This window comes from Scytonema sp. UIC 10036, from assembly GCF_009725235.1.
Genome location: NZ_WJFC01000050.1, coordinates 1 through 57,671, shown reverse-complemented (window position 1 = coordinate 57,671; position 57,671 = coordinate 1). Strand labels below are relative to the sequence as shown.

39 protein-coding genes and 6 pseudogenes (1 of these 45 running past the window's edge) are annotated in these 57,671 nt (G+C 40.6%); 24 read left to right on the top strand and 21 right to left on the bottom strand.

From position 1 onward, the window contains the following. A pseudogene (locus F7734_RS23385) lies at window positions 1-854 on the top strand (ATP-dependent RecD-like DNA helicase) (it extends 1,424 nt beyond the left edge of the window). A 15-nt stretch (window positions 855-869) separates the two neighbouring features. On the opposite strand, the gene F7734_RS23380 reads toward F7734_RS23385, so the two are convergent. The 3 genes from F7734_RS23380 to F7734_RS65470 all read right to left on the bottom strand — a co-directional run bounded on the left by F7734_RS23380 (window position 870) and on the right by F7734_RS65470 (window position 2,362). Beyond that, window positions 870-1,148 carry a hypothetical protein gene (locus F7734_RS23380; protein ID WP_155746891.1) on the bottom strand — a complete coding sequence of 93 codons (279 nt, stop codon included), beginning with the start codon at window positions 1,146-1,148 and terminating at the stop codon, window positions 870-872. A gap of 645 nt (window positions 1,149-1,793) precedes the next feature. Further along, complete coding sequence (locus F7734_RS23375; protein ID WP_243147036.1) at window positions 1,794-2,060, bottom strand: hypothetical protein; 267 nt, start codon at window positions 2,058-2,060, stop codon at window positions 1,794-1,796. Window positions 2,061-2,227: 167 nt separating this feature from the next. Next, window positions 2,228-2,362, bottom strand: coding sequence for a hypothetical protein (locus tag F7734_RS65470; RefSeq protein ID WP_279239753.1), 135 nt, complete (start codon window positions 2,360-2,362; stop codon window positions 2,228-2,230). 14 nt (window positions 2,363-2,376) lie between these two features. Between F7734_RS65470 and F7734_RS23370 the strand changes: the two genes are divergently transcribed. Further along, on the top strand, window positions 2,377-2,529 hold the full coding sequence (locus F7734_RS23370; protein WP_155746890.1) for a hypothetical protein: 153 nt from the start codon (window positions 2,377-2,379) through the stop codon (window positions 2,527-2,529). Window positions 2,530-3,269: 740 nt separating this feature from the next. Here the strand turns inward: F7734_RS23370 and F7734_RS23365 are convergent. Beyond that, window positions 3,270-4,286, bottom strand: coding sequence for a hypothetical protein (locus tag F7734_RS23365; RefSeq protein ID WP_155746889.1), 1,017 nt, complete (start codon window positions 4,284-4,286; stop codon window positions 3,270-3,272). 112 nt (window positions 4,287-4,398) lie between these two features. Here F7734_RS23365 and F7734_RS66230 point away from each other — a divergent pair. Then, window positions 4,399-4,674 (top strand): annotated as a pseudogene (locus tag F7734_RS66230) (nuclease A inhibitor family protein); the annotation flags it as partial. A 222-nt stretch (window positions 4,675-4,896) separates the two neighbouring features. After that, complete coding sequence (locus tag F7734_RS23360; protein WP_347566268.1) at window positions 4,897-5,577, top strand: hypothetical protein; 681 nt, start codon at window positions 4,897-4,899, stop codon at window positions 5,575-5,577. Window positions 5,578-5,677: 100 nt separating this feature from the next. Here the strand turns inward: F7734_RS23360 and F7734_RS23355 are convergent, their stop codons facing one another. The 4 genes from F7734_RS23355 to F7734_RS23340 form a co-directional block, all read right to left on the bottom strand. Next, the gene (locus tag F7734_RS23355; protein ID WP_155746888.1) at window positions 5,678-5,935 is read right to left on the bottom strand and encodes a hypothetical protein; all 258 of its coding nucleotides are present in this window, start codon (window positions 5,933-5,935) and stop codon (window positions 5,678-5,680) included. A gap of 67 nt (window positions 5,936-6,002) precedes the next feature. Then, window positions 6,003-6,179, bottom strand: coding sequence for a hypothetical protein (locus F7734_RS23350; RefSeq protein WP_155746887.1), 177 nt, complete (start codon window positions 6,177-6,179; stop codon window positions 6,003-6,005). 58 nt (window positions 6,180-6,237) lie between these two features. Then, window positions 6,238-6,570 (bottom strand): thioredoxin, encoded by a 333-nt coding sequence (gene trxA / locus F7734_RS23345; protein ID WP_155746886.1) that lies wholly within the window; start codon window positions 6,568-6,570, stop codon window positions 6,238-6,240. 74 nt (window positions 6,571-6,644) lie between these two features. Continuing rightward, window positions 6,645-7,637, bottom strand: coding sequence for a tyrosine-type recombinase/integrase (locus F7734_RS23340; protein WP_155746885.1), 993 nt, complete (start codon window positions 7,635-7,637; stop codon window positions 6,645-6,647). 903 nt (window positions 7,638-8,540) lie between these two features. Here F7734_RS23340 and F7734_RS23335 point away from each other — a divergent pair. Continuing rightward, a complete protein-coding gene (locus tag F7734_RS23335; protein WP_155746884.1) occupies window positions 8,541-8,810 on the top strand; it encodes a hypothetical protein in 270 nt (89 codons plus the stop codon). 40 nt (window positions 8,811-8,850) lie between these two features. Here F7734_RS23335 and F7734_RS23330 read toward each other — a convergent pair whose 3' ends face one another. From F7734_RS23330 to F7734_RS23320, 3 genes are all read right to left on the bottom strand, one after another. Next, window positions 8,851-9,621 carry a hypothetical protein gene (locus F7734_RS23330; RefSeq protein ID WP_155746883.1) on the bottom strand — a complete coding sequence of 257 codons (771 nt, stop codon included), beginning with the start codon at window positions 9,619-9,621 and terminating at the stop codon, window positions 8,851-8,853. 31 nt (window positions 9,622-9,652) lie between these two features. Next, window positions 9,653-10,687: a hypothetical protein gene (locus F7734_RS23325; protein ID WP_155746882.1), complete on the bottom strand. Its 1,035-nt coding sequence runs from the start codon at window positions 10,685-10,687 to the stop codon at window positions 9,653-9,655. A gap of 102 nt (window positions 10,688-10,789) precedes the next feature. Then, window positions 10,790-10,963: a hypothetical protein gene (locus F7734_RS23320; RefSeq protein ID WP_155746881.1), complete on the bottom strand. Its 174-nt coding sequence runs from the start codon at window positions 10,961-10,963 to the stop codon at window positions 10,790-10,792. A 258-nt stretch (window positions 10,964-11,221) separates the two neighbouring features. Between F7734_RS23320 and F7734_RS23315 the strand changes: the two genes are divergently transcribed. Further along, window positions 11,222-12,043: a hypothetical protein gene (locus tag F7734_RS23315; protein ID WP_155746880.1), complete on the top strand. Its 822-nt coding sequence runs from the start codon at window positions 11,222-11,224 to the stop codon at window positions 12,041-12,043. A gap of 295 nt (window positions 12,044-12,338) precedes the next feature. Here the strand turns inward: F7734_RS23315 and F7734_RS23310 are convergent. Together F7734_RS23310 and F7734_RS23305 are read right to left on the bottom strand one after the other, a co-directional pair. Beyond that, window positions 12,339-12,632 (bottom strand): annotated as a pseudogene (locus F7734_RS23310) (IS701 family transposase); the annotation flags it as partial. Window positions 12,633-12,807: 175 nt separating this feature from the next. Beyond that, window positions 12,808-13,563 (bottom strand): annotated as a pseudogene (locus F7734_RS23305) (transposase); the annotation flags it as partial. 401 nt (window positions 13,564-13,964) lie between these two features. Between F7734_RS23305 and F7734_RS23300 the strand changes: the two are divergent. From F7734_RS23300 to F7734_RS23260, 9 genes are all read left to right on the top strand, one after another. After that, a complete protein-coding gene (locus F7734_RS23300) occupies window positions 13,965-14,798 on the top strand; it encodes an FAD-dependent monooxygenase (RefSeq protein WP_207714186.1) in 834 nt (277 codons plus the stop codon). A 542-nt stretch (window positions 14,799-15,340) separates the two neighbouring features. Then, window positions 15,341-15,769: a hypothetical protein gene (locus F7734_RS23295; RefSeq protein ID WP_155746878.1), complete on the top strand. Its 429-nt coding sequence runs from the start codon at window positions 15,341-15,343 to the stop codon at window positions 15,767-15,769. A gap of 207 nt (window positions 15,770-15,976) precedes the next feature. Continuing rightward, window positions 15,977-16,300, top strand: a complete 324-nt coding sequence (locus tag F7734_RS23290) for an HNH endonuclease (RefSeq protein WP_155746877.1) — start codon at window positions 15,977-15,979, stop codon at window positions 16,298-16,300. A gap of 320 nt (window positions 16,301-16,620) precedes the next feature. Then, a complete protein-coding gene (locus F7734_RS60835) occupies window positions 16,621-16,788 on the top strand; it encodes a hypothetical protein (protein ID WP_166482098.1) in 168 nt (55 codons plus the stop codon). Between the two features lie 88 nt (window positions 16,789-16,876). Beyond that, a complete protein-coding gene (locus tag F7734_RS23285) occupies window positions 16,877-17,464 on the top strand; it encodes a siphovirus Gp157 family protein (RefSeq protein WP_155746876.1) in 588 nt (195 codons plus the stop codon). A 370-nt stretch (window positions 17,465-17,834) separates the two neighbouring features. Next, window positions 17,835-18,227: a hypothetical protein gene (locus F7734_RS23280; protein WP_155746875.1), complete on the top strand. Its 393-nt coding sequence runs from the start codon at window positions 17,835-17,837 to the stop codon at window positions 18,225-18,227. A gap of 1,059 nt (window positions 18,228-19,286) precedes the next feature. Next, window positions 19,287-22,724 (top strand): hypothetical protein, encoded by a 3,438-nt coding sequence (locus F7734_RS23270; protein WP_155746873.1) that lies wholly within the window; start codon window positions 19,287-19,289, stop codon window positions 22,722-22,724. Window positions 22,725-22,726: 2 nt separating this feature from the next. Then, the gene (locus F7734_RS23265) at window positions 22,727-24,844 is read left to right on the top strand and encodes a hypothetical protein (RefSeq protein WP_155746872.1); all 2,118 of its coding nucleotides are present in this window, start codon (window positions 22,727-22,729) and stop codon (window positions 24,842-24,844) included. A gap of 168 nt (window positions 24,845-25,012) precedes the next feature. Further along, on the top strand, window positions 25,013-25,411 hold the full coding sequence (locus F7734_RS23260; RefSeq protein ID WP_155746871.1) for a hypothetical protein: 399 nt from the start codon (window positions 25,013-25,015) through the stop codon (window positions 25,409-25,411). A gap of 63 nt (window positions 25,412-25,474) precedes the next feature. Here F7734_RS23260 and F7734_RS23255 read toward each other — a convergent pair whose 3' ends face one another. Continuing rightward, window positions 25,475-26,053: a hypothetical protein gene (locus F7734_RS23255; protein WP_155746870.1), complete on the bottom strand. Its 579-nt coding sequence runs from the start codon at window positions 26,051-26,053 to the stop codon at window positions 25,475-25,477. A 209-nt stretch (window positions 26,054-26,262) separates the two neighbouring features. Here F7734_RS23255 and F7734_RS23250 point away from each other — a divergent pair, with 209 nt between their 5' ends. The 6 genes from F7734_RS23250 (at window position 26,263) to F7734_RS23220 (ending at window position 39,847) form a co-directional block, all read left to right on the top strand. After that, window positions 26,263-27,900 (top strand): ATP-binding protein, encoded by a 1,638-nt coding sequence (locus F7734_RS23250; RefSeq protein WP_155746869.1) that lies wholly within the window; start codon window positions 26,263-26,265, stop codon window positions 27,898-27,900. A gap of 113 nt (window positions 27,901-28,013) precedes the next feature. After that, the gene (locus F7734_RS23245) at window positions 28,014-28,571 is read left to right on the top strand and encodes a DUF192 domain-containing protein (RefSeq protein ID WP_155746868.1); all 558 of its coding nucleotides are present in this window, start codon (window positions 28,014-28,016) and stop codon (window positions 28,569-28,571) included. A gap of 485 nt (window positions 28,572-29,056) precedes the next feature. Then, window positions 29,057-30,052 (top strand): ParB/RepB/Spo0J family partition protein, encoded by a 996-nt coding sequence (locus F7734_RS23240; protein WP_166482097.1) that lies wholly within the window; start codon window positions 29,057-29,059, stop codon window positions 30,050-30,052. Between the two features lie 136 nt (window positions 30,053-30,188). After that, window positions 30,189-34,286, top strand: a complete 4,098-nt coding sequence (locus F7734_RS23235) for a HEAT repeat domain-containing protein (protein ID WP_207714185.1) — start codon at window positions 30,189-30,191, stop codon at window positions 34,284-34,286. Window positions 34,287-34,418: 132 nt separating this feature from the next. Beyond that, a complete protein-coding gene (locus tag F7734_RS23225) occupies window positions 34,419-36,488 on the top strand; it encodes a CHAT domain-containing protein (protein WP_166482095.1) in 2,070 nt (689 codons plus the stop codon). Continuing rightward, the gene (locus F7734_RS23220) at window positions 36,488-39,847 is read left to right on the top strand and encodes a WD40 repeat domain-containing protein (RefSeq protein ID WP_155746865.1); all 3,360 of its coding nucleotides are present in this window, start codon (window positions 36,488-36,490) and stop codon (window positions 39,845-39,847) included. The genes F7734_RS23225 and F7734_RS23220 overlap by 1 nt, the downstream gene beginning before the upstream one ends. Window positions 39,848-39,925: 78 nt before the next feature. Here F7734_RS23220 and F7734_RS23215 read toward each other — a convergent pair whose 3' ends face one another. Beyond that, complete coding sequence (locus F7734_RS23215) at window positions 39,926-41,485, bottom strand: SAM-dependent DNA methyltransferase (RefSeq protein WP_155746864.1); 1,560 nt, start codon at window positions 41,483-41,485, stop codon at window positions 39,926-39,928. Beyond that, the gene (locus tag F7734_RS23210; RefSeq protein ID WP_166482094.1) at window positions 41,482-42,444 is read right to left on the bottom strand and encodes a XamI family restriction endonuclease; all 963 of its coding nucleotides are present in this window, start codon (window positions 42,442-42,444) and stop codon (window positions 41,482-41,484) included. The genes F7734_RS23215 and F7734_RS23210 overlap by 4 nt, the downstream gene beginning before the upstream one ends. A 186-nt stretch (window positions 42,445-42,630) precedes the next feature. Here F7734_RS23210 and F7734_RS23205 point away from each other — a divergent pair, with 186 nt between their 5' ends. From F7734_RS23205 to F7734_RS23195, 3 genes are all read left to right on the top strand, one after another. Continuing rightward, window positions 42,631-43,065 carry a hypothetical protein gene (locus F7734_RS23205; RefSeq protein WP_155746863.1) on the top strand — a complete coding sequence of 145 codons (435 nt, stop codon included), beginning with the start codon at window positions 42,631-42,633 and terminating at the stop codon, window positions 43,063-43,065. An 804-nt stretch (window positions 43,066-43,869) separates the two neighbouring features. Further along, window positions 43,870-45,975, top strand: coding sequence for a caspase family protein (locus tag F7734_RS23200; RefSeq protein WP_155746862.1), 2,106 nt, complete (start codon window positions 43,870-43,872; stop codon window positions 45,973-45,975). Between the two features lie 124 nt (window positions 45,976-46,099). Beyond that, on the top strand, window positions 46,100-51,220 hold the full coding sequence (locus F7734_RS23195; RefSeq protein ID WP_155746861.1) for a caspase family protein: 5,121 nt from the start codon (window positions 46,100-46,102) through the stop codon (window positions 51,218-51,220). A gap of 485 nt (window positions 51,221-51,705) precedes the next feature. On the opposite strand, the pseudogene F7734_RS23190 reads toward F7734_RS23195, so the two are convergent. The 5 genes and pseudogenes from F7734_RS23190 to F7734_RS23170 all read right to left on the bottom strand — a co-directional run bounded on the left by F7734_RS23190 (window position 51,706) and on the right by F7734_RS23170 (window position 57,493). After that, window positions 51,706-52,051 (bottom strand): annotated as a pseudogene (locus tag F7734_RS23190) (four helix bundle protein). A 230-nt stretch (window positions 52,052-52,281) separates the two neighbouring features. Continuing rightward, window positions 52,282-53,070, bottom strand: a complete 789-nt coding sequence (locus tag F7734_RS23185) for a DUF6262 family protein (RefSeq protein WP_155744359.1) — start codon at window positions 53,068-53,070, stop codon at window positions 52,282-52,284. 32 nt (window positions 53,071-53,102) lie between these two features. Continuing rightward, complete coding sequence (locus F7734_RS23180) at window positions 53,103-55,007, bottom strand: site-specific integrase (protein WP_155744360.1); 1,905 nt, start codon at window positions 55,005-55,007, stop codon at window positions 53,103-53,105. Further along, complete coding sequence (locus F7734_RS23175; protein ID WP_155744361.1) at window positions 54,992-56,098, bottom strand: tyrosine-type recombinase/integrase; 1,107 nt, start codon at window positions 56,096-56,098, stop codon at window positions 54,992-54,994. Before F7734_RS23175 ends, F7734_RS23180 begins: the two co-directional genes overlap by 16 nt. Window positions 56,099-56,290: 192 nt before the next feature. Next, a pseudogene (locus tag F7734_RS23170) lies at window positions 56,291-57,493 on the bottom strand (ISAs1 family transposase). Window positions 57,494-57,671 lie beyond the last annotated feature (178 nt).

Sequence of the window (57,671 nt, the reverse complement as noted above, 5' to 3'; positions counted from 1 at the left end):
TGGGTGATATCGACCAGTTACCATCTGTAGGACCGGGCAATGTCCTTGCCGACCTGATTAATTCTGGTAAAGTCCCAGTTGTCCGCCTCACCCAGGTTTTTCGCCAAGCCCAGCAAAGTGCCATTATCACCGCTGCCCATCAAATCAATCGCGGACAGTACCCGGCAATGGAGGAGTTGAGCGACAATCCTACCTCTGACTGCTTGTGGCATGGCGGCGGACATGAACCGGAGCACGGGATACAAGTTATTTGCGAACTGATTGACGGTTTGATTCCTCAACTTGGGTTTAATCCAATTACCGATGTTCAAGTCCTATGCCCAATGACACGAGGAATTATTGGAACTCGCAATCTCAACAGCGTCTTGCAGCAGCTGATAAATCCTCCTGCTCCTGACAAAGTTGAAATAACGAGAGGTGGAATGACACTGCGAGTGGGCGACAGAGTCATCCAGCAAACCAACGATTACAATCGCGAAGTCTTCAACGGTGATGTCGGTTTTATTACCAGTATCGATACGGAAGAACAAGAAGTGACAGTGCGGTACTTAGAGCGTGATGTTATTTACGATTATGCTGACTTGAATGAGATAACTCTTGCGTGGAGTGTTTCAGTGCATAAAAGTCAAGGCTCTGAGTATTCAGTGGTGATTCTGCCCCTGTATATGCAGCACTATGTCATGCTTACACGCAATTTGTTTTATACAGGATTGACGCGGGCGAAGAAGTTAGCGATCGTCATTGGTTCTAAGAAAGCGATCGGTTTGGCTTTGCGTTCTACTGAAAAGCAACAGCGCTATACTCAGTTGCATCAACGGTTGGTGCGGGCGTTTTCAAGCTTTCCAAAACACTAACCGCAATACTCAGAGCTAAAGCTCATCGTCATCGGCTGATGCAGAGCGTAGGCGTCGAGGTTCGTTGCTACGATTTATGAGTATGTTGTTCCTTGGTTGACCACCTCCGCCTATAATCTGCTTAATTTCTTCGCTAGTTCCTTTATATTTAACGCGTTGAAATTCACCCTTAACGATACGTTCCCCAAAAGGTCCGATTCTTTCTTCGTAGTTAGAGCCACCTACCGTAAACTCTATTTCCTCATTAGGCTTTTTCTCGGATTTATCTTTCCTAAACCAATCAAATAGTCCCATTTTTATTTACCCCATGCCTCGACTTTTATATGGTAACTTTAGTGAATTGAAAGTAAATTAGGTTTAAATAATTTCTGGTCAACCGATAGTTGAAAAGAGTTAAAAGTTTTAGCTTTTATTATCTCTTTTCCTATTTTCCTAGCTTTTTTGTAAATCTCTAGAGAATCGGTATAAAAGATTCCCGAGCAATACTGGATTCATTGAAACCTTTCAAGTAGTAGAATGATTGTCCATAAAGTTCTACAAAGAGCAAAAGGCTGATTTCTGAAAAAAATTATCGGAATACTTAAAACTCTGCCTTTTCATAGAACCATTACCATAATTCAGCACTATTGTCAATCCCTACTGAAAAGCTTTAAATCGATTGGGATTGAGCTTGGTATACTCTAAATAATCTTAAATATCACGTGTGGTTGCTCCCTGGTTAGCCAGATGAAATCCACTGTCAGTGTAAGCTCAACTTAAGAGCATTTAATGGGTGATAAGCTTCGCGCTCGCGCCTAGGCGATACAGTAGAGAAAATAACACGGCAACTGGTTTAAATTTTTCACTGACCGCGTTTGAAGAGGCAGTGCGCTCCGATCCTGACATATGCATTTCAATCGCACGGACTATCAACATACCAATCAAATTGCAGTGTTCCTATTAGTTAGGGGAGCACCAAGGAGACACGTACTCACTTCTGGCTTGTTCCATTAATTGTTGGATTTGTTCTTCATTACACTTATAGTTTAAGAAGAGCATTTGTTGAGCTTGGCATCGAGCTGCATCCTCTGACTTACCAAAAGTGGTTAGTTCTTCCTCAAGGTTTCCCGTAATGCTTTCAACGGGAACTATGCAGCAATAAAGCGGTTCGTCCCGTCTGGGTTGTTGTACCATGACTGAATCAAGAGTACTTAAATTATTTCTCAATTATAATAGTTCCAACTTTTAAACCCCGCATTAGCCCAAATAGCGATCGCAGCAAGACTTGCTTCCCCATCCTTTACCTTAAGGATACTGTTGCCGAAACATTCCTTAATATACTGAAGCCTTGAAGCTTCGTCGTACCCTTGTTGAAACTGATTGACGTTTGTAAATCAGATCGCGCTTCTCATCGGATATGCGATCGCCCATTGTTCTCTACTTTGTGTTGTTCCTATTTCATTGGTTCTTGTTACCCAATCAGCCAGTATAGAATCACTCATCAACGATTCAGTAGGACTTTTTGGCACTCCTCCACGGAGGAGTGGCAGTAAATGAACTATTTCTTTGTCTCCCCCACCGATTGCAACCAATGGTCACTTACTGTGTATCATTTATTACATTTTTGAAAGTTCAAGTTGCGACTGAGGTTGATGTCGATCTTTTTGTCAGCGATCGCGTCATTCAAGATGAGTGATTTAAGTCATATGAACTACTTAAAGTGTATTAGTAATCTTACAGAATAAATTAATGACATTATCTATACAAGTTCAGTTATCAAAGGCTTGAGTCTGACATCTCACTGATAATATCTGCTTATACCTTTATTTTTGGGAACACATAATAAAGACAGCGATCTGCCCAGAGGGCAGGAGCGAAGCTATCGCATTCACAAAGCGGTATCAAAAGGCACATAATTGCGGTGCGACATTTGATGATATGGTCTACCTCTTAAGCCTTTAGGTTTGGGATTTAACATCTTGCACCAAAAAACTTCTGGCTGGAATGATTCAAGATGCACTTCCATTAACAGTTGAAACTGAAAACGGCAAGAAAGTAAAAGTTCTAGCAGATAGTATTAAGACTGTTAGGGGCTTCACAACAAGGCGTTGCATCTGCTATAGAAGCCCGCAAAGATATTATCTCATTTCAAAAAGATGGAATTGCACTGTTATTTCGCCCAACACTTGAAACTGCAAAGCTTAAGAAGCGTTTTGAGCATAGTTAGTGGGGTTAGATTGAATTTTTATAAATTAGGGGAGAATAATGAAAGTACAAGTGCTAGTTGGCTTTGGTTTTGGCTTGGCAATTTTTGGGACTTTTGAGGGCAATGTGTCAAATTGGGATGCTCTCCCACAACCTTACTTCCAATGCGCGACCGCTAACCAATTAAGTAAATACAAGCATTTTATTTTTATTACTAACAAGAGAAACCCTCTATTTTGTCAAAATTTGGTAATACTCGGATAGGGATGTTGCACCGTTATTGTATTTGCCATCAGGATCGTCTTTTAATGTAGCTGGCTCATCCTGCTTATTAACAAAATAGTCTGAGCCTAATGTCAACCCTAGTAAATACAAAAAAAACTTTTCTTCACCTAATACAACACCAAATAATGGTCCACCAGAATCCCCAGGTAGTGTAGTACAGTTTTGATTCGACTTTAAATTAAAGACATCTTTATACTGAGCCACAGTCTCGTCATACACATTTCTGGTTTGATAAGCATTAAATTCTACAGCTTTAATTTTGAAGTCATTTAGCGTTCCTACATAGTTGTCTCTGTTAGTAGTTGAACTAGGTACTCCGTAGCCAGTTTGTAGAAACTGATATTTTCCTATCCCGTTCACTCGTTCCTTGCTATTAATGTAATTTGGTAGCGTTAAGATAAAATTCTGTTGCTCCTTCACCGATTCTTTCAATTGAATAGAATCATTAGAGCCAAATAAAGCTCCTCTTGGTGCGGTTTCGTCGGTGTATGTTATTTCTAATTGACAAATATCATAATCCCAATCCCCAATTAGCTTAATCGCCTCAATCTTCTTTTGTGCATTGACAGGTTGTGCTTCTTTGTCAGGAGCTTTTGAGTTCAAATTAGCTCCCTTATAAAATATTTCAATCTGACTTTTAAAATATTCTATTAGTGTGAGAGTATTCTGCTCGTTTACTTGTGGATTCCAAGTTGCAGGAGTGCCGATTTTTTGATGAACTTGTTTACCTGCGACCAGTAAATTATGCTTTGCCGTCAAAACATAAAATTTCTTTTTTTCAGGATTTTTGAATAAAATGACACCAGAGCCTGTAAAAACATCACCTCTTAGTAAAACACTGGCATTCTCAATGGTATTTTTGACAGCATCATTTAAGTTGCTAATAATTTTATTCTTCAAATCGTCGTTGAGTTTATCAGCGATCATAATCTTCCCTTGTTGACCAGAAATTTTAGACTGCAAAATTCAAGCGTTTGCTCGCACTTGAAAACAAGTGCAAGTGCTCCGCGTCTTCTGTGAAAATTGCTTTACTCGGTCTTATTCTACATGAGAATGTCCAAGGCATTCTGAAGAAGACAAAGAAACTGTCAAAAGATTTCAGAATCTTGTAAAAACCCTAAAAACCAATCTTGCTAACTAACAAGTTTATCGTCTTGGCAGTATTGAAATTGATGTTTACATTGTGGGTCAATCAGTTTCCCCCAGAACTAAAATACAATGGTACTTGTGCGATGGGTTTTCGCCCCGCCCCGCCGTATCGCCCATTCGGTTGTCGGTTCGCGGACTTATTGAAAAATTCCTAACGCAAGAATGTGGGTTCGCGCATTTATATGTACGTGAAAACATATAAATCACCAAAAAGCTTATATAGCCTGAACCTCACGCTGTAAACACTGTCTACAAAGTTAGAAAAACTTATCTAGGACTCAATTAGGACTCAATGCCTGAATCTGGTTGCGCTTATTGATACGTTGAAGACTTGTACTGGATATGTAATATATAACGAAGTATATAACCAGCTTATACTACGTTGATTACATCAAATAATGGAAATTACCAAGTACGTATAAATGTGCGAACCCACACCGACAACGGTTCACGCTGCTACTACGCCCCACCAAAAAGCTGTACACTATCTACACCTGGTACACAAACTGGTACAGACATGGCAAGAATTGAACGCGAGTCCATTAACTTTAAATTACCCAAAACACTAACCAAAGTCCTTAGAGAAAAAGCTCGCTCGCTCGACACCACAGCAACCGATTTGGTCATTCAGGGGTTAGAACACGTTTTGGATTTGGCTCCCAGTACGGATAGTGGTATAGATAACCGTCTGCAGATGATGGAAGCAGAACTCAAGAGATTGGCGAACAGTAGAGAAAATCGTGCAGACAGCAGTACAGAAACTCTTAGTTACGAACGCCTCAACCAATTGGAACAACAGATGAAAGAACTTGCCAACCGACTGTCAATTATTGAATCTGCCTTAGTGCAGATGCAAAGCAACCCAGGAAGTTATAAGGGTCGCAGAGCGTCCGGTTACTCGTACTACACTCAACCCAGTTTAGAACTGCAACCCATGCTAGAAGAAAATCTTGCCAAAAGACTTGCCGTGACTGTCGCCACCCTACGCAACCAACGCGAAAGTCTCAATTCAAAGGATTTTTTATCGTGGTCCAGATCTCGCGATACTAACAGCGTGGGGTGGCGGTATGAGGAGAAGGACAAACTTTATTATCCGGTGAAATAAAAACCAAAAATTACAAATGCTTTATCCGGCGGATGGGATGGCAATACAAGAGTGATGGTCTGTATCATCCGGTGAAGCGAGAGTCTTGTAAAACCTAACATTAGTCGGAAAATGGAATAGCTACCAATGACTGAAAGCTGTGGTCATCTAAGGTTTTAGGGTCAACTTTGTATACTGTACCGTCATACATGGTAATAGTCCATAGAGTAGCGTTAGTCATACCTTCATAGGTATTAACTCCGTAAGTATTGGAACTATCCCAGTCAAAAGACTCTACATCCTCTGTCAGGATGGCTACACCATTAACTTTTACTTGAGATCCAGATGCATTATCAATGTTATGTTCTTCAGCTAGCATTTCTTAAGAGTGACTTTTGGTGAAGATTGTGCTTCTACAATATGTCACATTTACGGTAGAAACAGAACTAGGTAAATCGCAAATTAATCGCACTTAACAGCTTAAGTCGTATCGCGCCGCTTAACGAAGCGATCGCTCGCTGTTTTATACTGCTTTTGCTTTGGCGATCGCTTGTGACAATATAAAGATGACGGTTTGTATCATCCTGTGAAATGAGAATTTTGAGAAAACTCGCTCCGAACAAGGTTTTTAGCCTAGCATAGCGGCTCAGATCGCGTTTGCCACTTTCTCACCAAGTTGGTCTATACTCGCATCAAAGCAACGCCTGTTAGAGCTTTTGTGAATGTTTCGTAAGGGGTTACCCCAACAATGGTTTCCATGAGAGTTCCATTTTTGTAAATCATGACTGTGGGGATACTGCGAATGCCTAATCTTTTGGCAAGGCTTTGGTTCTGGTCAAGGTCTACCTTAACTACTTTTGCACGGTCTTCATATTCTTCAGCCAATTTATCTATTAGAGGAGCAATCATCTTACAAGGTCCGCACCAAGTGGCTGTAAAGTCAAACACAACTGGGGAGTCGCCCTTTAAAAGGGAATCAAATTCTGATTCAGTAATGTATTCAACTGTTTTCATAGATGCTCCTTTTTATTGATGCTTTCATATTGTTTGTAGTTCATAAAAGTTAGTATATAGTACACTCTGTCTCTCTAAATCAGATCCGATATCTTATCGCTCATCGCTTTCTGTAAATTTTGACGGTTATCATCATATTTCAGGACTGTCTGCACTTGGGCGTGTCGGCTAAAGCGTTGGGTAGCACGGTAGTTCCCATTGTTCTGGTCCAGTACAGTTGTAATTGCACTATGCCTAACCCGGTGTGGTGACATCTTCTTAGTAATTCCAGCTTGCTTGCATAACCCATCCACCAATCGCCTGATGGCTTCCCCGGTTAGTCGCTCGCCATTGTTATGATAGGCAAGCACCGTAAACATGGGGTCATCATTACGTTTCTTCTTGGCAGATTTTAACCAAACAGCGATCGCATCAACTGTCTTTTCTGAGAGATCCACAACTTGCTTTTGCGTCCCTTTGCCTTTACCCAAGATAGATAAAGTTTTTTCCTTGGGGTTAAAGTCCCCTACATTTAAATTGACTATTTCATTCCGACGTAGGGCATTATCCCAAAGTAACCTCAGTATTGCATAATCTCGTTTTCCTTTTAGAGTCGTGCGATCGCACAACCCAATGACTTTAGCATAATCACCAGGTGGAATTCCTTTGGTATCCCGGTATGTTTCCACCTTCTCACCTTTGACATCATCCAGAGAAAAATTGCACGCTCCCAACCGTCGCCCCATTTCCACCATAGATTTGATTGCACTCAGACGGCGGTTCACTGTTGCTTCTGCTAGTTTCTTTTTCATGAGGTGGGCTTTGTATTTGAAAACCAGAGCCACCGCGTGTTTTTGCTCTAGATGCAAAAATTCCAAAACCAAGTCCCTGCTCGGTTCTTTTTTAGCTATGTACAAAAAAAAGTCCCGTAAATCTTTTTGGTACTCGCGCTTGGTATTGAGACTTCGCTTGTCCCCAATCAACTGCTCTACCACATCCGGGTCATTTTCTATTGAAAAGTTTTCACCGATACTGAGGGCAAACGAACTTTCTAAAACACTGATATTTTCTGGGTGAATGGAACTCATATGGGAACTATTGGGTGCAGGTTTGGTTGTCAGGCGAACGCGCTCATAGTATGTATTTTACATTCTAAGTAGTGCGAAAAGGGTCATTGTCGCACTATGTGATGGAGATGAGGGAAACCCCATAAGTGTAAAATTTTGGCACGGGAAAGGAGTGTTAACCCGCTAGTTTACCAATTTTGGCATTTTGAACGTGTAAGGCTTGACAACAAAAGCCAGTGATAACACAGTCATAGAACACAAGTGACTGTTTGGGTTCTTGAGTGCATTACAGTATGAATGGAGTGGGCGATCGCTTCGGCGCTGCTTCTTTGCAGATCTCGATTGACCAGATGATGATAGGTTATGAGGGAAGCGATCGCCATCGATAGGTGATTTTTCGATAGGGCGTAAAAGTAGCAAAGACAAATTTTGCCGCCACTCACAGCTTAAAAACCTTGCTGTGAAAGAGTTCCAGAAATAAAATCGCTCTCTTTCACCAAAAATCGGAGAAAAAGAACTTTTCACTGACTTTACGCCCTACCCTGGCTGTCGCATTGTCATTACCAATTTAGAAAAGTTTGAATCTCTGTCAGAGGATGTTTTGGATATCATCAGCCAAATCTATAACACAGTGGAAAGTTCTGGGGAGCAGTTGAAACAGGTTAATGATGCGTTGTTGCAAGAATTAGTGGTTACCCAGTCATAACCTTAGAATGGGATTACACATTGCAGGAATAATTTAGGCGATCGCCCTACTTTCCCACAGAACCAAAGATGCGATAAAAATCCTGTCTTCATATAATGCGTGTCGTCCGGCGCTTACTTTTTCTTGAGTTTATAAGTTTTGGGGAAATCAAGAAACCTAGAATTGGTATTTGAAGTCCAACAATAATTGTGTATTTTATTACATAAAAGTCAAGGGTTATGAATTTTACTAAACATTCCCAAATCTTATCGTTAGCTGTTGCCCAAAAAATGATGCGATTAAGTTTATTAACAACTTTGCTGCTAATAGCAACTAGTATGAGCAATCAAACTGGTTATGCTAATGATGTTGTTAATCCATCTCAGGCTGAGGCATTTGCACTCTTAAAACCTATATGTGGAGAAGACAATATACAGCTTAACCCTCGGAGTGAAGGTCTAAATCTGGGGCATGATTCTTTCATGCCACCAAGAACCTCAATTAATTAGCACAGATAATGCCTTTTAAGCGTAGCACCATGAAAAAAGATTATGAAATTATATCAACAACCATCAAAGTTACACTGAATACACGGTTAGTACAATTAGATGTAAATCCTTCAAGTCTCCAATAACTGTTACCGTGCTTATCCTGATTGAAAGGATTAGTGATATGGTCAAGAGTAATTGTGTCCCAACCACCTTCATCAAGGCTTCCCCAATTTAAATTTCCAGGGTATTCAGTATTATCAGCATTATTAACCCAAGGATAAAACAGCCTATATTTGCTTACATCTCCTCTAGGTGCTTGTCCATCATTAGCTTGTCGGACAATAAGTTTATACTTCCTTTGAGTACCAGGTAGCGTTGCTGTGTAATCATATGTACTATAAACAGGTCGGGTTACTGCTATCCACTGTCCATTAACGTCAATAAATTCATCATTAGTTGCTAAAGCAAGTGGATGAACTTCTCGGACAATTTCTGTTCCAGGAGCAAGAGGTCCTTGTTTAATTGATTGAATATCTGAAAGCCCTTTTGATAGAAGAGCATCAACAGATTGAAGTTGACTTTTCAGAAGAGTATCAACAGATTGGAGTTCGTTCTTAGTAGTTTCAAATTCTGTAATAGTTATCTGAAGTTGTTGTTTTATTGTTTCTAACTCTCCAGAATTTTTTTGAAGTAAACCTTTAGTTTCTTTAAGTTCTTTCTCTAAATTGTCAATGGCTCCTGTTTTATCTCTAAATTCCTGACGGGCATTATTCAATGCCTCAAATGCCTTCTGGTAAGCTTCTGCTGGAGTGATATCTTGTCCTGCCATAGTTTTTATATTCCTTAACTCATGTAGTTGTTCAAGTTAATAACTGAGACCAAAACTTACTAGCTTGACCATACTTTACCCAATCTTTTGTACATATGTATTGAAGTTCTTCAACACCTAAACCTTTTGCCCTAATGTGCATCCTAGCAGCATTGATTTGAAGTTGGATATAAGAATCAACGATTAACTGGATTGAAGAGTTATTTTTTATGTGACCATCAATCTGTTCTAATTCTACGCATTCTAAATATCTATAGAGTTCCATGTCATCAAGACTAGCTACGAGTTTAGGTAATAACCCCCCTAATCCTACTCTTGTTCTACATGGCTCTTTAACCAATCCATCTAATACCAGTCCAAGGAGTTTATCTCTAGCATTACTAATAGTTGTATCAGCTATACCAGCTAGTTTGTCGAGAACTCCGTTCAAATCTTGAAAAAATTTAGTCTCAAGTTTATCAATTCTATCAAACGTTGGCTCGACAAGTTCTCTTCTAAACGCCCCTGGAGTAAAGCGATCGCTAATCTCCTTTGCCTCCTTCAAAGAAGCCATAATAGTAATAGAAATTTGATTGATTCTCTCTTCTAGGGACGTATCGATATCTCCTATCATTGCTCTTAATCCCAAAATTGCCTCAGCACGGGCTTGATTAATTTCTTCAAAAGTCAATCTAAGATTTTCTTTGTACAAGTCATCGACATTAGCGATTAGCTCATCAACATCTCCTTTCACCTGATTTTTTAGATCGGAAAAATTTTGAACTGTATGCGTCACTACATCTTTAGCTGCATCCTGTGATTGTGCAATACGCTTTTGCGCTATGTAGTCAACTTTGTCAGCAAAGGGATTTAATTTCTCATTAAATAAGTGGTCTACTGCCTCATTAAATTCTTCTTTAATAGGCTGTGCAAATCCCTGAGCGGTGTTTTTAGAAGCACCTTTAGCCGCTTTATTAAGTATCATAGCTGGATCGCAACCACCACTAAAACAGCTTTTGACTTCCTTTCTAATGGAATTTCCAGCATCCGAAAGTGGTTTTTCAACTTTATCTTCCCACCAACTCATATTGATTGTGACTCATAATCTCTTAGCTCTACTCAATACTGACTTATAAAAATTATTCTTTAATGAAGCTTTTTTATCTTTTTAGGTTTTACAGAGTAAGCGCTACAAATCAAAACTTGTGAGTTGAAATGGCGTGACTCGGTGGCGATTACTGAGATGTACTTGTATGCTAAACCAACTGATAGCAGTGGGTTGTATTTGCTGGATGATGAGTGATGGTGCGATCGCCCTCCAGTCCCAGTTTCCCGATTCAAGTACCTCTGTTCTAGGAAGCACTATTCTGTAAACTAATATTCTGAAAAGTAATTGCACAACCGTAGGGTGTAGCAGCAGTTACGACTGTATACGGTTTGGGGTGAATGATATCCGTCTGCAATAGCTTCGCTGCTTTTAGGCAGATCGCTCTGTTGGTTCTATTGAAAACTAGGTGCAAGTTCTGGAAAAACAGGGAAGTTATACTGGTATTGAGCCGAGTTCCTTGTAAAATCAGACAAGATGGTCTGAAACAAAGTTGCAATCTCTAGAAAAGTGAGCATGAGCGATCGAGAAATAACTTGGGAGGAATGGGTAGAGGAGTTATCAGCAGCCTCAGGTGGGTATATTGACTACTGGTTACTTGACGAAGAATCAGCAAAAGCTAATCGCCCTAATCTCTACGAGTACTACAAAATGGGATACGACCCCAACGTTCTCGTAAGTGAGCGGTTAATGAGCTATGAGGGCGGAGATGTAGTGATATGGCTAGATCCAGATGATATAGATGACGCTCAATTAGACGCAATATTAGCTAATACTGAGTTTTACCGCACATTTTCTAATGAAATCTCAAGTCTGCGCCTTCTAAATGACCTCACTATAACTGATTTTAATGCTCGAAGGACTTTGAAGAGACAAATTTATGTTGGAACAATTACATGTCTTGAAACTTATCTATCTGATGCGTTTATAAATACAGTCCTGTCAAATGAGGAATATCTCAAATCTTTCTTTTCCTCATTCAAAGACTTTAAGGAGCAAAAATTTGGACTAAATGAACTATTCCCAAAGTTTGAACAGGCAAAAGACATAGCAAAGAAAGCAATGCTGGAAGTGATTTATCACAACCTTCCCAAGGTAAAGAATATGTATGAGACAACGCTTAATCTTTCATTTCCAAATTTTGCAGAAATCACAAAGCATATAGCAACTAGGCATGATTTAGTACATAGAAATGGGAAAACGAAAGATGAAAAAGAAATTTTTCTTGATGAAAAAGCTGTTGATGAGGTCATCTGTACGATCGAAAGCTTTGTTAATGAGATCGACCGAAAACTGAAAGGCAAGGAAGAATCTCCTGAACCTCCTGGAACGGCATAACAATCTATTGGAGCGGGCTGAAGGGAGATCTAGGCAGCGATGCAGACCGATACCAAAGTTGCTTCTTTAGCATGAGCATTTAAAGTTCAGCAATTTTTCTCCATTCCTCTTGACTTTCAAGACAATTGATGAAATTTTGGCATCAAAACCAGGGGAAACGAGGACAAGTTCCAAAACCAAGAATAAAATCGGAACTTTGTATTTCTGCGTGGCACTTCATGACAAGCTCTCTAGCATTACCTCATATCTTGCACCTGGAAATTTGAATGTCAATTCCTTGACTAAGTGCTAGTTCTTTCAAGCGCTGAATATTATGTAAAAGAAGCAACACTACCAGGTGTGGAAATAGAGTTTGGAATGCAATTTCACCGGCTTGTCCCCAATCAGGTAAAGTAGAAGCGAATGCTCCTTGGACACGCTCCGCGATCGCCGTGGATAAGTAAGCCCAATGGGCTAAAACATAAGAAATAAGGGACAACACCAACCAACGATAGACGCCCAAAAGAGTCCCTTGCCCAAAACGATGTAAGCCAAAACGGTGTTTTGCAGTTTTAAACCAACCCTCAATCTGCCATCGACGTTTACCCCACCCTTCGGGTTCGCCAGTCGCTACAACGGGGGGAACCCCCGCAACGCGCTGGCTCACCAAGAAATGGTGCTAGCTTTGAGAGCTTTGGTAGAGATAACAAATCGTTTTTCATACTTGCCCTTACGGGTTCAGCAGTTCCCTACGGCGGGAAACCCGCCTTCAGGACTGCTTCACCATCATGACGTTTAAAGTAGTACCAAGATACGGAGACAGGGAATTTCAAGCCGTGAAGGTGTAGTTGTTGTCCGCGCTTATGTAGTCGAGCAATACAGCGTCCATCTGTTAATTTACGGGTGCAAGCGATACCAGCAATCACGTGGTACTTCAACTTTCGGACACCATGAAGAAACTCGACGCTACCAAAAGCTGTATCTACGAGAACCATGACTTGGAAATGCTTGGTGAGTTTTTTAGGTAAACATTTGACCAACTTCAATCCTAACTGGGCGGGAGAAGGAGTCCCTTTTCCTCTCCAGACCCGAAAACTCCAAGGAACGCGCCACCGACCAACAACCAAATACGCGACAACCAAATGCAAGCCGCGTTTTCCATGGTAGACGTGGATTAAATTTGACAATCCCTTAAATTTTCCAGATTTTTCGAGAGTGGTCAGGTCAATAATCACTTGTAGAAATGGTTGACGCCCCAATGGACGCTCAGACAAAATCTCCTGAATAACACGGTTACGAATAGTACGAATTACATTTAATGTTGACCAATTGTAAATATTGAGAAATCGGCTTAAGGCGCTATTTGACTTACTCTTACTATGTTCAGGTAAAGGATACCCTTGTGCGCTCAAGAACAACCCAAACATAGCTTCAAGATTTTCCTGTTGGTAGACAGAGGGCATCAGTGATAGTAAGGTGTCAACTAAGTTTTGGGCGTGGGCAAGAATGTTTTTCATTGTTCTTGCAAGATTTATATGCATTTCAACGCCCTTTTTCTCATATTTTGGTAGAGAATTGCAAATGCAACCGCTTTGAGTCAAAACAAAGGTTAACATTTGACAAAGAATGATAATCGTTGAGGGAGGGAAGTGGTAGCCGTCGGCGACCACTTCCCTCACATACAACTTCAAACATAAAGATAAGGGTAGAGGCGGCTCCCGACGGGAGCCGCCTCACCCCCCTCTCGACGATTATCATTTTAATTTAAAGAGCTTGGTTGATAGTTCTCTAAGCATTTATCAGGAATAATGCTAACGTCATGAGATAATTTAATAACAACTTAGTACTTAAGTCTATTTCATTTCTCTTTGTTACACTTTTACCTCTTTATTCGCCGAGCTGCGGGTTACCCTTACAGGTGCAAGATATCAGGTACCGGGTCGTGCTGAAGGAACAGCGCCTCGACCACACCAGCGAGCCCACCCTGCAGGATCTGGGTGAGGCACTCATCATCACCTACGGAACCGACTTCGGGGTGCATAGCCCGACCTGGATCTCCCGGTTCACCGACATGACGCGGCAGGCAGCCTCCTACCGCCACGGGCGTGTGCTGCTGGCCGGGGACGCCGCCCACGTGCATCCCCCGCAGGGCGGCCAGGGCCTCAACACGGGCGTGCAGGACGCCGTGAACCTGGGATGGAAGCTGGCCCTGGTGGTCAACAAGACATCACCCTCAAGCCTCCTGGACACCTACCACGCCGAACGGCATCCGGTCGCTGCCCGTGTGTTGCACAACACCATGGCACAGGTCGCGCTCAACAGCCCCGACGACCGTCACCAGGCCCTCCGCGACACCATGACCGAACTGCTGAGCATGGACGAGCCGCGCAAACGGTTCGCCGCGATGATGTCTGGTCTGGACATCCATTACGACCTCGGCGAGGGACACCCGCTGCTCGGACGCCGCATGCCCGATCTCGACCTGGTCACCGCCACCGGCCCGCTGCGGGTCTTCACCCTGCTGCACGATGCCCGACCGGTGCTGCTCAACCTAGGTGAGCCCGGTGGCTTCGACATCACTCCATGGGCAGATCGCGTTCGGTCGCTCGACGCCAAGTACGTCGGTACGTGGGAGCTTCCGGTAATCGGGGCGGTCACTGCTCCCACCGCCGTGTTGATTCGACCCGACGGATATGTGGCCTGGGTGGGAGACCCAACTCGGTTGGGGCTCGCTGACGCGCTAACCACTTGGTTCGGACCGCCTACCGCAACGTAGCGCCTCGGCCTCCAAGATCGTTCTGTTAGGAGTTCCTAGGAGACACGTCTAACGCCACCGCTCAGCCTAACACAGCGCTTCAGTGGACGGAGGGCCGGACATACTTTGGCTCGGCTGCGAGTGTGGAACGCGGACCTCCGCCACTGAGCTTTTCCGTTAGACTGCTGTTTCAATAGGATTACTTATTAGAGTTGTCTGGAAATCAGACCAAAATTCCTTGAAAGCCTTATTCAGCAAGCATTCTGACGGTTTTTATAGCAAAAACGCTGTATTCCTTTCACAGCAAGGCTTTCAGCCATTTTTCTTGTGATTACCTGACAAGTCTATTGGTTGAGAGCTTGAACCTCTGGATAGTTGGAGGATTAGGTTCAGTTCACCTCAACTCGCTCGACTTAAAAAATTGCACTATCCGGATGGATTGTATCATCCAATCGGTCAATAGATTAAGGCAGTGCTGCGAACAATTATGAATAATTATGACTTGATTGTGCGGTGTCACTACTTTTTGGTATTGTCAGGCAATTGCACTTTGGACACGTTGAATGTCAGATCGCTTTCACCAAACACCTAACTGGCAACCCATCGCAATGCTACCTGTCATTGCACAGCTGATTGATGGGGGATTATCAGATACTCAAGAACAATATCAAACCTTGCAACAAGCACAGGGACGCTCTTATACTTTAGATGATGATACTATTAGAAGAGTTATTAAGTTTGCTAACGAACAAAAAGAGTTTCTTCATATTTATGCAGAACAACTGACAAGATGGAAAACTGAGAAATTATCTGCTGCTCAGAAACTTGAAATTGAGAGATTGGAGCAGCAACTGGTGAAGTTTCGAGAGTTAAATACTACCATACTGGCTTTAGTTGACCAACTCAAAGAGCAGACCATTGAAAAATTTTTGGCGAAATCTGATGAAGAAATTGGTTTGGAATTTCTCTTAGGGAAGCTAAATTTTCAGTAAGGGGTTAAGCTGAAATTCACCCTAGTTAGAGAAAGTTTTTTGTTAAAGAAGAAATTTTGTCAGAGCATAAGGAGGAAAGTGAGGAATAGTTTAAGAGCTTTTTTAACTGAATGAACCCGAGCGGGTGTCAGGAGAGGGAGTATTAGTAACCTAGTGGTAGTAAAATAACAAAAAACGTCATTAAAGTTGTATAGAATTTGATATAAAATGAGTAGCAGTCGCTATCCATCTAATTGGAAGGAAATAGCCACCGCTGTTAAGGAATCGGTTGGGTGGCGTTGTCAAAAATGTGGTAAACTTTGCTTAAAGCCAGGGGAAAAAAATCCTGAAATGACTTTATCTCAACGCAGAGCTTACACTCTTCAAGTTCATCATTGGAACCTAAATCCAGCTGATAATAGAATAGAAAACCTTGCCCCTTTATGCACAGCTTGTCATCTCTATTATCATCAATTTAGACGAGGAAATATTTCTCCCGGTCAGTTGTCAATTGAATTGAAAATTCAGAAAAATTCAGGAGTCAGTCGCTAGAATTTAGAATGGAATTCTGTGCGACTGATGGATGAATAAAAAGAACGAAGGTGTCAGTCGCCAGAATTCAGTTGAAGGTTAAGCGAGTGGCGACTCGTCTTGGGGTTTAAATAACGACAGTTAACACGGTGTCTACAATTGGTTGGAGTTTGAATCCACATACTCAAGATTGCTGACTTCTGGATTCTGGCTTCTGGATTCTTCTTCAACAAAGTATATAAAGGGGGAAGGTATAACGTTTACTTTTCCCCTTTAAATTTGAGATGACAACATTTGCTAACGCATCAATTCAAGACCAATCGAATTGAAGTTGTGTTCTCATGAAAACTGCTACTACCATCTTACCAAAAGCCAACCTTTCTCAAGTAAAAGAAATGCCAAAAGTTGAGCAATATGCCGCAGTTTTAACTTCTGATGAGTACTACGACTTGGAGGCTGAGTTGGCAGAGGAAATGTCTAACTACTACCACTTGCGATACAACTACTAAGTTCAATCTCAAGGGACAAAAAAATCAACTTTCTACATCAACAACCAGTGGTAGGTAACTGCTATTGGTTTTCGTCTACAGGAAAATTATGACTCAAGCACTTCACAGCCAAATAAACGAACTCACTCTCAGGGAACTATCCCTCGATGCTGCTAAACTCTGGTCTCAAATTGAGGAAGCCACAGAGTCAGGGGAAGAGGGTAAGGTAGAAGAACTTCTACAGCAGATAGTCTCCATCCAAGATGGAATTGAAGCTAAAATCGATGCTATCGCGTGGGTGTTTGACCAATTAAACCTCGATTTGGAAAATTGGGAGGATAGAAAAGCACGGACAGTTGAACTTTACGATAAGATAATCTCTCGGCGCAAAACCCAGCTTGAACAAATTAAGCGCAGTCTCATTCATCAGTATGAAATTGGGTTAATCTCAGAGAGAAATATTGGGAAGGAGAGAGAAATCGAAATTAGGGATAATCCACCCAAGGTAGCTGCATTGCTGGTTGAGGTAAATGATGAAGATTTTCCTTCAGAGTTTAGAAGTATCCACTACAAAGCCGATAATAAAGCGATTTTGGAGGCTTATAAGGCAGGCAAGGATGTTAGCAATATTGCTGAAATTACAGTCGGGAAGCAGGTTAGATTCAAGGTGAAATCCACCAAGAGGAGTAAAAAGTAAATATTGAAAAGAGAGGGGATATCCTCTCTTTATCTTTTTTACAGATAAATCATCAAATTAAATTCATCAAAGCTTAACCGACTTTCCTACTTACAAAGGATATCATGAACGAAATCCAAAATACTAATGGCGGCTTCTGGGGTGTAGTCTAAGGCTGGAAAGCCATTTTAGATGAAATTGCACAGTTAGTCGATAATATAAAAACTGTAGTCAAATTTTTATAAAAAATCCTATTTCAAACCAGTAACATTGAAAAAGATTGCTAACACTGCGAGATGAAAAACCTCGTTCATTATATAAACAACCGCACTAGCTACGCAAAAAGCCATAGAAATAATTGCTCAATTCGCTTCACAAGAGCAACAAAAATATGGAAACTACATTCAAAGTTATTGACGCTTTACTCTACATTCTTATCTACGGATTTTCGTGTTTGTTCATCCTGGCGTTCGTGTTAGAAATGCAAGTGGCATTTATCAATCATGTGTCGGCTCATTTGCAACCTCAAAAATCAACAGTCGAACTAGAAATCAAGTCAAAAAACCAGCACGAATTTCAACCAAATCTACTACCTGAAAGCAACATACAACCAGTCAAACCCTTACCAAAGTCCAAAAATGCACAATTGCGAAAACTATGCGATAAGGCAGGTATAGACTGGTATTACACAAGTGTTAACCCTAAAACTAATCGTAAAAGACACATGACTATTGCTGAAATGGAGGTCGCACTTTCCACAAATCAAATTAATATTGCAGTCTGAAAATTAGATGCTCCCAAGCAGGGGGTATCTAACATTGTACACATTGTCTTTATTTGAACATACCTAATTTAGTATTGCAGCTCACAGCATCAACCCAGTACCCGTACTGCAACACAAGATTTTGCAATCTTGGCTTTGACGCTTTAATCTTAGGCAATATCAGATTTTGATACATCTTTGGTTGTGCAGTCGTTGTGACAAGCAATTCTTCGCCTACGATATCAATATGCGACACGAATTGTTCAAGTATCGCACGCGATGCAGCGCTTGAAACTTCAAGAAACTTGTCCCAGACTTTAAGCAGCATTTCATATGAGTGCAATTTTTAAGCGTTGTTCAAAGAATCGCCAAATTCGCGTTTCATATGGTGAAATGCAATTTCTTTGCTGCTGCCATCAGGGTCAGACAAATGCATCCTTAAATTAGCGTATATACATCTGTCGGTTATAACGCTCTCGTTAGATCGGTACTGAATACTGCGCCTTCTGCCCATTGAAAAGGTGACGCTATTATTCTGTAAGTTTCTTTGAACTTATCATCAACCCACCAAACCCTGTAGTCTCGCTTGAAAGCGTGTTTTAGCCACCTTCAGTAGATCGCAAACTTTCGGAAGGTGACGTAAAAATGAGGGTTCCAGCCATCGGGATTCAGGGGGAAACAGCGTTCGTTTAACGGCGTTCACGTAGTGGCGGCTTCCGCATCGCAATGCTTGTAACTAACTGCCGCCAAGACGCTGATTAATCGGTTCTTTTTTGGTGTCTGGGTGTTTTGTTGAAATGACCATGTGGCAAGGGTTCTAAAAAACTTTGCGATCTACTGACCTTCTGTAATCACGGCACTGTTTTTCTTGTTTGGGTAACAGCAATTCACCAAACGGCTTTGTTTGCGATTTTAGGCGCGAACACTTTTGGAAAAGTTAATTTTCGTTACTTTTTGACTATTTCTACTCATTGCACAAATAAAATTTTTCAAATGTGACGGTGAGGCTTTTGATTTCATCAATTAATTATTGAGATAATCATCTTAAATTTAAATTCTACTAAATTAGTTATAAGGGATATGGAAGAAATATTAAACGAACACTGTACACAATCTCATTCTGGACTCCTTCTCCTAAGTATGCCGACTGGTTTTGGAAAAACCTACAACGTCATAAAATTTCTATATTCTAATTACAAAGAATTTGCTGCTCAAAAAAGAAAAATTATTTTTATTACAAATCTTAAGAAAAATTTGCCAGTTGAAGAGCTAAAAAAGTATTTTATTGCCGATGGCAATCAAGATGAATTTGAAGAATATGTTCTTTTTATTAATTCTAATTCTGAAAGTATTATCAATAATTTGCTTGCCGTTGATGATGAAATTCCAGACCAATTTAAGACAGAAATTTATTTGCGCTTAAAATCTTATATAGAAATCTGCAAAAATAGCCAAATTTCCAAATCTATCAAATCTACTTTTGAAACAGAAATTCGGGAAGAGATTGAGCCAGAATTCCGAAAATTTATTAAAAGAGCATTGGATGAAAATTTTCCAACCAAAAAAGACCGTCTGTCAGCTATAAAGAGTCATCAGCAATATCAATGGATTGGAAAACTTTATCCCGCAGTATTTACAGATGAGAAAACTGTTTTGTTTCTTAGTATAGATAAGTTCATCGCTAAAAATACCACGCTGGTTGAGCCGTCGTATTACTGTTATGAACGGCTGATTAATAAATCCCTCATTTTTATTGATGAGTTTGATACTACTAAAGAAGCTGTCCTCAACAACATAATTAAATCGGGCTTGCGGCATCGAGTGGATCTTCTTGATTTATTCTTGAATATTCATAACCATCTTATGCAAAACGAATGTCCTGAAGGGCTGCTTAAAGAATCCAAATGGCGAAAGCAAAAATCTTCCGGGAAAAATTGGCTATCCTTACGAGAACAGATTGAATCCTTCCGAGAGAAAGCTAATTATATATTTAACACCTATAAATTGCAGCATACTTGTAAATCACATGAAGATTTTTCCACAAACAAAAGAAATTTTTTATTTTATGATTATCAATTTCACAACGTGTTGGATCGTCATAAGCGGATCGAGATTATTGAAGATTCACGAAACCGTACAAATTGGATTAAGGCTTTTGACGCTGCCACAAAAAAAACTGGTGTTGATATTCACTCATTGCTGAGAGATATTGCTGGGTTCTTAACCTACTTTCAGACAGGAATTGGGTATTTAGCGGAGAACTATCGCCATTTGAAAGATGAAGATGACAGCATTCAAGAAGCCTTTCCCCTCGAATCTGCTGTCAAGACAGTGCTTAATCATTTTCGCCTTGATAGTAAAGATATTGAATTTTTGACCAGTAATATTATTGAAGGTGACTTGCCCTATGGTTTACCAGCTGACAAAGGAACAATCCAACGTCAGGGGTTTTATGATACGGGCTTTCGTTACCACGATATCGTTGATAGTGATGAGCATGATACCTTATCGAAGATATATATGTTCAATTTCAGCCGTACACCCGAATCTTTTTTGGCTGGAGTTTGTTCAAAGGCTATGGTAGTCGGTATTTCTGCAACTGCTGGACTTTATACAAACATTGGAAATTACGATCTTGAGTATTTGAAATCCCGTTTGGGGGATTCATTTATACGTCTTAAAGAGGATGCTCTTGTTAAATTAAAAAATACATATTCTGAAGCAACTCAAGGATATAATCAAGTCGTTATAGAAACTAAATTTATTGGAACAGATTCACAGAAGGAAGCAATCAAGCAACTTGAGGGACTTTTAAGGGACAAGGCAGCAGCTAATCATCTATGGAATACTCTTCAACATAGAATCAAAAACGATAAGCAGTATATTGAATTTTTGTTTTGCCGTTATTTAAAAGTGTTGACTGTTTGGAAATATTTCTTAGATAATTCTGATTGTCATGGGTTTCTTTGCCTCTTCAGCAAATTACCAAAGCGTAAGGATTCAGAGTTCGATCTGGATATATTATATGAGTACGCGGAATTACTACTAGAAGATAAGAAAGATATTATACCCGATGGTGTATCAGATACGATGGTCGTACTTAGTGGAGATAAATTTGATGAAAATAAAGCGCAACTACTAAATGACTTGAAAGATAACAAACGTCGGTTTATTCTCTCTTCCTACCAGACAAGTGGAGTTGGGCAAAATCTACAATTTCCCATTCCTTCTTCCATCCAGCCAATACATATTAATGGATTCTCAAAGCATCCAGATATGGATATTAATGGGATTTATTTGGATAATCCAACAAATTTACTTGTTAATATTTCTAGCGATACTCTTGAAAACGATAGCTTTATAAAATATATTTTTCAGTTAGAATTTCTGGTGGAGAATGGAGCTATTTCACCAAGTACATTTAAGAGTAAGTTGGATGAAGCCTTTAAGCGTTATGTGGGAAGAATTAGTCAGGTAAAGAAGGATTTCATAAGCTTATATAATACCACTGCTTATTCACGCTACTTAAATAAGGTAATTATTCAGGCAATAGGTCGGATATGTCGAACCAATATGAAATCTTCTAAAATTCATATTCTTGCTGATACTTCAATCCGAAAACATCTAACCCAATTTTCTCTACCAGAGGATGTAATTCCTGTTCGAGAATATACTGCTCTTCTTGAATCAGTCAATCATTCGACTAACCAATCTGAAGATTTAATAGAATTACAAAATCGTGCATCCAACAGAAGTAATCAGACTTCTGCTTACATCCGTCGCCAACTGAATACGCCGTGGACACCTCAGAGTGTTAAAGCATGGCAGGAACTTAGAGAGCAAGTCCTCCGTCAACCTGCGATTGCAAAAGAGTCGGAATGCAATCCGAACTGGAATAGTATTTACCTTAAATTGCCGAAAGCTGCCTATTCATATCTTTATTCAGAAGAATATGATTATAGGGATATTGAAGTTTTCTTTTCTGAGGAATACAGCAAAAAAGAAGTTAAGGAAGTTAGTAAACGAACTGCTCGTCTTTCAGATTTGATGAGAATTGATATCTTACATGAATTATTTATTGATTCTGGTTGGGCAACAACATTCCCAGAATCTGAACTCATGCTGACACCTCCAATGTTCAACAATATTTATAAAGGAGCCTTAGGAGAAGTCTGTGGTAAACACATTTTTGTGAAGCTCTTAAATATTGATTTGTTAGAACTAGAGGTAGATGAATTTGAACGCTTTGACTTTAAAACAGATGAAAAAATCTATGTAGACTTTAAATTTTGGAACGATCGCGTTGCAATACAAGCTGATGAATTAATTGATAAAATTCGTGAGAAAATGGCGGCTGTTGGGGCTGAACGGGTTTTTATCATCAATATTCTTGGTACTTCAAATACAGATTTTCGTCCGACTATCTCATCTGACCAGAAAATCGTTGAAGTTCCTTATCTCTGTAAAAACGATAAAGTTGACGATAAAGCACTTGAATTTATTCTAAAGGAATTTTAGGAATGAGCATTCTTACGAACCGTTTGAAAATCACTTTTAATATTGAAGCTATTAAACAAGACTTTGCGTTTATTCGTTTGACTCGTGAACGCAAAAAAAACTGGAGTGGAGCCGTTGAGTTAGATTACCTTATTGGTAAAGAGTTCAATGCTGCTGCTGTTATGTTCCAATATGGAAAATATGCCTATGCCATGTTCAAGAAACCAGTTGATCTTTATCAACTTCTTAGCGGCATTAGGGCCAACAAAGAATTCGGTGACAATGCTGTTATTGAAGTTCCCCCTAGCGTTTTACGGCGTGATTCTGAAGAGTGCATTTGTGAAGCATGGCTGGGTCAGATTTTATTGAACTCACTCTCTTCCTCAAAATCGCGTTTTGCTAAATATCATTATTGCAATCTCACGGGATCGTTGTTGCTTGTGCAAGATTTTGAAGGCAAAAACAAAGATTATCTTGATGTAGCAAAAATAACTCTAAATTCTGACTATTTATTAGAGGTAAAAACTGTTCGTCACCGAACAAAAATGTCTATTCTGTCAGAATTAAAAAAGACTAGCGATCCCAAACGTAAGAAGGAACTCCAAAACGCTCTTGAAAAGCCTTATTATATATTTGAAGCAGCAACTGGAAGCCTTCGGAGATATTTGCCGCGTGATGGAGAAATTGATGCAAAATTAATATATATCGAATGTGGTTTAAAAGGGAAAAAAGCATCTACAGCATTTCTTGAGTTTAGTAATCTTGATAGTTTTTATAAAAGTCGTGCAGGGATATTACAACATGTTATATCCAGAATAAACGAAGATTTATCAAAATACATGAATGTTGATTTTTCTACTCGGGAAATCGATAAGGCTATCGAACTCAATAACACCTTGCTTAAAAAGCCAGAACAACTTCGCTTACTACTTGATAAGCAGCTAATCAATATAGTGGATAAAGTTAATAATAAGGAGTCTGATGATTTAGTAACTACTATAAAAACATTCCTGTATCCTAATTATGTCACCGATGAAAAGCTCATCTCTTGTGCTAAGCGCGATAAAGAAGGTGCTTTAAATTTTAGAATAATTCACGACGAGAATTATTACGAAAAAATGAAGTTAGAAGATGAATACCTTCTTTCAACAGATACAATTTATCGACAGCACCTCACGATAGAATCGATTGAGGCTATATCTAATGCTACTCTTAAAACGAGCATTAAAGAACTACTTATAAAGCGAGATATTAGCTCTCGAAAATTAAATTTATTTGATTGGGCTAAACTACAATTAACTGGAATTTGGACTTTTGCTGCTTGGGATGAAGATGCCAGTCATGTTATTTTTATGGAAATTTCCCCAAATGGTGATTTGGAATTTCATAAAATAGATTATCAGAACATATTTGACTATCAAAAGTTTCAAAACTATAGAGAATTAATGACCGATAATTGTGGAAATAAAATCAGAACATTGGAAGGTCTTGTTATTTCTGACACAAATGATATAAATCAGATATTTTGTACTGAAGAAATTAGTCTTCCTGACCTGACTAAAATTGAAGCAATTATCAGCGAAGTCGATACTGCGCTTCCGGAAAACAAGCGTACTGGAAATGATTTGGCAGCATTAATACAACAATTTATAATTAATTATTATAAGAAAGATAGTAACGAGCTTGCAATGTTTTTTGATGAATTGAGAAAATTCGGAAGCAGCGAATTCAACAAAAATAGCTTCCGAAAACTTTTGAACGAGCGGTTAAAAACGCGTTCAAATGCCGCAATTGAATTACGACACTATCTTTTAACTCAACATCAGATTAGGCTGAATTTTCCCAAGCATAAAGAAAGCCTTGAAGATTTATTTGACGCTTCTCTCAACATAAAATATTTTGGGGAAACCGAACAAGAGGCTTATTACTTTGTTGGAGGCCAAAGAGACAATATACAATTTTCTTTTAAGGATGCCTGTCATCTCCGTAAAATTGTTGCAGTCAATGGCTCAAAACTTATATTTAGACAACTCCTTCCAACTATGGATGTAGATTTTGTCCGCACGGGGCAAAGTACCGTGATCCCTTTTCCATTTAAGTATATTAGGGAGTATAAGAATTTTGGCGCTCGCACAGTGTAAAGATGTCACTATGATGGTAACTTTAGCATTGTGCTTAATATAACTTAACTTTTAGGCGTTGGAGCCACATGTACAGAGCTACAATTTAGCTACTTTGTTCTTAGTCCCAAATACAGGTCCAAACAGCTTACCAACTGACTGCATCATATTTTATTAATGAGGTGAGTTATGACTGATAATTTTGATGAATCCAACTCAGAATCTTCTCAAGCAATTGAAGATTTGTTAAAACGAGCGTCTTCGCATCTAACTGCCAACCAGCGATGCCAACGCATTCGTAAAATGACCCCTGTGTGGGCGTGGCTTTACATCACTCAAGGAATGGAGAGGTATCAAGTTTTAGGCGATAACTGGCATGAAGTGACTGAGCCAGAAATTTTGGAACTCACATCTAAATGCCAATTCACAGAACTTGATGATATGTCAGAAAACAGTAATGCTAAAGCAGGGCTTTGGTTTGACATCGGGCTAAACGGTTGGTGGGGCAGTGAGATAAAAGCTTGTAAGTTTGGTAATACTGAGACAGATGGTATACTGTTCTTCTTCGCCAAACGTTGCCAAGATTAACGCTCATTACTGTACGGAATATAGAAATGTAACATTCCGTCTGCACCCACATGAGAACGTAGCTTAATTTTTTCTCTCTCGCAGGTAACCCTGGCGGTATTCTTTCTTCTTTAAACTTGATGCCTGACGGTATGACCACTGCTTTATGGGAGTCACTTTCTCAACATCAAGTAGCTGACGACGATAAGTATCGTTACCCGTAAGTTGTGCGATCGCACCCGCAATAAACCGAGCGCAGCGTTCTGGCTGAGACGAGACTTGTTCCTCTGCAAACCGGATAACTAGCCAGTTCGCATCAACAAAACACTTATTGCGGTAGTCATCTTCTCCGATGCAGTGAGTAGGTTTCCCGGTTGCAAATGAGATAGGCTCATCCACCTCCAAATCTATGTGTAAGCCAGTATTGGGTTCAACAATCAGAAAATCAGCCGTAAATGGTAATCGATGTCCTGGAGGAAGCATCACCTGCTGGGGAAAAACAATGTCACCGAAATAATGCTTGAGAACATTTTCAAACAACCCCTCACTTACCCCAATTGGTGCATCTCCTTGTCCAGAAGGAAAGACGAAAGGGGTAAATTGTTTTTTCTCTTTAACTAACTCTGGAATACAAACAATCGGATATTCTGGTGTCTTTACCATACTTGCACTACTTCCTCATACCGAGTTTGGAAAACAAGAACTCTCCGCAATTATCTGCATTCACTACACTGGAAGACAATCAACAAAATACTAAAAGTCAATCAACTTTTCTCCAGTTGTTGAGCAAGACAATCAGAAAATTATCAGCTGTCAAATCATATAAACGCTCGATAGGATGCATCTGAGACAGTTGCATTCCAGGAGCATAAATGAAATCTAGCTTCAGCGATCTAGAAGACCTTCTCAACGACAACTACCCCATTATCGCCTGTGAATCTCCCCTCCAGGAACGAAAACGCCTCCTGACACATATAGCTACATACTGCCAATGCTCGGGTAAAAAAGCTTACGTTTGGAATTTGAATGAGGACAGTATTAAGGAACTCAGTATCGGTTCGGAGAACAATCTCGTTTTGGGAGAATTTGAGGAGTACAAACCCAAGGTAAAACAAAATTATGTTGACTATTTTCAGGTACTCAATTTCTGGAAAGATTACTCAGGAGAAGGAATACTAATTGTTGAGAATATTTATCCATGGTTAAAGGAAAGTACTCCGAAAGAGACTGATTTCTTCTTGATATCGGAGTGGATTAAATCGTCACTCATTAACCTCAAGCTTTATAACCAAGGTAGTGGTAAAACCGCTATGCTATTGGGAGCGCTCGCGGAAATAACAAGCGAGATGGCGGCTCTTATTCCTCTGTGGACGCAAGAACTGCCAGACATACAAGAAATTATCGATAATTTAATCAATAGCAAGATTCTTCCTGAAACGTATATAGACAAAGACTGGTTGTCAGTTGCATATAGTGGTACTGGTTTATATATTTCAGATATTATTTCCTGCTTGAAAGATATTAGCAAAAAACATAGTTTAGATAATTCCAGCGACACAGCCAAACTGCTACTATCAAGAAAAATATCGATCCTCAATCGGTTATACGATATCGAGTTCTTACCGCCTCCAAAAATCCAACTTGGGGGGTTAGAACTCATGCAGCAGTCGTTCAAAAAGTTTAAGCGATTGCTGAATCCCCGTGCCAAACAATACAACCTGCGCGTACCCAAGGGGATTATGCTTGTAGGACCACCAGGGACGGGAAAATCTCACTCGGCGAAAGCGTGCTCCCAGAATATGGGTATTCCCCTCATCATGGTGGATTGGGGTAACTTTAGAAGTTTTGGCTCTCTTGCAGAAATTAAACTCAAACGCCTACTACGGCTGGCAGATAGGCTCAACCAAGTCATTTTGTACTTTGACGATTTTGATAAAGGTTTTGCCGGAGATGATGACCTTGCCAAACGGCTTGCAGGTCAGCTATTGACGTGGATGCAGGAGCGCACGTCTGACGTAGTAGTCATCGCGTCAGTAAACCGGATGGAATGGTTACCACCCGAACTGACCCGCGCCGGACGGTTTGACTACATATTTAAGGTAGACCTGCCCAACAACGGGGAAAGATACACGATATTTAAGCTTCATGCTGCCCGATTTGACAAGCGGTTCCGCAATGGTAACGACCCCTGGAGCGAGGACGAGTGGCGGCGTATTCTGAAAGCAACGAATCGCTGCGTGGGGGCGGAAATCCAGACGATTGTCGAGCGTGCTGCTGCTAGTATTTTTTGCACGATGACGGTAGAAGATACTTACACAGAGTCAGAACTCCCACCGCTAGAACTTACTATCGAAGCACTGCTTGAAGAACGCCGCCAGATAAACCCACTTGCAATTCGGGAAGCCGATCGCGTTGAGTCAATGCGGAATAAAGCCGACCAACAAGCTTTACCTAGCAGCCCCCTTGATGAAAGCAAGTTTGCTGTTGGAAACATTGATATTTTTAGCTAGCAAACATCGTAAATCAGTTCAAAGTTTGATCGCATTTGGATAGCAGCAAACATTCCAACAGTTCATAAAGTTTTCCATTTCTAACCACTTTACTACTTTATTTATCTAAGATTATGGAAGTTACAAGACAAACCACTCAAAAAGAAACTCAAACTAAACAAGCACAAACTCCAGAAAAAAGTTTATTCTTCAAAATTCTTAATATCGTTGGACCAATTGCCGGGTTTACTGCTGCCCTCTCACCCCTACCACTCTACTTTTGGACTCGCCAGCCCCGGTATCTACCTATTGGTGCAACCTTTACCAGTAACAATCAAATAGTTCAACTCGAACTAGCAGACGATAGAGAAGAATATGCCCACGGACTCAAATTTCGTGACTCGATTCCCAAGAATCGCGGGATGTTATTTGTACTCAACAAACCTGAGAAAGTTAAACTTTGGATGAAGGATACATATGTTCCCTTAGATATGATATTCCTGCAAGACGGAGTTATTAAATCAGTTGTAGAGGCAGCCCCCCCTTGCAAAACCCAAACCTGTCCTAAGTACGATTCAGTTTACCCTGTCAATCAGGTTATTGAACTAGCTGCTGGCAGTACCAAAACTTTAGATCTCAAGGTGGGCAAGAGGCTTCAGTTGAATTTTCTAGAAACCAAACAGCAGAAGTAAACCGCCTTTTTTTCAATAACATGGCAGGATGCATCTAATGGTTGGGGAGTAAAACTTTACCTTTAGATGTCTGAAGTTGCGAACGAAATGGTACGATTACGCCATCTGCAATTGCAGGTGGCATTTTTTCTACTATTGACAAGAGCGATTCTGATTGCGGTGATTGTCCATCTGCAACTTTAAGGTTTTCTTCAGTAATCAGTTGTAGTTCTACGCTCGCAGTCCTCAGAACTGTTGCCTTTTCGGATGAAAAGAGCAGGTTGTACTTGACGCGGTAATCTTTTACTATAAGCGATACTATATATATTAGGTAGTGGGGTGATAAAATCTATCGCTCAGAGTAGCGCACGTCTTATCCACCTTTGTGCGAGCACTTGTGTCATTTATTTAGCTAAAACTTCAGGTGGCAGCAGCGGTAGCTATGGAAGTCCCTTAGTATTATTTGTTAAGAATCTTCTCAATAGCACAAATTACGGAGATTGAACGTGAGTCCCAGACAAACTACCCAACGAGCATCTGCAACAACAAGAAAGCCTAGAAATGTAGGCTCTGCGAAAAATGCTGCTCAAAAGAAGGAAGAAGATTTGACCGATTTGGCGACTACTACAACAGTGCCATTGGATAAGAAAGAAGATTCTTTGGCTGCTGCAAAGATGGTTCCTTTGGGCAAGATTGTCATGGCTAGCAGTCAACCCCGGCGTTATTTTGACCCTTCTGCTATGCAAGCGCTCTTTGAGTCTGTCAAGCGCGATGGCATCTTAATGCCCCTATTGGTAAGACCTGTGGGTGACAAATATGAGTTGGTAGCAGGCGAGAGGCGATATAAAGCAGCACAAGAAGTCGGCTTGACTGAAGTGCCTGCAACCATCCGAGAGATGTCTGAATCTCAGGCAGTACAGTATGCTTTGGTTGAAAACTTGCAAAGAGAGGATTTGAATCCGTTGGAGGAAACGGAAAGCATATTGCAACTTTTGGCGCTGCGATTGGGATGTAATTATTCAGAAGTTCCGCCTTTACTATACAGAATGGAAAATGAAGCGAAAGGGAAAATTACCCGAAACGTTTCGGGTAATGAATCGGCGTCAACGGTAGAACAAGTCTTTACGGAGTTGGGGCGCATGAATTGGCAATCTTTTGTCCGCACCCGACTTCCACTATTGAAATTGCCAGATAACATTTTAGAAGCTTTGCGAACTGGACGCATTGAGTACACTAAAGCGCTTGCGATCGCTAAGGTTTCCTCAGATTCTGACCGTCAGGAAATTTTGGATACTGCGGTAGATTATTCTCTCTCATTGAATGAAATTCGCGAGAAGGTCAAAGCTTTACAGCCCCCTGCTGAAAGCGGGGAAATTCAAAAGCTTTTGGAAAGTACTTACAAAAAGGTCAAAAAGTCTAAGGTGTGGGAGAATCCTGACAAACAGGAGAGGTTGAAATCTTTATTGGCAGAGTTGTCAGCGCTGCTGAGTACGGAAGAATAACTGTGATTAAATCCTTGTTTGGCGTGTAAACACGTAAAGAGATTATACTAATTAGCGAGGGGCATGAGAAACAATTTCAGCCCTTAATCAGTCAACTTTCTGCATGATCCCTGATTTTCAAAAATACCTACAATCTGTGTGTAATGCTTACCAACGTTGGTGGGATCTGTACATCATTACAGATGTTGAAGGGCGTAAAACAGCACAGCGGCAAAACTTACCATCGCCGTTTGATTTTGGCTTGATGGTGGAAACGGTGTCGCCAAAGCAGCAGAACAGAGGTGACACGCAGGAGGAAACCGAACGCTTGCCTGTGCAAGAAGGGTTACGCAAATATGCTGAAAATCATGTGTTACTTGTAGGAAAACCAGGTTCAGGCAAATCTACAGCGTTAGCGAGGCTGTTGCTGGAAGAGGCAGAGAAAACAAAATCCCTAGGGGGTTCGGGGTGCATACCTGTGCTGGTAGAGTTGCGACAATACAAAACTTCAATGCTGGAGTTGATTGAAGATTTTTTGGGAAGGCATGAATTATATCTAGATGTAGAAATTAAAACGTTGCTGCGTAAGGGTCAATTTTTGCTGCTTGTGGATGGGCTGAACGAGTTACCCAATGAAGAGGCACGGCGAGAGTTAAAAACTTTTCGGCAGAATAACCCCAAAACACCAATGATTTTCACCACACGAGATTTGGGCTTTGGTGGCGATTTGGGAATTGAGAAAAAGCTGGAAATGCAACCCTTGAAAGAAGAACAGATGCAGCAGTTTATCCGCGCTTATTTGCCCGAAAAAGGTGAGGAAATGCTGCGGCGGTTAGGTGGAAGGTTGCGGGAGTTTGGGCAAACGCCGTTGCTGCTGTGGATGCTGTGTGACTTATTTAAACAAAGCGGCAATCTACCGCCGAATTTAGGTTTAGTATTTCGCTGCTTTACTCAAAGTTATGTCGGCAACGTCAAAGATGATGTCCCAGTTTCTGGGGAGTCGCGTCGGTGGTGGGAGGAGTTATTGAAGCATTTAGCTTTCACCATGATGCAGGGAGAAACGCCAAAAGAATTGCGAGTCGTCATTGATAGGCAAGAAGCAGAAGAAATTTTGACAAAGTTTCTTGAATGTAAAGTTGATTATCCTTCTAGTCGAGCGAAAGAATGGCTAGAGGATTTACTCAAGCATCATTTAATCCAAGTTACCAGCAATAAAAAAATAGAGTTTCGCCACCAAATGTTACAAGAATATTATGCGGCAGAATACCTATGGCAACTGCTACCTTCTTTAAATGATGACAACCTGCTGAAACAGCATTACCTCAATTACTTAAAGTGGACAGAACCACTAGCGTTGATGTTGGCGTTAGTAGACAATGAGAAGCAAGCGTTAAGAATAGTAAAGTTAGCACTGGATGTGGATTTACAGTTGGGGGCAAGGCTGGCAGGCTCAGTAAAGCCAAATTTTCAGGTTAAAACGGTAACTTTAATTATCGAGCTAAACGTCCCTCAATTACTTAAGAATAAACTATTAGGTATTACACGTTCTGAGGTTGCAATTGATGCTTTAAGGAAAGCATGGAATGATAAAGATTCAGATGTTAGTAGCAGTGCTACTTTTGCATTAGGTCAGATTGGTAGTGAAGCAGCTATTTCAGAACTACTCAAGGCATTAGAAAATCCGAATGTCAATGTGTATCGGAGGGCAGCTGAATGGCTGGCATATCTTGACTGTCAGGCTGCCATTCCAGGATTACGCAAAAAATTAGCAGACCTAAACTCATCTATAAGTAATTCTTGTTCAGATAAAGATGTTTTGCTTTGGATGAGCATTGTCCGGACACTAGGCAAACTCTCTAGGCAAGAAGCTATTTCAGAATTACATGAAAAGGTTTTGGTCTTAGATGAGCCTTTCAATATGTTCGTTATGCTTGGGGCAGCCAGACTTTTAGGGCAACTTGACGGTGAAGGAGTGCTTCCACAATTGCTGAAAGCTTTAAAAGATCCAAAATCGCATATCCGGAAAAATGCTGCTATCATCTTGGGACAAATGGGAGAAAAAACAGCCATTCCAGGGTTGCTCAAGACATCATCGCAAGATCTAGATGCTATGGTTCGTCTCAGTGCTACGGAGGCGCTAGTAAACTTGGACAGCAAAGTTGCGATTCCAATATTACTAAAAAAATTAGTAGAGCCAGACAATTATATCCGTGAACAAGCTGCTAAGATACTGATAAAACTAAACAGTCCAGTAACATACCCAAACTTGCTTGAACTCTTGAACCATCCAGACGAGAATATTAGCTGGGTGGCTACCATAGTTTTGGGACAATTAGGTAAAGAAGAAGCGTTGCCAAAGCTACTTAAGGAATTGAAAAACGAAATATTTGGTGTTCGTAGAACAGCTGCTTTAATGTTGGAACCAATATGTAGTCAGAAACACATTCCAGAATTACTTCAGACATTGGAGGATCAATACTATTGTGTTCGTAGAAGTGCTGCTATTGCTTTGGGATACCTTGGAAGAGAGGAGGCAATTCCACAACTAGTCAAAGCATTAAGGCATTATTATCCTTCTGATAATTGTGCGGATATTCAAGCAGTGAGAAATCTGAATGGTGAAACAGTGACTTTTTTAGGGATAAGTAATGAAGAATTAGAGACATTAGGCAGTGAAGATGCAATTGAATTATGGCTCTGTGAACTCGACAACCTTAATATCTACATAAGGGTTGCGGAAGCATTAGGGAAGATAAGCACTAAAGAAGCAATCGAAGGATTACTTGGGGCGTTACAGTATTCAAGATACCATACTCGTTGGGCTGCTGCTATTGCTCTAGGACAACTCGGTAGGAAAGAAGGAAGTTCAGAATTGCTTGAAGCCTTGGGTCATCACGATCCTGATTTTCGGAAGAAAGTTGTTGAAGCCTTAAGCAAGTTAGACAATGAAGAAACAATTCAAAAATTACTCAATTGCTTAGAAACTCAAGATAGCTTTGTCTGTAAAGGTGCTGCTGAGGTGTTAGAAAAAATCAGTAGTCCTACAGCCCTATCTTCTCTTTGGGATATGCGGCTAACAGGCAGAGAGGATTTTGCTGAAATTATCGAGGTTATTCAAACACATTGTAAGTTATATAACTACAGAATTGCACAGTCTTCTTCAAAAGTGGAGGAAACTAAAACCAAATCAGAAACTATGAAATACAAAGATTTTCAAATATTAGTTGATAACAATAACAAAATTCGCGCTTCCTCAGAACAAGGTGATGTTTCGGGTGAATTCCGCTTGGAAATGAACGAAATTAACTTGGCGTTAAAATTAATTAAGCTTCAACAAGCAGATAACGAATTGCTCAAAGCACTGGGTAGTAAACTTTACCAAGCGCTTTTTCCCAACCAAATTAACGCTCGCTTTCATGCTACAATGGCGGGGGCACAAGCAAATGAATACAGCGTCCGCTTGCGCTTGCTATTTCAATCTCCCCAATTAGCCGCCCTCCCCTGGGAATTCCTCTATAACGAGGAAACCAATGCCTTTTTAGGAAACAATACCCAAACAATGCTCTCTCGCTATATTGATGTTCCCCTACAAAAACGGGACATTATAGCCGCCAATTTACCTCTGAAAGTGCTACTTGTTATTTCATCCCCTACTGACTTAGCAAAATTAGACGCAACTGGCGAAGAAACACTTATTCGAGCGGCGCTGAAAAAGCACATAGAAGCAGCTAAAATAGAGTTAGATGTTATACAAGAAGCTACTGTCCGCAATATTAATCAAAAGCTGCGCGAAAAACCCTACAATATATTCCACTTCATCGGACACGGTGTTTTTGAAAACAACAAAGGCTACATGGCGCTGGAAGATACCAATAAGGCAGCTAAATTGTTGGATGATGAGGGTTTCGCCAACTTCTTCTTAGGCAACCGCAGCTTGGGGTTAGTTGTGCTCAATTCCTGTCAAGGGGCAGAGGTGTCGGGGCATCAAATCTTTGCAGGAATAGCACCCAACCTGGTGCAACGGGGAATACCAGCAGTAGTCGCCATGCAATATCCTATCCTTGATAGCACCGCCAAGCTTTTTGCCGATGAATTCTACCGCACCCTTGCCCTGGGCTATCCCGTAGACGCTGCCATCCAGACAACCCGCAACGCCATTTCTCAGGAAGTTGGATTAGATAAACGCGACTTTGCTACACCAGTACTCTATATGCGTGCAAAGGATGGAATCATCTTAAATTCATACACGATCTGAGTAACTACTCTAAAATGCATATGTTGATTCAACTTACAGCTATTCTGAATTTAGAGGAGCAGACAATTAACCGAAATGATACAGTAGGGAACTGTTTCCATATAGAAACCGTGTTTCCAAATGGATAGCGCAGTGAAAAAAATCTTAATATTATCAGCTAATCCAAAGGATACAAGCCCCTTGCGATTGGGGGAAGAGGCGCGGGAAATCGAGTCGGCGTTGCAACGAGCCAAAAACCGAGATAAGTTTGAAATCGTCAGCAAGTGGGCTGTACGAGTTGAAGACTTACGTCGTGCGTTACTGGATCGCAAGCCAAATATCGTTCACTTTTGCGGACATGGTGCGGGTACTGAGGGTTTGGCTTTAGAGGATAATTCTGGGGTGACACAACTGGTGAGTAGTGAATCTATTGCAAACCTATTTGAGCTATTTTGCGGAACCGTAGAGTGTGTTTTGCTTAACGCCTGCTATAGCGAAGCGCAAGCTCAAGCAATTCATCGACATATTAATTATGTTATCGGCATGAATCAGCCAATTGGGGATATGGCGGCAATTGAGTTTGCTACTGGATTTTATGACGCATTGGGGGCTGGGGAAAGTTATGAGTATGCTTTTAAAATGGGTTGTACTTCTATTCACTTAAAAGGTAGTCCTGAGTATTTGACTCCAGTCCTTAAATCTAAACCGTCTAGCGTAGCACCTGCTGATGCTTCTACTCATAAATCAGTGGATTTTGACAATGATATTTATATCAGCTACGCTAATATCGATAATCAGCCTCTCTCTGAAAGTCAGTCAGGATGGATTTCTGATTTCCATCGCGTATTAGAAATTCGTTTAGCACAGTTACGTGGCGAAAAAGCTAGAATTTGCCGTTCTCTCAAGTTGCAGGAGAATGATTACTTTGACGATAAGATTGTTGTGCAATTCCCCAAAGTGGCGCTGCTAGTCTCTGTACTCTCCCCTCGTTATTTGAAATCACAATGGTGTATAAAGGAATTGCAGGAATTTTGTAAATCGGCTGAGGAAACAGGCGGTATTCGAGTGGCGGGTAATAAATCGCGCATTTTTAAAGTTATCAAAACCCCAGTACCTCTCGAGCAACAACCTCAAGAACTAAGGTCTCTCCTCAGTTATGAATTTTATGAGATGGGTCAGACAGGTAGACCCCAAGAATTTAATAGAATATTTGGTTTTGAGTCGGAAAAAAAATACTGGGCGAAACTGGAAGACCTTACCTATGATATTTATCAGCTTCTCGAAACTTTCCAGCCGATGAAGGTAGAGGAAGCCAGCCCTATATCTGTCAAATCAACAGGCACAACAATTTACCTAGCAGAAACTACCTTTGATTTGAATGAAGCACGTGATAAAATTAGACGCGAATTGCAACAGAGGGGTTACATAATTGTTCCCGGTCAATCGCTACCATTAAATCCTGACTTCCCAGGAGTGGTTCGCGAGAATTTAGAAAACTGTAAGCTCTCGATTCATTTGATGGGTCAACGTTATGGTATAATCCCGGAAGGATTAGAGCAGTCAGTGGTTGAGTTACAGTATTCTCTCGCTAAGGCACATAAGCAGCAGAATTCTGAATTCTCCTACTTGGTTTGGACACCAAGTGAACTCAATGTTCTTGAAACCCGACAGTCAGAATTTATTGAGCTTTTGCAGGATGATGCCGAGTTGTTGCAAACTTCTTTGGAAGATTTTAAAACTATCATCCAAGATAAACTCAACCCTCGCCAAGCGTCTTCTGAACCAAGGCGAAGATTTGAGGGACCAACTCAGGTTTACTTGATTTACGATCGCCGCGATCTCGATCCCATTGAACCTTTAGAAGAATATCTTTGGTCTCAAGAATGGGAAGTACTTCCATCAATGTTTGAAGGAGATGAGGCGGAAGTACGCCAGTATCATCAGGAAAGTTTACGCGATTGCGATGCTGTTCTTATATACTATGGACAGGGGAATGAGCTATGGCTGAGGACAAAGCTGCGGGAGTTACAAAAAGCTGCTGGATATGGCAGAGCGAAACCCATGCTAGCGATCGCCGTGTACGTGGCTGGACCTGAAACAAACCAAAAACAGCGATTCCGCACTCACCAAGCGATGGTCATCAAAAACTTTGAAGAATTTTCTCCTCATGCATTAGAACCATTTCGAGTTCAATTGACTCAAAGTCAAGGAGGGCTGCAGTGATGGTAACTACCCAAGTTCGCTTCAATCCTTTCCCCGGTCTGCGCCCTTTTGAAGTTGATGAGGCTCACTTATTTTTTGGACGAGAAGGTCAAGCAGATGAGTTACTGAGGCGTCTGGGGCGCAATCGTTTACTAGCAGTGGTAGGAACTTCTGGAAGTGGAAAGTCCTCACTAGTACGGGCAGGATTATTGCCCTCTCTGTACAATGGGTTTATGGTTCAAGCTGGTTCAAGCTGGCGAGTAGCGGTGTTCCGTCCGGGAGATGACCCGATTGGTAACCTTGCACGTGCATTGAATCACCCCAAGGTTTTTGCCATGGACTCAGAGGATGCCGTGTCTGCAATCATGACGGAAACGACTTTGCGTCGTGGGGCGTTAGGACTCATTGAGGTTGTGCAGCAGGCTAGAATGCCGAGTGATGATAATTTACTGGTGGTAGTGGATCAGTTTGAGGAACTGTTTCGCTTTAAACAAAATGCTTTGAGCAAAGAATCTGGAGATGAAGCAGCAGCTTTTGTAAAATTGTTGCTAGAAGCCACCGGACAGAAAGTCGTTCCTATTTACGTTGCGATCACTATGCGTTCTGACTTTCTGGGGGATTGTGCCCAATTTCGGGATTTACCTGAAGCCCTCAATGACAGTCAGTATTTAGTCCCACGCATGACCCGCGACCAACGTCGCATAGCTATTGAGGGACCGTGTGCGGTGGGTGGGGCTAAGATGACTAAGCGCTTGGTGAATCGGCTGCTGAATGACATGGGTGACAACCCCGACCAGCTACCCATTTTGCAACACGCTTTGATGCGTACCAGGAACTACTGGGCAAACAATCATCAGGATGGAGAAGCGATCGACCTGTATCATTATGAAGCGATCGGGAGCATGGCGAAAGCATTGTCGCAACATGGAGATGAAATTTATAAAGGTTTACCCGACGTTCGTTGTCAGAAAATTGCCGAAAAGTTATTTAAATGCCTAACAGAGAAAGCCTTTGATGGTCGCGGCATTCGCCGTCCTACTAAGGTACAAGAAATCTGCGATGTTGCTGAGGCAGAGTCAGGAGAAGTTATTAACATTGTAGAGCAATTTCGTGCTCCTGGTTGCTCGTTTTTAATGCCACCTGTAGGGACAAGACTGAATGAGAATTCCGTGTTAGATATGTCCCATGAAAGTTTAATGAGGGGATGGCAACAACTTGAGGATTGGGTAGAGGAAGAGAGCCAAGCAGCTCAGATTTATCGGCGTTTGGCAGAAACAGCAATACTTTATTGGGAAGGAAGAGCAGGACTTTGGCGCGATCCCGAACTCACCATTGCTATGAAATGGCTGGAGAAAAACCGACCCAATGCAGCTTGGGCAAAGCGTTACAACCCGGAATTCGAGCAGGCGATCAATTTCTTGAAGGAAAGCACTGTAGCTCGCGATCGCGAAATAGCAGAAAAGGAAAAAATTCGACATCAAGCAGAAGCTATTAAGCGACAAAGACTAATCATAGTTAGCGTGGGGGCTGGGTTTCTCATTGCAACTGTACTGAGCATATTCGCTTTTAATCAGCATCGGCAGTCTGAAAAAAGTGAGATAGAAGCTCGAATTGCCTCTTCAAAAGCATTGTTGCTTTTAAATCAGGAATTCGATGCTTCGATAGAATCTCTAAAAGCGGGAGCAAAATTAATGCGAAGGTTAGGGGCAGAAACCGAGATTACCCGAGAAGTTGTGACTGCGTTACAACAAGCAATCTTTAAGGTTAATGAGTTCAATCGTTTAGGGTCACATAGCGATGGGATTCTAAAATTAAGTTTTAGTCCTGATGGTCAGTTACTTGCCACTGCCAGTCGGGATAAAACTGTAAAGCTTTGGACCATAGATGGTAAATTACTGACGACTTTAGAAGGGCATAATGATGCAGTTACTAATGTGCGTTTCAGTCCCGATGGTCAGTTACTTGCCACAACTAGCCGGGATAAAACTGTAAAGCTTTGGAGCACAGATGGTACGCTACTGAAAACTTTAAAAGAGTCCAGCGCTTCAGTGTACGGTGTAAGTTTCAGCCCTGATGGCAATATAATTGCCACAGCTGACGATAACACTGTAAAGCTTTGGGATGTAGCGACTGACAAAGAACTGACGACTTTAACAGGGCACAGTAATGCAGTGAGTGGTGTGATTTTCAGTCCTGATGGCAACATAATTGCCGCAGCTAGTTCTGACAGAACCGTTAAACTTTGGAACTCAAATGGCAAAGAACTGAGTACTTTAAAAGGTCATAGCGATGCAGTAAATGGTGTAAGTTTCAGCCCTAATGGTCAGGTACTTGCCACCCCTAGTTATGATAACACTATAAAGCTTTGGAAGCAAGATGGCACCTTAGAGAAAACTTTAAAAGGGCACAGTGATGCAGTAAATGGTGTAAGTTTCAGCCCTGATGGTCAGTTTCTTGCCACAGCTAGTTCTGACAAAACTGTGAAACTTTGGAGAGTAGATGGCACACTACTGAAAACTTTTGAAGGACATAGCGATGCAGTAACTGATGTGAGTTTCAGTCCTGATGGTAAAACGCTTGCTTCAGCCAGTCTCGATAAAACCGTGAAGCTTTGGAGACTAAATAATGAATTTTTTGTTTCCCTCTTAGGTCACACAGCTTCAGTCACTGGTGTGAGTTTCAGCCCTGATGGTAAAACGTTTGCTTCAACTAGTTCGGACAAAAGCGTTAAACTTTGGAATGTAGCGACTGGCAGACTAATACAAACTTTAGCAGGGCATACCGATGCAGTAACTGATGTGATTTTCAGTCCTGATGGCAACATAATTGCCACAGCTAGTCGGGATAAAACTGTAAAGTTTTGGAATGTAGCGACTGGCAAAGAAATAAAGACTTTAAAAGGTCATACTGCTGGAATTAATAGGGTAGCTTTCAGCCCTGATGGCAAAACAATTGCCACAGTTAGTTCTGACGAAACTGTTAAACTTTGGGATCTGATAAGTGCCAGAGAAATAAAGACTTTAACAGGGCACAGCGATGCAGTAACTGATGTGAGTTTCAGCGCCGATGGCAAGACACTTGCCACAACTAGTCGGGATAAAACTGTAAAGCTTTGGGATGTAGCGACTGGCAGAGAAATAAAGACTTTAACAGGGCACAGCGATGCAGTCAATGGTGTGAGTTTTAGCCCTGATGGTAAGCTACTTGCTTCAGCTAGCGCTGATAGAACTATAATTCTGCGTGACTTAGAGAATCCTAATAGTAAACTACTCATCAATCCATCATTAGAAGGGTTACTCAAGCGTGGCTGTGATTTGCTACATTATTATCTAGAAAATAATCCTAATGTTAGTGAAAGCGACAAAGCTTTATGCAATTAAGGGTAAAGTTAGAGTTGTTATGGCATTTCAATAGAAAACGGACAAAGTTGAAGAAATCTACTTGGTTAACTTTGTGGCTTACAGACCCATCGCTTGATACTGGTTCAAAACCTCAAAAATTTTATCTGCCGGAGCTAGCCCTAGTTCCTTCGGCTCCAGCTTATGCAATCCACCGCCATACACTCGACCCTCACCTATCAACGTTTCACTCTTAATTTCATTGAGCGCCAACCATATCTTCTTAAACAGTTCTGGCTTCTTTGACAGTGCATCAGCCAAAGCAGGTTTGGGATACAACATCAAGTAGACGTTAGTTGCTGTCGCCATTGAGTGATTCAGGATAAATCGAAAAGGTTTTGCCCGATGGGTATCAATACGTCCCATGTAGGTGCAAAGGAATGGTGAGGGGGGTCGGTTTTCCTGCAAGTACCAAGGTGAGCGATGTTTGCATAGATAGCGATCGCTAATTCCATTTTTGACTCCCAGTTGAAGATATTTCCAAAGCGCAGGATACTTCGCTTCCACCTCAAAATTAGGCAAATCGCACCGAATCAGGAATAGCTGGCGGTCTAAAACTGGATTTCCAGCGCTATCAGCTTCAATCTCATCAACTGATAAAAATCGCGGACTGGGTAGAATTGGTTTTAAAAACTCAGTCGGGAGTTGGTGTTGAGAAACTTGCTTTGGTGTCAGCACAAAGAAATTGTTAGCACCCGTTGCCAAACCGCGTTTGATGGTAAATAAATCCTGAAGCAACACGGGCTTGAAATTGGAACTGGGGCTACCAGACGCTCCTCCAAACCGAGTCCACTTAGCTGTTGAGCGTAAAACATCCACCAAAACCTGCTCTCGAACGAGTGGGGAAGCCAAACTCCCGCCGTAGGTAAATTCAACAGTATGATGGGTTGGTGGCAAAGCCTTCTTGAACCAAACTACTGCTGATGACACCAATGCGTCTTCAAACTGCACATCTTTTGGATAAAAGCGATGAATACGCAGCAAAGTGACACGATTGAGCAGGTACTCTTTAATTTGCTGTCCATAATTCACATCCATAAATCCACTGGGTATTAGCCATCCCGCAAGAGCATTTTCAGCCATCCACGCATCTGAAATACACAAGAAGTGGCAGTAGAGTCCGGCTAACCCACTTAGCTTTATACCAGTTGTCTGCGAAGTTTTATTGTGCAACCGCAGCTTCTCAACTTTACTCAAGTGATGATGTCGGACATAGGGTGGATTGCAAATGAGCAAATTAGCTAGAGCTTCATTGCTGCTAAGAGGTGTAACCTGGGTAAAGTCAGCGATTTTTAACTTAAGTGGTGTGTTACCCCAAAGTTTAATTGCTTCATCACCATAATAGGGATCGATCTCGTATCCAACTGCTGAAACAATTTGTGACGCTGGAAATACCCGTAACAAAGCGGAGTAGAAGGAGCCAGTACCAAAAGCTGGGTCTAGAAAACGGATTTTGAGGTCAGATGGTAAAAGTGACTTGGCATATTCTAAAATATCTGTTGCCAAATCAGTTGGTGTGGCAAACTGACCCAGCTTGTTCCGCTCAATTTGAGTTTTGGCTTCATCAAGTTGTTTTTGTAATAACGCTCGTCTTTGTTCAATCGCTGTCGTTGCAGTCATACTCCAAATAATGCCAAGTCATCAATACGATGTTCCCACACCCAGTCAATCCCCTCCGCAGCTTCATAACCCAAGTAGCCACTGTCAAAATAACCGCAAAGGAATAGAATAAAACGGACATTGTTACCGTAATTAAGCCTCAATTGAGCAATTTTTACAGCTTCCTCTTTGCGTCTTTTATTAGGATTAGTATAATCGCCAGCAGATTTTGCTTCAATCAGTAGCGGTAAATCACCGGGGTTAGATTGAAGTGGCATGATGACAATATCAATCGGGATATTAACCTGTTTGCTGCCAGATTGTAAACTGACAGGAATATTGAGGCGAAACGAGAAAGTACCGGGTTGTATCGTCTCAAAACTTAACCCCGCTCCTCCTCTAACATATGAGTAGCCGCGCTGCTCCAACCACTGCCGAATCAATGCCAGCTGTCTTCGCTCTTGAGCATTGCGAACAATTGGGTCAGTCAACGCACCACAAAGACGGTCTGCAACAATTGTCGCAGCTCGATGGACTTGTGTTTCAGTCGGTTCTAATCCATTCTCCAACCAAGGAAAAATGTCTTTATCAGCTAGCCGTGTAATAATTTGACCAATTTTCATCAATTCAGCATCTACTAATCCACTGTCCATCCGTGGAGGAATCCTGCTTTTCTCTTCCATGTTTTTAACAAGATTGGGTAACACGCCAGCTAAACCTATGAGACGGTCGCGGGCTAAAGGTGGTGCTGTCGCCATGCGTAGTATGGGCAGAATAGATGGATGTTGACGCAGTACAGTGGGCGTGATGTTAGTTAGATTAGCAGTCGTTGCTAAGGCTGATTCGACTTGTTGAGTTGTGGTAATACGAGTGTCGCGGTAGGCACTTGGGGCGAACTCCATGAACCAACTATTATAAAGGTCTACAGATTGGGCAATATCTTGCTTCCACAAGTGTGGTTTGTCGGCATTGATTGGCACTGGTTTCCTCTTTTTTTACAATAACATGGCAAGGTGCATTTAATGGTTGAGGAATGAGATGTACCTGTCGGATTTGCGGCTAAAATAAGAATTGTCCTAACTAGGGTATCATCAAAACCTGTTGTGGGTTGAGACATTTATCTTTCTAAGGGCTAAGAACAGTTTTTCTTGCTCATAAGGAAACACATGAAGAAAAAGAATCTGCCTGCTAATAGCCCCTGCGAAGTGCTGCAAACCATTCTTGCCCCTTATGCAGCTATGAAGCATCTGGATTGTCAGGATCTAGCCAGAGTAATTATTACAGTATTAGCAGAAATAGATATTCCTTATGAGGTTTTTGTCGGAAGGGTATCTTATCAAAAATGGCAATCACCTAAACATATCTGGATTGATATTCATGGTGAGATGCGGATTGATTTCCGACTCAAGTACTGCACACGTCTTCAGGCTGATATGATTTCTTCTAAAACCATGCCTTACGGTGTTTTTAATCCTTATGATTTTCCAGAATATGTGTATCGAGGTGATGCAATGTACATGGCTGTTCCGCCTAAACCTATTCTTGAAGAAATACTTGACCCTATGAGGAGAGAACCGGTTGATTGCAGTTTTTATTGGTGAGAATTTCATGCTTATCAATTCCAAACAATTTGCATCCTTTGTACTCCGTTAAGCCTTTAGGTGATCGTGTAGCGTCAGGAGCAGGAAAATCGCCAGAAATGATTTCCCAAATGTTTCATATAAAATGAATTTTTCTTTAAAATACAAATAAAACTATTTGTCAATAACTATTAAGAAATTGGCGCTATAGTAGAAAAATTTGGTCATTGTCCAGCCGGAATTGAGCAGTTGTCCAGCCGGAATTGGGCGATTGTCCAGTTAGAATTGGGCGGTTGTCCAGTCAGAATTGGGCAGTTGTCCAGTTGAAATTTGGTAATAGAAAAAATTCTCAATAATTTTTATAATATAAAAAATGTTCAAAAAGCAAAAAATTGCATTTTACTCTATCGTCCATTAGACAAGAAAGACAAACGCACTCCTTCATTGACAGAACAATCAAAAATCTTTACCGTATAACTGGCAGTTTTACCCTACTGTCTACCAGACACTCTTGTTCTTTTCCGCAATCCGGTTCCAATACCAGTGGAAGAAAGTAAGGTACATAGTAAGTTTTCGCCGTTATTTTCCTTGTAAGAGGGTTTTAAAAGTCGAAAGCAGTTAAAAATCATGCGAGTCGTCTGACCATGATTCGTATCATGGCGCTCCTCTCAATGGTAAGCTAGGGCAAGACATCTCTAGTTACTAATCTTTCAGCCATAGTGGTAAGTGCATAAGTTGATTGAGCTTGCACCTATAAGAATATACAACTCAATAAGTCGGTTTTGCCTACACCTACCCTTGAAAACGTCTATAGGTGATTAACAAATGAGCTCCTTGTACGCTTTGCTAGTAGGTATTGATTGTTATCTACCTAACAAATTACCAGATGGTGCTTCTTATAGAAGCCTTAAGGGATGCGTGCATGATATTAACCATGTGGAAGCTTTCCTAAAGCGCCAGTTTAATCTCCCAACAGAGCAAATTTATAAGCTGACAGCTTCCAATGTTGACGATTCTGGTGAGCCATTCGAGCCACCTTCAAAATGGCCAACTTACGAGAATACTGTCAAAATGTTTCAGGAAGTCACTTCAATGGCGCAATCAGGTGACCAAGTTTACATTCACTACTCCGGTCACGGGGGACGTGCAGTCACAATTTATCCAGAACTCAAGCGAGAAAAAGGATTTGATGAAGCCCTTGTTCCCCTTGATATTGGTAAGCCAACATCTCGTTATCTTCGCGACTTGGAGTTAGCGGCGCTTTTGCAAAAGATGGTGAGTAAAGGGTTAGTCGTCACAGTTGTGTTAGATAGCTGTCATTCTGGAGGAGCAACGCGAGCTGGAGATTCTGATATTCGTGGCGCTGACACAAACACTGTTGACACAACACCAAGACCAACAGAAAGTTTAGTCGCATCGTCTTGGGAGTTGGTGACGACTTGGCAAAACTTAACAGGAGGAACTCGTAATGCTGCTGCTGTAGGTGGGATGCTTCCGTTGGTTAAAGATTACGTTTTGCTAGCGGCTTGTCGTCCGTCGGAATCTGCTTATGAGTATGCCTTTAACGGTTTTGAGCGTAATGGAGCTTTAACTTATTGGTTGTTGGATTCCCTACAGAACCGCAGTGTGGATTTGACTTATAACGAACTCTACTCACGTATCAATGCCAAAATCCACAGTCAGTTTCAGCAACAAACGCCCATGCTAATGGGTGAGGGTAACCGTTTGGTTTTCGGCAACAGCTATGAATCCCTCCAGTATACTGCCACGGTGATGCAAGTCGATGCAACTTCTCATCCAGTCCAAGTTAAATTAAATGCTGGTATAGCCCAAGGTGTGGAGTCAGGTTCTCTGTTTGCTATTTACCCACGTGAAATCAAGGATATTACTCAGTCAGACAAGCACTTAGCTATAGCTGAAGTTATAGAAGTTGGTGTCACTGATGCTTGGGCAGAAGTTATTAAGACACTGCATACAGGAGAAATTGAGCCAGGGGCTAATGCGGTCATTATAGGAGCACCCGTAGATTTGATGCGGGGAATCCGTTTAGTTGAATGTACTCCAGAGAATACAAAATTAGAGGACTTACCACCAAAAGAAATCAATCAACAAGCAGCTTTGCAAGCAGTTGCGATCGCAGCTTCAGGGAATGGCTGGGTAAAATTAGTTACCGAGCAAGAAGTCGCTGATTACCAAGTTTCTATCAATAAATTTGGTGAATACGAAATTTGTGAGCCAACAGGTCAGCCTTTGCCGAATTTACAACCCCCATTAAAGGTAGGCGAAACTGATGCAGCAACTCAGTTGGTGAAACGCCTGGTGCATCTGACTAAGTACAAAGCTACAGAGGAATTGGATAATTTTGGGACGACTCTAACAAAAAAACTTATCGTTGAATTAGTTGGCAAGCAAGCTAATTATAGACAAAATCGGCAACCATCCCCCCAGCCATTTGATGACTTGAGTAACCCTAGTGTACGAGCAGGGGAAACTGTCTTTTTACGTATCCGCAATGAGTCTTCCCAAGTTCTCAATGTAGTTGTATTAGCTTTAAGTTCCGATTGGTCAATTTTCCAACTCGACATACTCGGAGACAATGCAAATTTTGTCCCTTTTGACCCAGGACAAGAAGAATGTATTCCACTCAAAATGAGTCTTCCATCTGGATATCAAGAAGGAACAGACATATTTAAAGTGTTTACCACAGTTGGGCAAGCTAATTTCCGATGGCTGGAGTTACCATCCCTTGACCAACCAATTCCTTCTAGTAGCACTAGAGGACTTAAAGCACCCAGAAATCAATTAGAAGAACTCTTGGCTGCTGTGGGCGCTGATGACCAACCTACTACAAGTAGAAATGTACAAGTTGTTGCCGATCCCAGTCGTGGATGGACGACAAAACAGGTTACCGTAAAGGTAATAGCGACTTAAATAGAGCCTCGCTTTGCATTCGTTAATCTGTAGTCAAAACCAAAATTCCTGATTCTGTAATACTTGCTTTTTTTTGTTTGGTAAAAGCCATACAAAAGTATTCCCACAAACTAGGTACGCAACTATGAGCCAAACAAATACACTAGTCAAAGCACAAAAAATCACAAGTTTCAAGCGCAGTTTGGCAGTTGTTATTGGCATAAATGATTATCAAAATAAAATTCCCAAGCTACAGACAGCTAGACGTGATGCTGAGGTGCTAGCGCAGATATTAGCTAAAGAACATCAATATGATGAAGTCATTTTAATGACTGATGAGACTGAGTGTAAACCAACACTAAAGAACTTATTAACCCTGCTTGAGGAAAAACTACCCAAAGAAATTCAGCTCACAAAAGACGATCGATTACTCTTCTACTTTGCGGGACATGGAATAGCACGAGATAGCGATAAAGGACCTGCGGGCTGTCTCGTACCGCAGGATGCAGATTTAGAAAACAATAAAAATCTGCTCCCCATGCAGAAGTTACACGAATGTTTGAGCGCACTCTCCTGTCGTCACTTGTTGGTCATTCTTGATTGTTGCTTTGCTGGAACTTTCCGGTGGTCAACTGCTAGATTAGCAACAGTTATCCCGACAGTCATTCGTAAAGAACATTACGATCGCTTTATCAAGTCTCCTGCATGGCAAGCAATTACTTCTGCGGCGCATAACCAAGAAGCATTAGATATTCTCCGTGATAACCGAGGAGGCAATAAGCACTCACCTTTTGCAGAAGCTCTATTCAAAGCTTTAAGAGGTGAAGGAGATGTCATTCCTGCGGCTAAAAATGGCAAAGGAGCAGGAGATGGAGTGATTACAGCAACAGAACTTTATCTCTACTTGCGCGACCATGTAGAAACGGCTTCTAATGACAGTCAAACACCAGGGATATGGACTTTATCAAGACACGATCGAGGCGAATATATATTTTTAGTTCCCGGTGCTGAGCCAAAATTAAAACCCGCACCAAAATTGACTGAAAAAAACAATCCTTATCGAGGATTACAGTCTTTTGAAGAAGAACATTCACAATTATTTTTTGGGAGAAAAGAACTGGTAAAGGAATTGTATGAGAAGATTTCCAATGCTAAGAGTTCGCTAACTGTTGTTTTAGGAATTTCCGGTTCTGGTAAATCCAGCTTAGTCAAAGCAGGACTCATTCCTTACTTGCGCCAGAATCATTCCCGAGAGTGGTATATTCTCAAACCTATGCGTCCTAGTGAATCTCCTTTTACAGCTTTAGCTAGGACTCTTCTGTTAATTACTAGTAATAACGATATTGTTGTCAGCAAGCAACTAGATAATTTACATTTTATTGATGAAATTCTACAACAAGAAATTACAGCTTTAAACCAAAGAATTGATGAGTGCGATATAAATAGCGAAGAAGACGAAATTATCCGATTAGAACAAAAAGTTAATAAATTCGAGAGACTTGCTCACATTTGGAAGCGAGGAACGAAGGAAGCAAAACAGTTGTTAATTGTCGATAATTTCGATGAACTCAATAATTTATGTCGCGTTCCGAACGAACAAAGGCTTTTAAAAGAGGCAGTTTTAAATTGTCTTAATCCACTCAGCCTACGTCTACACGATTCAAGTGAGTTTATCAAAATTGTCAAGACATGGAGCGAACAAAGACCTGGTATCAGGCTGTTACTGGTGATAGACCAATTTGAGGAGTTAATCACCCTAAGTTCTCACAGTAAAGAAGATCAGCAAAACAAGCAACCAAATCTTACGGAGTCGCAACAGTTCTTAAAATTGCTAGAAGCAACTTTGGCAGCTCATCTGCCACAACTGAGCATAGTGGTGACATTGCGTTCCGACTTTGAACCGCGCTTTCTCAACTTGGAGGCGCTCAAGTCACATTGGACACACGCTCGCTTCCCAGTCCGTGCCATGCGTTCCGATGAGTTGCGACAAGCGATTGAGCGTCCCGCCGCAGAAATGGCACTTTATTTTGAACAACTTCCGGGAGAGCGAAATCCAGTAGACAAGTTAGTTGATGAAGTTGGGCAAATGCCTGGTGCCCTGCCCTTGCTATCATTTACACTCAGCGAACTCTACATTAAACTTGCTAAAAAATGGGAAACTGGAGAGAGTAGTGATCGCGCCCTCACACTTGATGCTGAATTTGACAAAGAGGGTGGTGTTGCTGGTTCCTTGACACGCAAAGCAAATCAGGAATATGACTGCTTACCAGATGATAAGTACAGAGATACTATGCGGCGTGTGATGCTGCGGATGGTGACTGTTGAAGGTGGGGAATCAGCACGGCGTCGGGTACCATTGTCAGAATTAGTGTACGCAGACAAGTATGACCCAAGCAAGCGAGATGACGAAGAAAATAAGCGAGTCGAGTTAGTTCTGAAACGTCTTATTGATGCTCGCTTGGTTGTCAGCGGACAAGAAACGGGGGAAGCTTATGTAGAACCAGCCCATGACTTCTTAGTACGAAGTTGGGATAAGCTACAGAAGTGGCAACAACAGGAGCAGGAGGATTTAGCCCTACAACGGCGACTGACACCTAATGCCCTAGAATGGAAAAACAAGGAACAGTCAGCAAGTGTTCTTGGAAAAGCTGAACCTGTCCTGAGTTGGTTTGATAAAAAAATTGACTCTACTGAGGACTGGTTTAGCAAAATTAGGAAGGATACTCAAGAACGCCAACAAGAGAAAAAGACTCAGTTTCTTTGGAATGGTAATCCTTACCTTGAAGTTTTAAAAAAGAAACTTAAATCTGCCGATTACTGGTTTAATCAGATAGAATCTGATTTTGTGCAGCGCAGTATTTGGCAAAGACGCAGAAATGTTAACTTGCGTTGGAGCATTGCGATCGGCGTAATTCTGGGATTAGGCGGGTTAACTGTCTTTGCCTTAAATCAACGCAATACTGCCATTGCTCGACAGTTAGCAGCCCAAGCTCAACTGATAAGAGATCAGCAATTCTTTCTCTTGCCACGTAGTGTTCTACTTTCTGTAGAAGCCATGCGGAGATTCCCATCCTTAGAGGCGGATCAAGCCTTGCGCTCTGGTTTAGCTTTACTTCCTCGCTCTGTGGCTAACATGAGCCATGAAGATGAGGTAAATGCTGTTGCCTTTAGCCCAGATGGCAAATACCTGGCTACAGCAAGCGATGATAACACTGCACGGGTGTGGAACGCAGCTAGCGGTAAGGAAGTTTTTCTTCTAAAACATGAAGATAAGGTAAATGCTGTTGCCTTTAGCCCAGATGGCAAATACTTGGCTACAGCAAGTGATGATAACACTGCACGGGTGTGGAACGCAGCTAGCGGTAAGGAAGTTTTTCTTCTAAAACACAACCCTGATGAAATTACTAATGTAACTAATATAACATTTAGTCCGGACGGTAAATACTTAACTACATCAGATAGGGACAAAACTGTCAAAGTATGGAACGCAACTAACGGCAAAGAAGTTTTTCGCTTAAAACTTGAATATGTTGGAGATGATGTTGTTTTCAGTCCCAATAGCAAATACCTGGTCACAGCAGGGAGCGACAACGCGGCATGGGTATGGGAGGTAACTAGCGGCAAGCAAGTCACTCGTCTACAGCATGAAGGTCGGGTGAGCAGTGTTGACTTTAGCCCTGATGGCAAATATCTGGCTACAGCAAGTTGGGATAAAACTGCAAAGGTGTGGGAAGCTACTAGTGGCAAGGAAATTATTCGCATAAGACATGACGCTACGTTGTCAGTCGTTGCCTTTAGCCCAGATGGCAAATACTTGGTCACGGCAAGTGGAACTTATGCCGGAGTGCTAACAGCAAAAGACTACGTGACACGAGTGTTGGAAACAACTAGCGGTAGAGAAGTTGCTCGTATGCAAAATGAGACTTTAGTCAGTGCTGTTGACTTCAGCCCTGATAGCAAATACTTAGCGACTGTAAGCAAAGATGCACGGGTGTGGGAATTGGCTAGTGGTAAAGAAGTTGTTCGCTTGAAACCTGAGGATCGGGTGAGTGCTGTTGCCTTTAGCCCTGATGGAAAATATTTAGCAACAGGAAGCGAGGACAAAACCTCACAGTTGTGGGAGTTCACCACTGGTTGGGAAGGCATTAGTGTAAAACACGAGTATGCGGCCATAAGTCCTGATGGCAAATATGTGGCGACAGTAGGGGGTGATTTTATTATCAGAGTGTGGGAAACAACCACTGGTAGGGAAGTTACTAACATGAAGCATGAGGCTGATATATGGCGTATTGCCTTCAGCCCCGATGGCAAATATCTGGCTACAGCAGATGAGGATAAAACTACACGAGTATGGGAGGCGAATAGTGGCAAGGAAGTCAGTCGAATGCAACATGAGGATAGAGTATGGAATATTGCCTTCAGCCCCGATGGCAAATATTTAGCAACATCCTACGAAAACAATATTGCACAGGTATGGCAGGTAACTAGTGGTCAAGAAGTGGTTCGCCTCAAAGATTACGCTGTAGAATCTATTGCCTTCAGTCCGGATGGAAAATATTTAGCAACTTTAGGTAGCAACATTGTACGGGTATGGGAAGTAACCACTGGTAAAGAAGCCACCCGCTTAGAATATCAGATAGAACAAGAATTTGAGGGTGGGGGTTATGGAGGCACAAACTTGGTCACCTTCAGTTCAGATGGCAAATATTTGATCGCGGCAAAAGATTCAAGCGGTGAAGCACAGGTGTGGGAAGTTTTTAGCGGCAAGATAATCGCTCGCTTAAAGCACAAGGCTTTCTTGAGAGAAGCTACTGTAAGCCCTAATGAAAAATATGTGGCGACAGCAGGAGATGACTCCATTGCACGAGTGTGGGAAGTCTCTAGCGGCAAGGAAGTGATTCGTCTGAAACACGATCGGTACGATGTATGGGGTATTGCTTTCAGCCCTAATAGTAAATATGTGGCAACAGCAGGGGCTGACTACACTGCACGAGTATGGGAAGTCTCTAGCGGCAGGGAAGTCATTCGTCTGAAACATGAGGCTGAAACGTATTCGGTTACGTTTAGTCCAGATAGTAAATACTTAATCACAGAAAGCACAAACCAAGTAGTACGGGTGTGGTCTCTGTCGCAAGAAGACTTGATTGCAGATGCTTGCAGCCGTCTAACGCGCAACTTATCACGGGAGGAGTGGCAGCAGTACTTGGGTGCGGGCATTCCCCTTCTTGATAGGTATCGCAAGACCTGTCAAAACTTGCCTGAGTAGACTCTATAGGCAATAAGCTTACGACTTGTGCTTTAACTACCTACTTATACTGTAAACGGCTAACAACTGTTCTTTTTCGGAATGATTTCATAGCACTTGTAGGGGCGCAAGGCCGCCGCGCCCCTATGATAGTTGACAATTGTTGGAAAGTCAGTTTCTAAACCGTTTTTGGTATAATGATACTCTTCTAGTGCTCTCAGAGCGATAAACTCGAAAAATGATGTTTATCTTTTCATAACACAAACGTTCAAAACTCTTGCTGCGTCTTGGATTCAAAGATTTTTGTTACCCCATCAGGCAGGGGAAACGCATCTAAAATCAAGGCAGGGGAGGCAGGGGAAGCTCTGAGGCAGGGGAGGAGGGGAAACACGCTAGTAATAAACTCAATATCAAGTAACACTGATTTCCGATAATGGTTCAGAAAATTGGGGTTTAAATAATAAGATTCACTATCTTCTTTGATTGCGACTTAAATCTTTATCTGTTCAACGATTAATCAGCCAAGGTGATGGATTATTAATCATATTTACGCTCACCAGCTAAAACTTGATTGTAGCGAGCATAAAGTTCTTGTGCTTCAGATATATCTATGTAACCACATTGAACAGAAAAATCAATCCAAGTCCTAGCTTCGTTCGCTTCGGCTTCACAGTCATTTAATTTAGCGATAAAAGCCGCTTCATAGCGGCGTTTTCTCCAAGCTTCTGCAAGGTTAGCACAAACCGAGCGTGAAGACCTACGAATTTGGTCTGTTAAAGAATATTTTTCTTCCACATTATCTCGTCTACAACGTCTACAACGTATACCCTGTATATGTTTGACGTTGTGTATATCTTCTACAACATAATGAAAGTCCATCGTGCGCTCGATAACTAACGGTTGCTTCTTTGCCATAAATATTCTAGCGTCCGTCCTTTTCAAACTATTGTTTCTAGAGGTATCCATTCGTCAGTAATTTCTCAAACTAAAATGCCCCCTTTAGTGCCTTGACTTGCTTAAACTAAGCCTTGTTCTTGAGCTAATTTAAACCACTTTGAGAAAGAATCAGTAATTTGATGAAGTTATTCAGAATCAGTGAAATTTGGTGTCCAACCTTCTTCTAATGCTTGTCTGAACAGTCCAGCTTTTGATTGAATTTTTGGCTGACTCTTTAAATATTCCTCGATGGCCAATAGAGCATTAAAAATTTCCAGTTGTGTTTTAGATTCGAGAATTTTCTTAAGTGTAGCATTCATTTTAATTCCTAGACTTGATAGTTTCATCCGCAATTGTTCCTCAACTTCACTCTCCCTAAAATTTGGCGGGAATTTTTGATTAATAAGAAGAGTCTCCGGGGGAATTTCTCTCAAATTAGTTTGAGAAGCTAGGAATTCATTTCTGACTCTTTCCAGTTCTAAGTTCAGAATTTTAATTTCTGATTTCTGTCTCATATTTTCTTGTTGAATCCGGTCTAACAAATCTAGTTTAATTCCTAGTTGATAAAGCTCGCCAGTCATTTGTTCATTTTGTCTCTTCAACTCTTTTTTTTCAAATTCAATCATCTTAATTCTTGAGCGCAACTGTTGAATGATAACTTGTTTAGATTTTTCTGATGCAGTTTGAGGACGAGTTAAGATTTTTGCTTGCTTAACTTGTTTATCCCGAATTTCTTGAATACGGTCTTTAACTTCCGGATATTTATATAGATAACTAACACTTACATTTGCTTCCCTAGCAATATTGCCAAAAGAAAGGCGCTCATCATTCTTTAGCAGTTTATGAATGGCGAGTTCGGTCCGCTCAATACAATCTTGTTTGCGTTGTTGTTGCGTTGCATTTAGTTTAGCTATTCTTTTTTCTTTTCCATTCATATGATTCTTCTATACCAGACGATCGGGGCTATTTACTGATTACCAGACTCCAATGTATTAAGAATTTTTTCTAAATTATCCTTGACTCTTTTATTCATTTCTGCATGACGTTGCCAATCTTTTTCTTCAGCATTTTTGAGAATTTTTTTGGTGGATTCAAGTTGGGTTTTATGCTGTTCTAAAAACTCGATAGTTGTGCGAAAATCACCACAGGTAAGGCAAGCATTAGCATGAGGGCATTCACCTAATATAATTGGTCTAGCACAAGAACCATTAGGTAAAGATTGAGCTAATACTTTTTTCTTAAGAATGTGTAAGTCTAAATTATTGTCTATTTCTGGATTTGTAGATTCAACAACTTCACCAGCAACATTTACTACTCTAATATCATGATATTTAGCTATTTCTTTTTTCAAAGTTTGGTCATAAATGTGAGCATAAACTTGAGTCATTGTCGGAGAATCATGACCTAAATATTTTTGAACAATGTGATGCGGAACACCATTATTAATCATGCTTGTGCCTACAGTATGACGACATTGATGAGGATGAAAGTGCCAGAGATTTCCGTTCTCATCACAGATATTATTTTCAACTATAAGTAGATTGATATTTTTGATAAAACTTTGTTTTCCCCTAGCTCTATCTTTTCTTCTTGGTGAAGGAAAAAGAAACCAAACGTCCTGACCATATTTCTCTTTAGTTTTCTGTTGTTGTTCTTGAATTATGATAGTAACTTCACGAGTAATAGGAATAGTAATTTCTTTCTTCATTTTGGTTTGGTAATATTGCAGAAAAAAATCCCCAGAACTATCTTGTTTAATACAATTCATCGAAAGATTACATAATTCACTAATTCGCATTCCACAACTTATCAAAATTAAATACATTCTTTGATCAACTCGCTCGGGAATTTTCTCCAAGTTTTTATTTATAGCTTCCATGACACTTTCGGGAATATATTTAGGTGTTCTACTCCGATTGTATCGGGGGAAATCATCTTGATAAAATAGCTGAATACCAGTTATATCGAGCCATTTTTCTCTAGAGCATATTTCCAAAAAGTCTTTGAGACTTGTGAGAATTTTATGATGAGTTTGATCTGTGAAATTTTGACTTTTTAAATAGCTCAAAAAAGCTAGAACAAGATGGCGATTGATTTGGCAAGGCACAACCGAAGAATATTGTTGTTCAATAAAATCCGAGAACTGAACTAAGGCATAAAGTCTGAAACGACAAAGTGAAGTAGAAACAAGCGCTAACTTATATTTGATGAATTTTTTAGAAGAGTTCCGTAACCAATCTTGCTTAATCGGCGTAAAATCAAATTTATTTTTATCTACTAAATTGTCTAGATGAAAATTTAACTTTCTTAAATCCCAAATATCTTTATCATATTCATCTCTGTCATCATAATAATCGAAGATGGTTTGATAAAGAACACCGAAAGTATAAATAGTCTCATCTTTGGCTGTATATTTTTTACGTTTTTTTTCTTTTGTAATCATCTCGTATTCTCTCTGAGAAAAAATTTGATTTCTGATGAGATAGCTGGTCAATAGTTCTGACCACTGTTTGACTTCTAACTCAATGATTGAACTGACTAGATTTTCACAATTTTGCAAAAATTTGATAAGATAATTAATTTTCGTGGCTTTGGCTTGATGAAGAGTAACCCATCCCCATTCTTTTGTGATTATCTTTTGATAGCAAGCATATTTAATTTCTGTTTTCAGAATATTAGGCAACCCTTCAAAATAAATATATACTCCTCTGATATCATTAGAGCCTTTCAATGGATTCTCATTGGGATTCCATGTATCATCTGCCCAATAACCCTTTAACTCCTCTTGCATTTCAACGTACTTAATTCTTGACCATTTAATCTGAGAAGATGATGGCTGTGTTGGTTGAATATAGTTTATGTTGCCTGACATTTGTTCTGCTCTTGGTTTTTTAAATATTTTTGGTACTCGGTTTTCAAGTCATCATCTAGTAAATGAACATAAGTATTAACAGTAGTTTGAATATCGCTATGTCCCAATCGCTTTTGAACATAGCTCATATCCCATCCGGCTCTAATTAAATTAGTTGCGTGGCTATGTCTTAATAAGTGAGCACTGGCATAAATATTAGTTTTTTTACTAAGACGACGGAATAAACTATCTACTGCTGAATATTGAAGCGGTGTTCCTGGTTCTACTTTCTGACTCCAAATACTTACAAACACATAATCTGAGTCAACATTTTCTGGATATTCTTCAATTAGATAATCAGAATAAAATCTCATGACTTCTTTATTAACATGAATTATTCTGTTTCCACTTTTGGCTTTAGCTTGGTTGAAATTATCAAGTCTATTTGTGATTTTTATTTCATTTTTACCTCCGGTTGCCATATCTTCATGCCTTAACCCTAATGCTTCTCCGATACGCATTCCTGTTTCATAGAGAAGGCAAATTAAGAATTTATCTCTCATGTGATTACAGGCCTTAATTAAATTCTTTACTTGTTCATCATTTAGACAACCAGGGAAGGTTTTAGGCTCTTTAACTTTTAATAATCTCGTCTTGGCTAATTTTCCTTTGCTAATATGATGTAAAAATGGTTTGTATTGACGAACCGAATTCACTCCATAACGATAGGCTTCTATCCCTTCAGTCTTTCCTAAACGTTCGTAGAACTCATAGAAGGAGGCTACAGTAGTTAAAGCATGGTTAATAGTTTTCTCTGACCTTTTGGACTGTTGTGGATGAAGTGGTATAGTTCCTGGTTTTGGATTTCTCAGCCAATGAATAAACTCTGATAGTTGCGACAAATTAACTTCTTTCCAGTCTAAATAGCTTTGCTGTAAATACTCCCAGTAGAGTTTTAGGTTTCGTGCATAACTAGCAATAGTGTTCGGCGATCTTCTCAGACTTTCAAGATAGCGTAAATATTTGGATATCGGTTCAACAGGTAGATAGTTATCATCCAACACCAACCAAATTGTTTTGCCGTTTTCTAATTGTCCTTTCTGTACTTTCATATAAATATTGTACATGATATAGAAACAATCAGCAAAGAATTTACACAATAAACTTCAATAAAGTTTGTCGGCTCTTGTTGTTGTTGTTATAGAATCTAATTATTTCATTGGAGATAATCAAGTGGAAAATTTTTAGATAACTCAAAGATTTTCCTAGCCACGGAAAAAGAAATTTTATAAATTCCCAAATCTTTATGGTCTTTTATCGCTTCTCTTGTCATTTGTTTCCTCTGCTATCTTCTCTAATTTTATTTGAGATAATTGGAGAACTTGACTTAAGTATTTGTCATCCATTGCTGCTAAAAATTGTTTGTTTTTAATTCCTATTTTGCGGCTGTTTTCTTGCCCTAAAAGATTAACAGCTATACAACGTAAAACCGCCAAATTTTCAGGAGCGTTATGTTTTCTAATTCGACAATCATCTTCTTTGAGAGCAACGTCAAGCACCCAATGTAGGGAATTTTCAATTCCCCAATGACTTCGTATTGAGAACCCTAGTTTTTCCGCATCATTATTTAAACTACAAATATAATACCTGGTTTCCACAGTCGTTTTACCATTTACAGTTCTTACTGATTCCACCATACCTATACTATTTAAATTAGCCCACTCATTATTTGGGTCTATCTGTCCTACAATACCTGATAGCATTAAATAATTACGAACCTCTTCTCTTCCATGATTTTCTTCGCGGGTATGATAACTACTATAATTATAGCCATCAAATTTTTTCGAGATGGCATCTCTAAATATTTCCTCTACATTTTTATACAGATTTTTTTGATTCTTCTTCAGAGTAATAACGTAATCTCCTTGTTGATGAGTAATTAATTTTACTATTTCTTTTTGACATCCCCTGGCATCAATTGTTACAAGACAACCAGCAACATCTAGAATTTGAAGAAGTTCTGGAATTGCTTTGATTTCATTAGACTTTTTATCTACTTTTCTCTGTCCTAATACTAACCGATTTGCAGTTGCCCAAGCATTTACCATGTGGATAGCTGCCTTATCTTTTCCTTTATCATAGGAGCCTCTCAACGTTTTTCCATCAATAGCGATGACTTCTCCAGAAGTAATTTTACTAATGGAATTTATCCAACTTGAAAAACATTTTTGCAACTGTTCTGGGTCTATTCTGGCAAAAACTCAAAGCAATTGTATCGTGTGAGGGGATACCATTTGCTAACTCTAAAAACTGTTGTAACCACTGCTGTTTTGCTTTTCCATAAGTTTCTATTGGCACCCTCGCCCACAGTTATCGGCTCCACATCTAACTTCCCAGATAGCAATAGTAACAATGTCAATTAATAAATGATGTTTTGTTCGTTCCACTCTTGGATCTGACAAATCAGTAAAGTGGTCAGCAATTGTTATCTTGGGTTGAATTTTCATCCAATTTGTTCAGATACGCCCTTTTGTATGAGAGTATCATAAGGCTTACAGATTACCTGGTTTGACTACAGCACTTGACAATCGTCTAAAATTTAGAGCATGAGCCTTATTAAGATAGTCATAATCAACTTTCATTGCCATGTCTTAAAATTCGATGCTTTTGTTTTCCCTCTTCCCC

Coding starts and splice junctions, on each gene's coding strand:
- F7734_RS23220 (WP_155746865.1), top strand. CDS start 36,488: ATGGTAACTACCCAAGTTCGCTTCAATCCTTTCCCCGGTCTGCGCCCT.
- F7734_RS23355 (WP_155746888.1), bottom strand. CDS start 5,935: ATGCTAGCTGAAGAACATAACATTGATAATGCATCTGGATCTCAAGTA.
- F7734_RS23205 (WP_155746863.1), top strand. CDS start 42,631: ATGAAGAAAAAGAATCTGCCTGCTAATAGCCCCTGCGAAGTGCTGCAA.
- F7734_RS23290 (WP_155746877.1), top strand. CDS start 15,977: ATGAGTAGCAGTCGCTATCCATCTAATTGGAAGGAAATAGCCACCGCT.
- F7734_RS23280 (WP_155746875.1), top strand. CDS start 17,835: ATGGAAACTACATTCAAAGTTATTGACGCTTTACTCTACATTCTTATC.
- F7734_RS23325 (WP_155746882.1), bottom strand. CDS start 10,687: ATGAGTTGGTGGGAAGATAAAGTTGAAAAACCACTTTCGGATGCTGGA.
- F7734_RS23285 (WP_155746876.1), top strand. CDS start 16,877: ATGACTCAAGCACTTCACAGCCAAATAAACGAACTCACTCTCAGGGAA.
- F7734_RS23315 (WP_155746880.1), top strand. CDS start 11,222: ATGAGCGATCGAGAAATAACTTGGGAGGAATGGGTAGAGGAGTTATCA.
- F7734_RS23215 (WP_155746864.1), bottom strand. CDS start 41,485: ATGACTGCAACGACAGCGATTGAACAAAGACGAGCGTTATTACAAAAA.
- F7734_RS23340 (WP_155746885.1), bottom strand. CDS start 7,637: ATGAGTTCCATTCACCCAGAAAATATCAGTGTTTTAGAAAGTTCGTTT.
- F7734_RS23380 (WP_155746891.1), bottom strand. CDS start 1,148: ATGGGACTATTTGATTGGTTTAGGAAAGATAAATCCGAGAAAAAGCCT.
- F7734_RS23265 (WP_155746872.1), top strand. CDS start 22,727: ATGAGCATTCTTACGAACCGTTTGAAAATCACTTTTAATATTGAAGCT.
- F7734_RS23250 (WP_155746869.1), top strand. CDS start 26,263: ATGAAATCTAGCTTCAGCGATCTAGAAGACCTTCTCAACGACAACTAC.
- F7734_RS23175 (WP_155744361.1), bottom strand. CDS start 56,098: ATGAAAGTACAGAAAGGACAATTAGAAAACGGCAAAACAATTTGGTTG.
- F7734_RS23295 (WP_155746878.1), top strand. CDS start 15,341: ATGTCAGATCGCTTTCACCAAACACCTAACTGGCAACCCATCGCAATG.
- F7734_RS23195 (WP_155746861.1), top strand. CDS start 46,100: ATGAGCCAAACAAATACACTAGTCAAAGCACAAAAAATCACAAGTTTC.
- F7734_RS23260 (WP_155746871.1), top strand. CDS start 25,013: ATGACTGATAATTTTGATGAATCCAACTCAGAATCTTCTCAAGCAATT.
- F7734_RS23330 (WP_155746883.1), bottom strand. CDS start 9,621: ATGGCAGGACAAGATATCACTCCAGCAGAAGCTTACCAGAAGGCATTT.
- F7734_RS23180 (WP_155744360.1), bottom strand. CDS start 55,007: ATGTCAGGCAACATAAACTATATTCAACCAACACAGCCATCATCTTCT.
- F7734_RS23270 (WP_155746873.1), top strand. CDS start 19,287: ATGGAAGAAATATTAAACGAACACTGTACACAATCTCATTCTGGACTC.
- F7734_RS60835 (WP_166482098.1), top strand. CDS start 16,621: ATGAAAACTGCTACTACCATCTTACCAAAAGCCAACCTTTCTCAAGTA.
- trxA (WP_155746886.1), bottom strand. CDS start 6,570: ATGAAAACAGTTGAATACATTACTGAATCAGAATTTGATTCCCTTTTA.
- F7734_RS23245 (WP_155746868.1), top strand. CDS start 28,014: ATGGAAGTTACAAGACAAACCACTCAAAAAGAAACTCAAACTAAACAA.
- F7734_RS23335 (WP_155746884.1), top strand. CDS start 8,541: ATGAATTTTACTAAACATTCCCAAATCTTATCGTTAGCTGTTGCCCAA.
- F7734_RS23255 (WP_155746870.1), bottom strand. CDS start 26,053: ATGGTAAAGACACCAGAATATCCGATTGTTTGTATTCCAGAGTTAGTT.
- F7734_RS23200 (WP_155746862.1), top strand. CDS start 43,870: ATGAGCTCCTTGTACGCTTTGCTAGTAGGTATTGATTGTTATCTACCT.
- F7734_RS23185 (WP_155744359.1), bottom strand. CDS start 53,070: ATGAATGGAAAAGAAAAAAGAATAGCTAAACTAAATGCAACGCAACAA.